This is a genomic window from Streptococcus sp. HMSC36C04, assembly GCF_001839535.1.
GTDB classification, from domain to species: Bacteria; Bacillota; Bacilli; order Lactobacillales; family Streptococcaceae; genus Streptococcus; species Streptococcus hominis.
This window is the reverse complement of record NZ_KV841598.1, coordinates 157,037-200,155: the sequence shown is the minus strand read 5'-3', so window position 1 is coordinate 200,155 and position 43,119 is coordinate 157,037. Positions and strand designations below refer to the sequence as shown.

At 37.2% G+C, this 43,119-nt stretch carries 38 protein-coding genes and 1 pseudogene (1 of these 39 running past the window's edge); 13 read left to right on the top strand and 26 right to left on the bottom strand.

Annotation, left to right across the window (positions count from 1 at the left end):
- Positions 1-332: 332 nt before the first annotated feature.
- From HMPREF3249_RS06355 to HMPREF3249_RS06320, 10 genes are all read left to right on the top strand, one after another.
- The gene (locus HMPREF3249_RS06355) at positions 333-593 is read left to right on the top strand and encodes a hypothetical protein (RefSeq protein ID WP_049533057.1); all 261 of its coding nucleotides are present in this window, start codon (positions 333-335) and stop codon (positions 591-593) included.
- Positions 594-601: 8 nt separating this feature from the next.
- On the top strand, positions 602-853 hold the full coding sequence (locus tag HMPREF3249_RS06350) for a hypothetical protein (protein WP_049533058.1): 252 nt from the start codon (positions 602-604) through the stop codon (positions 851-853).
- Positions 854-1,031: 178 nt separating this feature from the next.
- Complete coding sequence (locus HMPREF3249_RS06345) at positions 1,032-1,637, top strand: MT-A70 family methyltransferase (RefSeq protein WP_049533059.1); 606 nt, start codon at positions 1,032-1,034, stop codon at positions 1,635-1,637.
- A 168-nt stretch (positions 1,638-1,805) separates the two neighbouring features.
- Positions 1,806-3,566: a type IV secretory system conjugative DNA transfer family protein gene (locus tag HMPREF3249_RS06340; protein ID WP_059220848.1), complete on the top strand. Its 1,761-nt coding sequence runs from the start codon at positions 1,806-1,808 to the stop codon at positions 3,564-3,566.
- Positions 3,567-3,653: 87 nt separating this feature from the next.
- Positions 3,654-3,977, top strand: a complete 324-nt coding sequence (locus tag HMPREF3249_RS09275) for a hypothetical protein (protein WP_049533061.1) — start codon at positions 3,654-3,656, stop codon at positions 3,975-3,977.
- A complete protein-coding gene (locus HMPREF3249_RS06335) occupies positions 3,974-4,819 on the top strand; it encodes a replication-relaxation family protein (RefSeq protein WP_230323996.1) in 846 nt (281 codons plus the stop codon). Before HMPREF3249_RS09275 ends, HMPREF3249_RS06335 begins: the two co-directional genes overlap by 4 nt.
- A 58-nt stretch (positions 4,820-4,877) precedes the next feature.
- A complete protein-coding gene (locus HMPREF3249_RS09675) occupies positions 4,878-5,012 on the top strand; it encodes a hypothetical protein (protein ID WP_257362731.1) in 135 nt (44 codons plus the stop codon).
- Between the two features lie 78 nt (positions 5,013-5,090).
- Entirely contained in the window at positions 5,091-6,770 is a 1,680-nt protein-coding gene (locus tag HMPREF3249_RS06330) for a recombinase family protein (protein WP_049533062.1), read from the top strand.
- A 557-nt stretch (positions 6,771-7,327) separates the two neighbouring features.
- On the top strand, positions 7,328-7,864 hold the full coding sequence (locus HMPREF3249_RS06325) for a biotin transporter BioY (RefSeq protein ID WP_003029232.1): 537 nt from the start codon (positions 7,328-7,330) through the stop codon (positions 7,862-7,864).
- A gap of 154 nt (positions 7,865-8,018) precedes the next feature.
- Positions 8,019-8,492 (top strand): GNAT family N-acetyltransferase, encoded by a 474-nt coding sequence (locus HMPREF3249_RS06320; protein WP_003029230.1) that lies wholly within the window; start codon positions 8,019-8,021, stop codon positions 8,490-8,492.
- Between the two features lie 203 nt (positions 8,493-8,695).
- On the opposite strand, the gene HMPREF3249_RS06315 is transcribed toward HMPREF3249_RS06320, so the two are convergent.
- The 13 genes from HMPREF3249_RS06315 to HMPREF3249_RS06255 form a co-directional block, all read right to left on the bottom strand.
- Entirely contained in the window at positions 8,696-9,478 is a 783-nt protein-coding gene (locus HMPREF3249_RS06315; RefSeq protein WP_070867544.1) for a nucleotidyltransferase domain-containing protein, read from the bottom strand.
- A gap of 90 nt (positions 9,479-9,568) precedes the next feature.
- Positions 9,569-11,974 carry a phenylalanine--tRNA ligase subunit beta gene (gene pheT, locus HMPREF3249_RS06310; protein ID WP_059220852.1) on the bottom strand — a complete coding sequence of 802 codons (2,406 nt, stop codon included), beginning with the start codon at positions 11,972-11,974 and terminating at the stop codon, positions 9,569-9,571.
- Positions 11,975-12,097: 123 nt separating this feature from the next.
- Positions 12,098-12,625 carry a GNAT family N-acetyltransferase gene (locus tag HMPREF3249_RS06305; protein WP_003029225.1) on the bottom strand — a complete coding sequence of 176 codons (528 nt, stop codon included), beginning with the start codon at positions 12,623-12,625 and terminating at the stop codon, positions 12,098-12,100.
- A 5-nt stretch (positions 12,626-12,630) separates the two neighbouring features.
- Positions 12,631-13,677 carry a phenylalanine--tRNA ligase subunit alpha gene (pheS, locus tag HMPREF3249_RS06300; RefSeq protein ID WP_003029223.1) on the bottom strand — a complete coding sequence of 349 codons (1,047 nt, stop codon included), beginning with the start codon at positions 13,675-13,677 and terminating at the stop codon, positions 12,631-12,633.
- 305 nt (positions 13,678-13,982) lie between these two features.
- Positions 13,983-15,848 carry an ABC-F family ATP-binding cassette domain-containing protein gene (locus HMPREF3249_RS06295; protein ID WP_070867543.1) on the bottom strand — a complete coding sequence of 622 codons (1,866 nt, stop codon included), beginning with the start codon at positions 15,846-15,848 and terminating at the stop codon, positions 13,983-13,985.
- Positions 15,845-17,044 carry a CCA tRNA nucleotidyltransferase gene (locus HMPREF3249_RS06290; protein ID WP_049533068.1) on the bottom strand — a complete coding sequence of 400 codons (1,200 nt, stop codon included), beginning with the start codon at positions 17,042-17,044 and terminating at the stop codon, positions 15,845-15,847. The genes HMPREF3249_RS06295 and HMPREF3249_RS06290 overlap by 4 nt, the downstream gene beginning before the upstream one ends.
- Positions 17,041-17,808, bottom strand: a complete 768-nt coding sequence (gene dapB / locus HMPREF3249_RS06285; RefSeq protein WP_070867542.1) for a 4-hydroxy-tetrahydrodipicolinate reductase — start codon at positions 17,806-17,808, stop codon at positions 17,041-17,043. Before dapB ends, HMPREF3249_RS06290 begins: the two co-directional genes overlap by 4 nt.
- 10 nt (positions 17,809-17,818) lie before the next feature.
- On the bottom strand, positions 17,819-18,667 hold the full coding sequence (locus HMPREF3249_RS06280; protein ID WP_003024045.1) for a DegV family protein: 849 nt from the start codon (positions 18,665-18,667) through the stop codon (positions 17,819-17,821).
- Between the two features lie 3 nt (positions 18,668-18,670).
- Positions 18,671-19,045, bottom strand: a complete 375-nt coding sequence (locus HMPREF3249_RS06275) for a DUF1149 family protein (protein ID WP_003024043.1) — start codon at positions 19,043-19,045, stop codon at positions 18,671-18,673.
- Positions 19,046-19,205: 160 nt separating this feature from the next.
- Positions 19,206-21,155 carry a PTS fructose transporter subunit IIABC gene (locus tag HMPREF3249_RS06270; protein WP_070867541.1) on the bottom strand — a complete coding sequence of 650 codons (1,950 nt, stop codon included), beginning with the start codon at positions 21,153-21,155 and terminating at the stop codon, positions 19,206-19,208.
- Positions 21,152-22,063, bottom strand: a complete 912-nt coding sequence (gene pfkB, locus HMPREF3249_RS06265; protein WP_059220858.1) for a 1-phosphofructokinase — start codon at positions 22,061-22,063, stop codon at positions 21,152-21,154. The genes HMPREF3249_RS06270 and pfkB overlap by 4 nt, the downstream gene beginning before the upstream one ends.
- A complete protein-coding gene (locus HMPREF3249_RS06260; RefSeq protein ID WP_059221329.1) occupies positions 22,060-22,803 on the bottom strand; it encodes a DeoR/GlpR family DNA-binding transcription regulator in 744 nt (247 codons plus the stop codon). Before HMPREF3249_RS06260 ends, pfkB begins: the two co-directional genes overlap by 4 nt.
- A gap of 167 nt (positions 22,804-22,970) precedes the next feature.
- Positions 22,971-25,514, bottom strand: a complete 2,544-nt coding sequence (locus HMPREF3249_RS06255) for a M1 family metallopeptidase (RefSeq protein WP_070496763.1) — start codon at positions 25,512-25,514, stop codon at positions 22,971-22,973.
- Positions 25,515-25,640: 126 nt separating this feature from the next.
- Between HMPREF3249_RS06255 and HMPREF3249_RS06250 the strand changes: the two genes are divergently transcribed.
- Positions 25,641-26,609 carry an NAD(P)/FAD-dependent oxidoreductase gene (locus HMPREF3249_RS06250; RefSeq protein ID WP_059220862.1) on the top strand — a complete coding sequence of 323 codons (969 nt, stop codon included), beginning with the start codon at positions 25,641-25,643 and terminating at the stop codon, positions 26,607-26,609.
- Between the two features lie 53 nt (positions 26,610-26,662).
- Here the strand turns inward: HMPREF3249_RS06250 and HMPREF3249_RS06245 are convergent, their stop codons facing one another.
- From HMPREF3249_RS06245 to HMPREF3249_RS06190, 13 genes and pseudogenes are all read right to left on the bottom strand, one after another.
- Entirely contained in the window at positions 26,663-28,354 is a 1,692-nt protein-coding gene (locus HMPREF3249_RS06245) for a phospho-sugar mutase (RefSeq protein ID WP_049533072.1), read from the bottom strand.
- A 177-nt stretch (positions 28,355-28,531) separates the two neighbouring features.
- Positions 28,532-29,082: pseudogene (locus HMPREF3249_RS06240) on the bottom strand (glycosyltransferase family 2 protein); the annotation flags it as partial.
- Positions 29,083-29,418: 336 nt separating this feature from the next.
- Entirely contained in the window at positions 29,419-30,159 is a 741-nt protein-coding gene (locus HMPREF3249_RS06235; protein WP_059220865.1) for an alpha/beta fold hydrolase, read from the bottom strand.
- Between the two features lie 361 nt (positions 30,160-30,520).
- Positions 30,521-32,401: a recombinase family protein gene (locus tag HMPREF3249_RS06230; protein WP_070867540.1), complete on the bottom strand. Its 1,881-nt coding sequence runs from the start codon at positions 32,399-32,401 to the stop codon at positions 30,521-30,523.
- Between the two features lie 60 nt (positions 32,402-32,461).
- Entirely contained in the window at positions 32,462-32,608 is a 147-nt protein-coding gene (locus tag HMPREF3249_RS09765; protein ID WP_039883526.1) for a hypothetical protein, read from the bottom strand.
- Between the two features lie 462 nt (positions 32,609-33,070).
- Positions 33,071-33,481 (bottom strand): sigma-70 family RNA polymerase sigma factor, encoded by a 411-nt coding sequence (locus tag HMPREF3249_RS06225; RefSeq protein WP_070867539.1) that lies wholly within the window; start codon positions 33,479-33,481, stop codon positions 33,071-33,073.
- A 320-nt stretch (positions 33,482-33,801) separates the two neighbouring features.
- Positions 33,802-35,148: an MATE family efflux transporter gene (locus HMPREF3249_RS06220; RefSeq protein WP_070867538.1), complete on the bottom strand. Its 1,347-nt coding sequence runs from the start codon at positions 35,146-35,148 to the stop codon at positions 33,802-33,804.
- Positions 35,149-35,179: 31 nt separating this feature from the next.
- Positions 35,180-36,925: an ABC transporter ATP-binding protein gene (locus tag HMPREF3249_RS06215; protein ID WP_036380190.1), complete on the bottom strand. Its 1,746-nt coding sequence runs from the start codon at positions 36,923-36,925 to the stop codon at positions 35,180-35,182.
- Positions 36,918-38,708, bottom strand: coding sequence for an ABC transporter ATP-binding protein (locus HMPREF3249_RS06210; protein ID WP_070867537.1), 1,791 nt, complete (start codon positions 38,706-38,708; stop codon positions 36,918-36,920). Before HMPREF3249_RS06210 ends, HMPREF3249_RS06215 begins: the two co-directional genes overlap by 8 nt.
- Entirely contained in the window at positions 38,698-40,167 is a 1,470-nt protein-coding gene (locus HMPREF3249_RS06205; RefSeq protein ID WP_070867536.1) for an ABC transporter ATP-binding protein, read from the bottom strand. The genes HMPREF3249_RS06210 and HMPREF3249_RS06205 overlap by 11 nt, the downstream gene beginning before the upstream one ends.
- Positions 40,152-40,865 (bottom strand): energy-coupling factor transporter transmembrane component T family protein, encoded by a 714-nt coding sequence (locus HMPREF3249_RS06200; RefSeq protein ID WP_036380183.1) that lies wholly within the window; start codon positions 40,863-40,865, stop codon positions 40,152-40,154. The genes HMPREF3249_RS06205 and HMPREF3249_RS06200 overlap by 16 nt, the downstream gene beginning before the upstream one ends.
- Positions 40,855-41,451 (bottom strand): MptD family putative ECF transporter S component, encoded by a 597-nt coding sequence (locus tag HMPREF3249_RS06195; RefSeq protein ID WP_004804330.1) that lies wholly within the window; start codon positions 41,449-41,451, stop codon positions 40,855-40,857. Before HMPREF3249_RS06195 ends, HMPREF3249_RS06200 begins: the two co-directional genes overlap by 11 nt.
- Before the next feature lie 129 nt (positions 41,452-41,580).
- A complete protein-coding gene (locus HMPREF3249_RS06190) occupies positions 41,581-42,219 on the bottom strand; it encodes a TetR/AcrR family transcriptional regulator (RefSeq protein ID WP_004804327.1) in 639 nt (212 codons plus the stop codon).
- A gap of 299 nt (positions 42,220-42,518) precedes the next feature.
- Between HMPREF3249_RS06190 and mobC the strand changes: the two genes are divergently transcribed.
- The gene (gene mobC / locus HMPREF3249_RS06185) at positions 42,519-42,875 is read left to right on the top strand and encodes a plasmid mobilization protein (protein WP_070867535.1); all 357 of its coding nucleotides are present in this window, start codon (positions 42,519-42,521) and stop codon (positions 42,873-42,875) included.
- A 2-nt stretch (positions 42,876-42,877) separates the two neighbouring features.
- A protein-coding gene (locus HMPREF3249_RS06180; RefSeq protein WP_070867534.1) for a relaxase/mobilization nuclease domain-containing protein crosses the window boundary here: on the top strand, positions 42,878-43,119 show its beginning. The gene runs 1,090 nt beyond the window's last position; only the first 242 of its 1,332 coding nucleotides appear in the window; it begins with the start codon at positions 42,878-42,880; its stop codon lies beyond the right edge, outside the window.

The following is a 43,119-nucleotide window of genomic DNA, read 5'->3' as shown; positions in this document are numbered from 1 at the left end:
TGAAAAGTCTAACTTAATTTGACAATTTAGGAAACATAAACGAGATGATTCGTTTTGTAAAGATTTTATCATAAAATACATTAGCGTTTTATGGTGGAAAGGAGGAAAACTTCCCCTCTGATATACCAATACATATCTTCATTATATAATTTTAAGGAGGAAAAATCTCTTGCTAACACTAATTATTTTCGCACCTTATTTTCTAGTTTCTGGTTTTGCGATTTATTTAGTTCGTAAAAAATCTGGAAAATAAACTCTTGCAGGTTTATATTAGTTATGGCAGCCCAGCTGATATAAACCTCTTCCTTTCTTGGGCTTAAAAGGAGAAAAATATGCTTCCACAAAACATTCAAAAACAGACAGATATAACACCGCACCTTGCTAATCCATTTCAGCTTGAAGTTGCACGAGCTCTTTCGAAAGATTTGGCAGTGTTACAAAAGAACCAACTTCTTACTGCGGATATTCTCAATAAGATTGGTGATTTATCGAAACTTGAAGCAGATATTATTGCGAAATATCCAAAGGCTCAGGAGCGAATAGATTTTATTCTAAAAACATTTACGCTTGTTGCAGCTGAAAGAATAAAGTGAGGTTTCTTATGAACGAGTTAATTTTGCCAGTTGTAGTTGGGGTATCTACTGGTTTTGTAGCGGGTGTTCTCGCTTGTGTAGTTTACGCTTTTTCGAAAAGCGCAAAAAAGCCACCTCGCAAAGTAAAGCCAGAGAATCTCCCTCCAATTTATACGGATGAAGAAATAGAACTTACACGATTTCTTGAAGATAAGCAAGCTATCAACGAGGCTTTTCTCTACGCACAAGCCGAATTACTTAAAGAGCTCCATAAATTCTAACTCAGGATATTTTGAAAGGAGGTGATGTTTAAAAAACAACACCGGAACAAACGCGCAAAAAATAAGCACTTTCACCTCTGTTACATTCTTTCGCATCGCTTTTAAAGTTTTGATGAAAAAGTTTGAAATATTTGAACTTTAAGAGTATGCTCGTTCTTGAAAAAGAAAGGAAAAAATTATGACTACACAAATGCAACATCAAAGTAAGAAATACAAGGTTATCCTCGCCGACCCACCTTGGGATGTTCAACAAAAAGGAAAACACGGCGCAATTAAGCATTATAATTTAATGACCTTAGACCAAATTAAATCCATGCCTATCGCCGACCTTGCTGACGAAAATTCAGCTTGTGTGCTGTGGGTAACAAACGCTACAATGGAGGCAGGATTTGATGTTTTGAGGGCTTGGGGATTTAAACCAACAACCAGTATTTTCACTTATCTCAAAGGCGGAAATTTAGGTTTAGGTCACTGGCTTCGTTCTAATACTGAACATGTGCTTATTGGAATTCGTGGAAAATTAGACCGCAAAGTGAAAAATCAGCCAAACTGGGGATTTTATCCACGCCTTGAACATAGCCATAAACCCGAGGAATTTTTCGAAACGGTTGAACGACTTTTCGACGGACCGTACCTTGAACTCTTTGCTCGCAGACCACGGCACGGATGGGATTCTTGGGGCAATGAAATCGCAAGTCCTTGCATTATCCCGAATTACCCCGTTCCAAATTATGTTGAAAACCCTATCGACTTCACTCCAAGAGAAGGCTGTGATGAAAATTGAAAAAACTACTTGCCTACACCTTCACTATATTTTCAGTAGCTTTCCTCATCAACTGGGCAGTCAAACTACTACTTGAAGTTTGGGGTTGTCTACTTATCGGTTGTGGAATTTTCTCCACTATTTACACCACCTATCAAATTATTAAAAAGAAGAACGAATGGAGATAGAATGAAAAGACCAACCTCGTTAAGTTGGCTAGAAATGAACTGGGAGCGCCCTTTCGAATTTAAAACTGTTTGCGATATGGTTGTTCATCTTTCTGGACTAACTGGGCGAAAACCCTTTGTCTGGGAAGTTAGAATAACTACAAACTGTATAAAATTTTTACTCGGCTTTGATTTAACAGATGAGAATAAACTCAAAAAACTCTTCTCTGCTCATAATAATGTTCAATTTTCGAAACCACAAAATCGGCGTTCAAAAATAGTAATTGCCAGTCGGATTAAAATTCACCAACAGCACTTTTCACTAAAACTTGATAATATCGAGAATATGATTCGAAGTTTTCTTGCGATTCATTCAACATTGAAAAAAGATGAAGAAATCACGCTCCAACTAGTAATTGGTAAAAGTCGTGCGCCAAGCCCAATTCCAAAACATTTGCCAAATTTAAACAGTAGCTGGTTTCAAAGATTGACTTCGAATATTCCACCGCTCTCACCAGAAAGCCAAAAACTGATGAAAGAAAAACTTCATTATGCGAATTTTCAAACGGTGATTCGGCTAGGGATTCGCACTCCAGAAAAAGCTCGCCAAATTACGCTTCATAACCAAGCGATGGCAAGCCTTCGAATTATTGAATCAAATGGTGCAAGCTTTAGGTTTCAAAAAATTAATCCAAAAGAAATAGATGACGTAGAAATGCCATGGTCTCCCCAGACTCACTTATCTGCCATTGAACTCGCAAGTTTGCTAATGCTCCCTTCAGGCGAAGCAGATATGCCGACTTTTCTTAGTCATCCTAAAACTATTATACCACCAATTGCTTACAAAATACCAGCGAAAAAATATTTACGAGCTTTTGGTAAAACATTAGAAAGCACGGAAAGACCACTTCATATTCCTTTACAAAATGCTTTAACTCACACTCAAATTTGCGCACCAACTGGGGCTGGAAAATCTGTCGTCATGACCAATCTCGCCCTACAAGATATTGAAGCTGGACGAAGTGTGGTTATTATAGATGGAAAACAAGATACGATTACCCAAATTTTGGAACGAATCCCAGAAAAACGAAAAGAAGATGTGGTTGTTTTAGACCCGTCTTCCACTCGTTTTGTTGGAATTAATATTTTTGATTTAATCCACCATGGAGTTTCAGCTGAGTTAGTTACGGATATGTTGCTAAACATTTTCGAAAAAATTTTTCCAGAAAATTTTGGGATTCGAAGTCGAGATGTTTTATTGGCTGGAATATCAACTCTCGCTAAAACGCCAAATGCAAATTTAGCAATGTTGCCAACATTACTTACAAACAAAACCTTTCGCCAACAGATTTTAAAAAATATTGACGATCCATTGGGGTTAGAGAGTTTCTGGAATTATTACGAAAATCTTTCTGAAGCTGAACGCCAACAACTTATCGTCCCAAGTTTAAACAAACTTCGCCAACTTTTTAATCGCCCAAGCTTGAGAGCTATTTTAGGACAAAGCAACCCAAAGTTTTCGCTGATGGAGATTTTTACTTCTCGCAAAGTTGTTCTGATTAACTTAAATAAGGGCATTCTTGGCGCAGAATCGGCGAGGTTATTAGGAAGTATTATAACTGCCAGCCTCCACGCCTTAACTCTAAAACGCGCCCAAATTTCGCCCGAAAAACGCTACCCTGTGTTGATTTATATTGATGAATTCCCTGCCTACATTTCTGTGGCGGAAGATTTTGAAGAATCACTGGCGATGGCACGTTCACTAGGAGTTGGATATATATAAGCTCACCAAACGCTTTCCCAACTTCCAATATCGCTAAGATTTGCTATTGAATCCAACTGTAAAAATAAAATAATTTTCGGATTAGGAATGAGTGATGCTCATGAAATAGCACGCCAAACAACTGAACTTTCCGCTGAGGATATTTATTCCCTACCTCCATATCAAGTCTATGCAAAAATTCCAATGTTTGGAAATCACTATAAATGGATATCGGGGCAAACCAATCCACTCTCACCAGCCACTCGTGATGGTTCGAAAATATTCTTAAATAGCTTGCTAAAATATGGCGCTCCACTGGAAGAAGTTGAACGAGAGTTGATTGAATTATCCCTAACGAAAAAACAGCCCACAGCCCAACAATCAACAGATTTTAGCCAAAATCTGGGACGACGGAAAAAAGGAAACGCATGAGTAAATTGCAGATTATTCATTCGCACCGCTTTTCTAATCGCCACGCTAAACAATCCGCACAACACCGCCGATTGAGGGCAAAATTCGCACACGACTTATATCGTAATTCTATACGATATTTTTATCACGGAGGCAAACTTATGACCAATCAACAATGGGAAGTTTTACATTTTCTGGCAGATGCTCGCATGGCAACAAGTTCGCAGATTGCTCACTTAATTTTTGCGAATTTTTCGACACAACGAGCTAGAATCCGTAGAGCCAATCTTATAACCAAACAACTTAAAGAGGCTGGATTAATCTATCATCAACCTCGAAAAATCGGTGGCTGGACAAAAGGCAGTGCTTCGTATATTTGGAGCCTCACATATAAAGGTTTCAAGAAACTTAAAGAGCAAGATGAATCCATTTCACTGCGCTTTCGAAATAAGGTAGATTTTAGCCGAAACCATATTGAACACACCTTGGCAATTACTGAGATTTTTGTAGAATTGAAAGAACTGGAGCGATTAGGAAAAATTCAAATAGAAGAATTTTGCTTCGAGCCGAAATCTTGGAGATATTATTCAGATATCGGTGGTTCGAGCTTAATTTTAAAACCAGATGCTTTTGCGAAAATTACCGTTGGTGAATATGAAGATTTTTTCTTTTTCGAACTCGACCGTTCGAGTGAATCGCCGACCAGAATAGTGAATACTTGTAAAAAATACATCCACTATTATAATACTGGGATTGAACAACGTATCAATGAAGTTTTCCCTTTTGTGCTTTGGATTGTACCAGATGAACGCCGAAAACAAAATATAACAAATGTTATTCATTCGAAATTAAATAATTTTTAGCAAATGTTCCAAGTGATAACATTAGACGATTTTTCGAACTTTATCCAAGGAGGTCAAAATGAAACAAGTGAAACCAACCGATGAAAAAAGCGAGGTAAAAATCGGCAAAACCATTTACATTGTGCAGAGAGAATTTGTGGGAAAATGTTCCCTGCAAGAACTTCTCGAACGGCTGATTTTGGCGAAAAAATAAGGCTCAAAAGACTGGACTTCTTGGCTGGTTTGAGGTATCCTGTCCATGGGTTATAGGTGTAATTGAAAGGAGACACTTATGGACACAAGCACATTGACAAATCAGATTCCAGATTGGACAGAAGTAGATTTCGAAAATATCACGAACATTACCGTTGTCTATTGCCGACTCAGCCAAGAAGATAGTCGGGCAAGCGAGAGCGATTCTATCCAAAATCAGAAGAAATACTTAGGAAACTTCGTACAAGAAGAAAATCTACAAAATCCAATTTTCTTTGTGGATGATGGTTACACTGGGACAAATTTCAACCGCCCTGCCATTCGAAAAGCTTTGGAGTTAGTGGAGCGTGGTTTGGTGAAAAACTTCATCGTAAAAGACGCTTCCCGGCTCGGGAGGTCTTATGTAGAAGTTGGGCAAATAACAGAAATGCTATTTCCCGATAACGACGTGCGGTTTATCTCGGTTTCGGAAGGAATGGACTCCAGTAAGCAATCTGATATGGATGCTACAATTATGCCAATTCGAAATTTGTTCAACGAATTTTACGCACGAGATATCTCACGAAAAGTTCGAGTTGCCCAGCAAGCAATGGCAAAAGCTGGCGAACGACTCTCTACCAATCCGCAATATGGCTACAAAATTGACCCGAATAATTCGAAAAAATGGGTCGTGGATGAATTTGCTGCAGAAATCGTGCGAAGGATTTTTCGAGAAGCCAAAATGGGTAAAAGTCACTCTGAAATTGCTCGTGGACTTCAAAAGGATAAAATCGAAACGCCCTCTTACCGCCGAATGACTCTGGGTGAAAATACACCTAATTTAAGCCATTTGCGTTACGGTTGGGGTTCGGCTATGATTTCGAAAATGCTCACTCGCCATGAATATCTGGGACACACTGTGAATTACCGTAGCACCACTAAATCCTATAAAAACAAGAAGAAGATTAGAAACGAGGAAAAAGATTGGTGGATTTTCGAAAATACACAAGAAGCTATAATCGACCAAGAAACCTTTGATGCTGTTCAAAAAATTCGCAAGCACAAGCGCCGACCACCTCTTAAAAAATGGGCTGGAAAAGCTGGACACGAGAACATTTTGGCTGGATTGCTATTTTGCGCAGTTTGCGGAAATAAGCTTTATTTCTGCGCTTCAGAAAAATGTGGAAGGAATGCCGACCACTACAAATGTAGTCGCTATTTCAAAATGTTTAACGCCTGCGATGTTTCTAATTACGTTCGAAAAGATGCTTTAGAGCACCTGATTTTAACTGATGTGAATTCCCTTTTGGAGGAATTCAAAATCAATAAGGAATCACTGCTGGCAAGTTTAGGTGAAAAATTCCAGCTCCAAGCTAATGAAGAAATTCGAAAAAAGAAACGCAAACTTTCCAAAACGCAACAACGAATTTTCGATATTGACCGAATTATCCAGAAAATTTATGAAGACAATTTGAACGGTAAACTATCGGATGAACGTTTTAAAACGATGAATGCGAATTACGAAACCGAACAAGCTGACTTGCGGGAAGATTTCGAAAACCTACAAAAAGAAATCTCACAAAACGAAGAAAATGGCGTAAATTTAGAGCGATTTATCTCGATTGTGGAAAAATATAGCCACCTTGAAAAATTGACCGTAGAAATTGCCAATGAATTGGTGGAGCGGATTTTGGTTCACCCAGCTCAAGGCAGAGGAAAAACTGCAACAAGAAAGATTGAGGTTTATTACAATTTTATCGGCAAAATAAAAAATGAGTAGCGATAAAAAGCTACTCAAATATTTAATAACAAATGACTGCTGTGTGGGTGGAGGCGCCCCCGCAAGGGTGATTAGGTGCTCTTTCGAGCTTGAACAGTGAATGAAGAGCCCAATCATAGTGCCTTGCTGTGCAAGGCTGATTTCCCGCCTTTAACAATTCACTGAATTGTTGGAGCTACGTTATTCGTTTATTACTAAATCTAATAGAAACTGGGGCAATTTTTGCCCAGTCTCTCCTTTTTCCTGTGATTTTTTAGTTGATAAAGAGGTACATTTTGTCATGATAATATTAAAGCGATTTTACGAGGAGGTGCTTTTATGCGAAAGATAAAAACAATTCTGATAACCATCCTACTTATTTTCTTAAATGTCTTTGGACTAATTGCATTTTTGATATTATTCCTTCGCAGTAAACATAAAAGGAAAGCAATATCGCGGAAAAAGTAACCATTTTGACAAAAAGGTAAATTCAGTCTTTCACCTTTTTATTTAACCCTTGACATTTTTCTTATTTATTTTATAATAGTTACCATATTACAAAACAAAGGGTTACAATTATGAAAAAATCATTTACACTTATTTTGCCAGCAATTGGCGCAGCTTTGATAGCCGTTTTTGCTCAAATTACCATTCCTATCGGTCCGGTACCTTTTGCTCTGCAAAATATGGCAATTGGCTTAGTGGCTACTATTTTTCATCGAAAAGAAGCTCTATTAGCAGTCGCTCTTTATCTTCTCTTAGGCGCTATCGGTCTGCCTGTCTTTGCAGGAGGAAACGGTGGATTTCAGGCACTTGTTGGTCCAAATGCAGGTTATCTCTGGTTTTATTTGTTCTACGCCCTAGTAACAGCTAGTCTAACTTCCAAAAATAGCAGCTTTTTGACGATATTTTTATCAAATCTACTCGGAGATGCTTTGGTTTTTGTTGGTGGTGTACTTGGTTTAATGTTTCTAGCAGGTTTTCAACTTGATAAAGCTATTACAGTCGGAGTCATCCCCTTCATTTTACCAGATCTCATAAAACTGATTGCAATTAGTTTTATCAGTAGACCTATTTTTAAAAGCTTAAAAGATCATCCCTACTTTAAAAATTGATAAAGTTGTCTCACTCCCATTATTAGAACTCACGTGTTGTGGGTTCTTTTTACATTGCTCAAAAAGATTTTTTCATTTTATTCTTGACAAAAATGACCAACAGTCCTATTATATTTTAAAAAAAATAATCGACGGTCACCAAAAGGAGCTCACCATGCCTATTAGAAAAGCAGTCCCAAGCGATATTCCAGCACTCAATAATCTCTTAGAGCAAGTCTTGCTTGTTCATCACAACGTCCGACCAGACATTTTCAAAGAGAGTGGTTGCAAATTCAACGATGAACAATTGAAAACACTGATGTCTCAAGAACATACACCAATCTTTGTCTATGAAAATGAAGAAGGTAAAATCTTGGGTCACCTCTTTTGCATCATTAAAGAACCACACAGTCTCGTATTGACACCTATCAAAACACTTTTCATTGAAGACCTTTGCGTTGATGAAAGTGCTCGTGGTCAAAAAATTGGTGAGCAACTCTGCCATTTTGCAGAAGAATTTGCCCAAAAAATTGGCTGTTACAACTTAACCCTTGATGTATGGAATGATAATGTCGCTGCCTTGCGCTTTTATGAACGTTTAGATCTAAAGCCCCAACAAACAATCATGGAAAAAATTTTAAAGAAATAGGAAAAGTGCATGAGTAAGAGAGAAAACAACTGCAATACGAAAAACATGACTAGCCACAACCAAACAATAAGACTGCCCAAAATATTTTTGACTCTTTCTGCAGAAGAAACTACTAAAGGAGCTTTTTATAATGATTTCAAGAAAAATCTACTAAATACAAAAAACGGTTTAAGCCGTTTTTTTATACTCAATTCCAGCCGATTTTATGATAAAATTTCTGCTAAATTTGCAATCATATCTTTTAATTGTTTTTCAAGAATTTCAGGGCTAGCAGTAATGCTCATTAGTAAAGTATTTAAAGATTGCTCAAATTGATTAGGAAGAAGGTTCGCATGCGCTGCTGCATATGATATCATTCTCTTTTCACCGGGGTGGGTCAATTCATTAACTGCAAAAATAATGTCAAAATAAGATTCTAAAAAGGCTGCAATACGGTGATTGACACTGACAAGGTCTTTTCGTTTTGCTGCTTTTAAAATCTGCGTATCGTAGGACGGCAAATGTCCGGTTAACAAATTAAAATTTCGTGAAATGATGTTGTCTTTTAATTTTTGAGGAAAAGGAACGTCAAACCGTTTTTTCAATTTTCCTAACTCTCCATTGGAATCATAAAGAACCTTGCAGGTTTTTAAATTGTGCCAGAAGCAGGTGGTGTAGCCATTTCCTGCTCGGCACTTTTCGACGACATTTTCAATATCTATCGCAAAATCACGAATGTTCCGATAAAGAATATCAATATCAATGCCATTATTTAAGGTACAGTCGTCTTCCAATTCCCAAAATTGATTGCTTATTTCCATATAAGAACAATATTGGGTCAAAATCAACTTCCGACTGTCTTCATCTGGAATGCTCGTGCAGTAAATATATAAATCATAGTCCGAAGTCTCATCATAAGTTTCTCCGCTACGAGATCCGCCTAAAGCAATCGCTGTCACTTCTGGTAAATTGGAAAATGCTTTCCAAAGTTGTGTAAAAACTGTCATTTTCTCCTCCGATATAAAACTTTTCCTTATTATACATTATATTGCTACAAGAAAAAACTCCTAAACTTCAATTTAGGAGCTTTTCATGTCTTACCGCACTTCTGCACCAATCGTTACTTCAAGAGACTTTTGGATTTTTTCCATATAACGAGCTACTTCCTCATCTTCCAGAGTATCCTCTGGATTTTGGAAAGTTAAGGTGTAAGCCATTGATTTCATGCCGAGTCCCAGTTTTTCACCTGAGAAGACATCAAATAATTTGATATCTGTCAAGCGTTTCACACCAGCAGCCTCAATAGCTTCAACGACTTCTTTGTGACTGATTTCTGCTTTAAGAAGCAGTGCTATATCACGTGTTACAGCTGGGAATTTGGTAATTTCTACAAATGGTTTTGCTGGTTGAATTACTTGTTCAATCGCTGTCAAGTTGATTTCTGCTACATACGTTTCTGGGATATTATAATCCTTAGCAGTTACTGGATGAACTTGACCGACAAAACCAATGACTTGTCCGTCTAGTGAAACAGTCGCTGTACGACCTGGATGCATACTAGTTAATGCTTGCGTCGCTGTGTACTCTACTTTTAGACCCAGACGGTCAAAAAGTGCTTCCAGAATTCCTTTTGCATAAAAGAAATCAACTGGTATAGCAGATGTTTGAAAATCCTTTTCAGTAACCAAACCTGTCAAAGCAAAGGCAAAGCTGTTAATTTCAGTTGGCAATTCTTCCTGTGGATTCCCCTTTTGCTCGAAGACTTTTCCGATTTCATACAGAGCCAAGTCCTTATTTTTACGTGCTACATTATAGGCAACGGTATCCAAAATGCCAGCTACCATATTTTGACGAAGGACACTACGATCTACTGTCATCGGCCACATCAGCTCTGTCAAGTTACTTGGGTTGGTGCTGAATTGCACAGCTTTTTCAGGAGTGGTCAAAGCATAGGTGATAACTTCTGTCAAACCAGCACCTTCTGCAACTGTACGAACTTTGCGACGAAGTTTTTGGGTTTCTGTCAATTGACCAGCTGTTCCGTCACCTTTTGGAAGAGTTGCTGGTAATTTATCATAACCATAGATACGCGCAATTTCCTCATAAAGGTCTGCTTCAATATGAATGTCCCAACGACGGCGTGGTACGCTGACTGTGAATTCCTCTGCATTGCCAGTAAGACCAAAACCAAGACGGCGGAAAACATCTTCAATATCTGTATAAGTTAATTCCGTTCCAAGTACACGATTGACATCTGCCAATGTTGAAACAACTTCAACATCTGATGTGTCCACTTGACCTGCTGAGACGATACCGGCTTGTACCGTTGCACCTGCAAGATCTGCAATCATACTAGCCGCAGCATCTAGAGCTTCTGTTACTGTCGCTAGGTTAATTCCTTTTTCAAAACGAGAAGATGATTCTGAACGAAGATTGAGACGCCCGCTTGTCTTACGAATAGAAGTTCCGTCAAAAACTGCTGCTTCAAGCACTACACGCCTTGATTGAGGAGAAATTTCTGTTGCAGCTCCACCCATGACACCAGCAAGAGCGACTGGCTTATCTGCTACCGCAATCACAAGATCGCTCGTCTCTAAGTCGCGCTCTTCGTCATCAAGAGTTACTAATTTTTCACCCGCATGCGCTTCGCGCACCACAATTTGATTGCCCTTAAAAGTATCTAAATCAAAGGCGTGCATTGGTTGACCAAAGTAAAGCAAAATATAATTTGTCACATCTACTACATTGTTGATAGGACGAATCCCTGCATTCATCAGCAGATTTTGAAGCCATTGCGGACTTGGAGCAATGGTTACATTTTCCAAAATACGTGCTGCATAAAAAGGCGCCTTGTCCGTTTCAATCGCAACAGAGAGCTGTTCTCCAGCTTGATCTTGTGTTTCCAACAACGGAAAATCTTTAAAATGAACTGACTTGTCGTAGATAGCTGCTACCTCATACGCTACTCCACGCATTGAAAGCGCATCTGCACGGTTCGGTGTGATAGAAAGCTCAATAATTTCATCATCTAAGTCAAGGTAAGGAAAAACGGAATCCCCCGGCACAGCTTCTTCTGGCAGGATTTGAATGCCATCAGAAAATTCTTTTGGAACAACCGAGTCCGAAATGCCTAATTCTCCAAGAGAACAAATCATTCCAAGGGATTCTAAACCACGGATTTTTCCCTTTTTAATCTTATAATTATCTGCAATACGAGCTCCTGGAAGAGCTACCATAACCTTGATTCCTGCTCGTATATTTGGAGCGCCGCAAACGATTTGTCGAAGCGCTTCTTCTCCAACATTCACTTGACAGACATGGAGATGTGTTTCAGCTACATCTTCACAGCTAATCACTTCACCAACTACAATTTTTGACAATCCCTCAGCAGGAGAGCTGACCCCTTCTACTTCAATCCCTGTCGTTGACATTTTTTCAGCTAATTCTTCACTCAGAACAGTTACGTCAACTAGTTCTTTTAACCATTTATAACTTACTAGCATAATTCATCTATATGAGTGCATAGAAATCTTTGAGAACTATTGTTTCTGCTCAAAAATTTTGCCTCATATTACTTCCTTTCTTTTTGAGGCTGGGACAAGTACCCAAGCCAAGTGCTTTTTCGCTTAATTTAATTCTTTCCGAATGAGCCAGTCAATATCAACCGTTTCACCAGTCGCATACTCATGCTCACTAAAACGTTCAAAACCATATTTAAAGTAAAAGTTTTGCGCTTTGAAATTCTTTTCCCAAACACCTAGCCAAATCCACGAAAACTTTCGTTTAGTAGCTTCTTGCATGGCAAAATTAAACATTTCCTTGCCAAAGCCCTGTCCTTGATAAGGTTTCAAAACATAAATCCGATGAACCTCAAAAGCATTCTCCATTGAGTGTTCTGATTCTACTGGCTCAGTCTGTGCTTGCCCCCAGTTAAATTTGAGAAAGCCAACAATCTTTTCTTTCTCATCTAGTGCAAAATAAGTCTCCGACTCTACTTGCGCCAAATCCTTCTGAATCTGCTCAAGGGAGAGTTCATGAGTAAAATAATCTTGCATATCTTTCACTTTGATATAAGGGCCGAAAGTTTCTTGATAAGTTTGCACTTCCAGTTCTCGTAGAACTTCAACCTGTCCTTCTTTTACTTTTACTAACATAGCATTTATTTAAATTGTTCTGAAAAACGAACATCACCTTGATAGAAGCCACGAATATCATTGATACCGTAACGCAGCATAGCCACCCGTTCTTGACCCAGTCCAAAAGCAAAGCCAGAATAAACATCAGCATCAATGCCACTCATTTCAAGGACACGAGGGTGCACCATTCCAGCTCCCATAATTTCAATCCAGCCAGTCTTTTTGCAAACATTGCATCCTTGCCCACCGCATTTAAAGCAAGAAACATCCACCTCAACAGACGGCTCTGTAAATGGGAAATAAGACGGACGCAGACGAATACTGCGGTCTTCTCCAAACATTTTTTGCACAATGAGCTGCAATGTTCCTTGAAGGTCTGCCATAGAAATATTTTTCCCGACAACCAAACCTTCGATTTGGTGGAACTGGTGAGAATGCGTCGCATCGTCCGTATCCCGTCGGAACACACGCCCTGGCGAGATCATTTTCAGAGGACCTTTAGAAAAATCATGAGCGTCCATAGCACGAGCTTGAACTGGGCTGGTGTGAGTACGCAGCAAAATTTCTTCTGTAATGTAGAAAGTATCCTGCATGTCACGCGCTGGGTGGTCTTTTGGCAAATTCATCCGCTCAAAGTTGTAATAGTCTGTTTCAACTTCAAAACCATCTACGACTTGATAGCCCATACCGATAAAAATATCTTCAATTTCTTCACTTGTTTGGCTAAGAACATGACGATTCCCAGCAGGAATTTTCCGACCAGGAAGGGTGACATCTACTGACTCCCTCGCCAACTGATTAGCAACTTTTTGCTCTTCTAGTAGCTTTGCAGATTCTTCAAAAGCAGCGGTCAAAATATCTCGTGCTTCATTGACATGCTTCCCGATAATCGGACGCATATCGGCAGAGACGTCTTTCATTCCTTTTAAAATCTCTGTTAAAGAGCCTTTTTTCCCAAGAACAGAAACTCGTAGATTTTGCATTTCTTTTTCATTTTCAGTCGAGATTTTTTTCAACGACGCCAGCGTTTCTTCTCTAAGCTTATTTAATTGTTCTTCAATGGTTGACATAATTCCTCCAAATATAAAAACCGCATGCCAAACTCCATAAGCGGAGCGTTGACACGCGGTACCATCCGTTTTTATCTGGTTTCCCAGACCTTAATTCTCAATCCTATTGCAAGTGAATTCACCTAGTTTTCATCTAAAGAGCTCTCAGTCTCTGGCTCTTCTCCCTGTCAAACTTCCCCTAAGCTACTAGTCTTGCGGAATCTTATTTAATTAGTTGATATTATACCAAATTTTATAGGACTTGTAAATAGACCTTGTTTAAAAATGCAATCACACTTGACACACATTACAGGCAGTAGTCAATTCTATACTAACTCACTCAAGTATTCGTAGCGCTCATATTTCTCCAAAAGCAAATCATTTTTAGCATCCAACTCTTTTTGGAGTTCAGCGAGCCGACCGAAGTCCGAAGCATATTCCTGCATTTCCCCCTCAATAGCTGCAATTTTCTCCTCAAGCTTCTCTATATCTCCCTCAATAGATTCCCATTCCTGTTTTTCAAAGTAACTTAAGCGCTTCTTTTCCTCTCGCACTTTAGTTACTTTTTCCTTTTCCGACTTTTGGGAAATAGCAGAGCTCTCTAGCTCAAATGCCTTTTCATCCAGATAATCAGTATAATTACCGAAATATTCTCTGATAGTTCCCTCTTCAAAGGCTAAAATCTTATCTGCTACTTTATCAAGGAAATACCGATCGTGACTAACAGTAATAACTGGGCCGGCAAAGCTTTGCAAAAAATTTTCCAGCACCGTTAATGTCGCAATATCTAAGTCATTAGTCGGCTCATCCAACAGCAAAACATTCGGCTTTTCCAACAATAACTTGAGAAGATAGAGCCGCTTTTTCTCTCCTCCGGACAATTTTTCAATCAAAGTTCCATGAGTGGAGCGAGGAAAGAGAAATTGTTCCAACAGCTCAGCAATAGATGTCGTCCCCGCAGATGTCTTAACTTCTTCTGCGACTTCCTGCAAGAAATTAATAACGCGTTTGGATTCGTCCAATCCTTCAATTTGCTGTGAGAAATAAGCCACACGAACCGTCTCACCAATGATCAATTGACCAGATTGAGGTGCTAATTTCCCAGCAATTAGATTGAGCAAGGTAGATTTTCCAACACCATTATCCCCCACAATCCCAATCCGATCTTTATTTTGAACCAGCAAGTTAAAATGAGAAAGGAGCTTCTTGTCACCATAAGCAAAGTCCACATCTTTAAATTCAATCACTTTCTTCCCAATACGACTGGTCTCGAAATTCATTTCTAAGTCTGTCTGAGTTGCTTGATTAGATAAATCCTTTTTCAAATCTTGAAAACGATTGATTCGAGCTTGTTGCTTGGTTGCTCTAGCCTGTGGTTGGCGACGCATCCAGGATAATTCCTGTTTATAAAGCCGCTGTTTTTTATGGAGAAGGGCAGCATCTCGTTCGTCTTGTTCCGCCTTCAAACGGACATAATCTTGATAATTTCCTTGATATTCAAGTAAATCCCCGTTGTCCAATTCAAAAATTCGTGTCGAAACATGGTCTAGAAAATAGCGGTCATGGGTAATGAAAAGAACCGTTTTTTTGGAATTCTTCAAAAAATTCGTCAACCATTCGATACTATCAATATCCAAATGGTTGGTCGGCTCATCAAGAAGCAATAAGTCATAATCTCCTAACAAGACTTGCGCCAATTGCACTCGGCGTCGCAAACCACCTGACAGGTCGCCGACCTTAGCAGATAAGTCATTTAAACCCAGTTTAGACAAAACAGTCTTAACTTGACTTTCAATTTCCCATGCTTGAAGAGCATCCATTTCAGCCATAATCTTCTCTAAACGAGATTGATTGCTTTCGTCATAGTTAGACAACAATAACTCATACTCTCGAATGAGCTGCATTTCTCGCAGATTGCTAGATAAAACCGTATCTAGTACCGTTTTGTCGTCATCAAAGTGCGGTTCTTGGGTTAAGTAGCCAATCTTATAGCCCGATTTAGCAGAAAAAGGATTGACATCCCCGTCAAATCCAGATTTTCCAGATAGGACATTCAAAAAAGTCGTTTTTCCAGTTCCATTGACCCCAATCAAGCCAACCCGATCCAAACCATGAATAATAAAGGAAATATTTTTAAAAACAGTCTTATCTCCCATCGTTTTAGTCAACTTTTCAACAATAAAGTCACTCATCTTCTCTCCTCTACAAAAGCTAAAATAGCCTCCAGACGGTTGTCCAAGACACCATTCACAATAGCCGTCTCAATCTCAGTCAAGAGCTGTCCTAAAGCAGGCCCCGGCTTAAAACCAAACTCTTTGATTAACAGGCCACCATTGACGACAATTTCATGTTTATCATGAATCGTTAGTGAATCATAAGTAGAATGAATTTTTTCAAAATCAACCGCTAATCCCTGTGCTTGACGAATTTCTTCTGCTTGTATCATCAGGTCCAGTTCAAAACGATAGCATTCTTCCTTATCCAGAAAATGCCTTTGGCGGATAGTATAAATCGTGACAATTTGCTCTACGCGCTTTTGAAATTCATTTGAAGTTTTCCAATGTTTGAGGAATTTTTTAACATTATTTACTTGAAGAGCCATTAAAAGAGTAGCCCAGGCTTGCTCTGAACTCGTAAATTGAAAATCTACTTTAATATCAAACATCGTTTCCAATTGTAATTGGCTGCTGCGCATGTCAGGCAAATAGTCCGTTGCACCACTGGCAAGCAGACTTTTCAATCCTTTACGCCAATAAGACGCTGTCAGTAGTTTGTCAAATTCAATGAAAGTCCGCTCCACAGAAATTTTTTCTAATAGCGGCGCACACAGTTTCATAGCCTGAAATGTGTCTGTGTCCAAATCAAAACCTAAAGCTGCCTGAAAACGAAATCCTCGCATGATGCGCAGAGCGTCTTCGTTGAAACGTTCCGAAGGTGTTCCTACAGCACGTAAAATCTGATTTTCTAAATCAGCTAACCCTGCAAATAAATCAATCACATTCCCTGCTTCATCCAAAGCCAAAGCATTGATCGTAAAATCGCGCCGTTTTAAATCTTCTTCGAGAGAACGAACAAATGTGACATGGCTAGGTCTGCGATAGTCTACATAGATATCCTCTGTCCGAAAAGTCGTCACTTCGTATTCATGATTGTCTTCTAAGACTAAAACTGTCCCATGCTCAATTCCGACATCAATCGTTCGCTCAAAAATACGTTTGGTTTCTTCTGGATAACTGGAACTTGCAATATCCACATCATGAATCGGTCGATTCAACAAAGCATCGCGGACCGAACCACCGACAAAATACGCCTCAAACCCGGCATTCTTAATCTTCTTTAATACTGGTAAAGCCTCCTGAAATTCAGAAGGCAGATTTTTTAATCTCATAACAAATATTCCAATCCGTAGACAAGCTCTTTTTTCTTGACCACTTCCTTAATACCTAAATTCACCCCCGTCATGAAAGACTTACGATCGTACGAATCATGACGAAGTGTCAGTCCTTCACCTTGTCCGCCAAAGATGACTTCTTGATGAGCCACCAATCCTGGCAAACGAACCGAATGAATGCGCATGCCGTCTATTTCTGCACCACGCGCTCCTGCCAATATTTCTTTTTCGTCCATTGCACCCTGATGTTTTTGGGGGCGAACCTTGCTAATCAATTCAGCTGTTTTAATCGCTGTGCCGCTCGGCGCATCCTTTTTCTGATCATGATGTAATTCAATGATTTCCACATCTGGAAAATATTTAGCTGCTTGCGCTGCAAATTGCATCAAGAGAACCGCTCCCACAGCAAAATTAGGAGCAATCAAGCCTCCCAGCTCTTTTTTCCGAGAAAGCTCAACTAACTCTTTGATTTCATCCGATGTAAATCCAGTCGTTCCGACCACAGGCGCAAAGCCATGCTCTAATGCAAAACGAGTATTTTCATACGCCACTTTAGGAGTTGTAAAATCAACCCACACATCCGCTTCTACACCACTCAAATTTTCTTTCTGATTAAAAACGGGAACACCAGCTACTTCTTTTTCTGGAGTAAGTGGGTCAAGCAATCCAACGAGCTCTAATGCAGGATCTTCTGTCACCATGTTATAAGCAGCTTGTCCCATTTTTCCTTTGAAACCAGCAATAATGACCTTTATACTCATGGAATTCTCCTTAAATAATCGGAATATAGGCTAAGGCAATACTTCCAGCACCCAAGTGAGTTCCAATCACACTACCAAATGTCGCAATCGGAACCTCTCCGGAAACACCATCTTCTAACAATAATTGATGTAAATGTTCTGCTTTTTCCAGTGCATTTCCATGAATAATCATCACTTGGTAATTTCCTTGTGCAGTTTGCTCTTTGACAATCTCAATCAGGCGTTTCGTAGCTTTTTTCTCGGTACGAATCTTTTCATAAACCTCAATGACGCCCTCGTCATTAAAGTAAAGAATCGGTTTGATACTGAGCAAGTTTCCCAGAATTGCAGCGCCATTCGACAAACGACCGCCTTTCACCAAATGATTTAAGTCATCTACCATGATAAAAGCGCCAATTCCCTTGATTTGAACGTCAAGATTGCTTAAAATTTGCTCAAACGCTAACCCTTGTTCAGCCCAGTTCAAAATATGCTCCACCATCATTCCAAGCGGCGCACTTGTGATTTTTGAATCTGGAAAAATAATTTCTAAACTTGGAAATTCATCTTTCAAATACTGGATATTTTGATAAAAGCCAGAAATGCCGCTCGATAAAAACAGACCAATGACATGAGTATAACCTTGCCCTTCTACTAAAGACAGAGTGTTCACTAAGCTGGCAATACTCGGTTGGCTAGTCTTTGGCAATTCACTAGAGGCTGCCATTTTTTGATAAAATTCGCTAGCAGAAAGATTCTTTCCTTCGATGTACTCAATCCCGTCAATACTAACGGGAATATCTAAGACAAATAAATGCTCATTTTCGATGACTTTGCTATCCAAATATGCTGACGAATCAGTAATTACGGCTAATTTCATGCATTAAAACTCCAAATTGATACCTGGCAAATCCAAGGCGATTTCTGTTACTTCATAGGTCAAACGATTTAAGACGGACAAACTTGGACGAGCTAGTTGTTCCACTTCGTCCTGCTCAAATTCACTTGGCTCATTGACAATTTGTCCCATGATATGGTTGACTTGTGAGATTGTTCCACTAATTACAAAAGCATCAAAGACAATCATAAAGCTCACAATTACAACGATAGAAGTTACTTGTCCTTCTTGATCTTGATTTAACAATTGAAAATTGACATCCACTTTTGTTTCTGGGGTTCCGTTTTCTTTTTCCCACTCTAAATTACGTGCATCATAGTGATATTGACTGACAAATTCTTTTTCGCGTTGTAATTCCATTTCATTTCTCCTCAAAATATGCGTTATTAAAATTATAACATATTTTCCAGCGCCTGACTATTTTAATCAGTATGAAAATCATCTCCTTTCAATGTTTCTTTTAGATTAAAAAAGGAGCTAGAGAATTATTCTCCAACTCCTAGAACGATGAAACTCATCATTATTTATTCAATGGTTTGCGGAGCGCTCCGAATAACACACCACTTACAATTGCGCCAATCAAGATGAAGATGATATAGAGAAGGGCATTTGAAGTAAGTGCAATAACGAAGATACCTCCGTGCGGTGCCATGAGTTTAATACCAGCCATGCCGACAAGTGCGCCTGCTAAAGCTGAACCAACCATAAAGCTTGGAATGGCACGGGCAGGGTCAGCAGCACCAAATGGAATAGCACCTTCCGTGATGAATGAGAGACCCATAACAATGTTTGTCAAACCTGAATTCCGTTCTTCTTCGGTGAATTTATCTTTGAATAGAAGGGTTGCGACAAAGACTGCAAGAGGTGGAACCATACCACCAGCCATAACTGCTGCCATCACAACTGAACCACCTGTTGAAACAGTTGCAGCAAGAGTTCCTGTACCAAAGATGTAAGCCGCTTTGTTGAAAGGACCGCCCATATCAATAGCCATCATACCACCTACAACGAGTCCAAGGAGGACAGCTGAACTACCAGATAAGCCTTCTAGGAAACTATTCAAGCCAGTATTGATAGCGGCCATTGGAATATTTACCAACAGCATCAAGAAACCAGTTAGCAATGTACCTAAAAGCGGATAAAGCAAAATAGACTTGATGCCCTCTAGTGATTTTGGAAGACCACTCAAGGATTTTTTAAGGAAGTTTACAACGTAACCTGCAAGGAAACCACCCACTAGAGCTCCAAGGAAACCAGAAGGTACACCAGCAAGTGCAAGAGTTGCTTTCCCACCTTCAGCAAATGGAATTTTACCAAAAGCAAGACCTGCTGAAGCCATACTACCTGCTACAAAACCTGGTGCTAAACCTGGCTTTTCAGCGATAGAATAAGCGATATAACCGGCAAGTACAGGAAGCATAAAGCCAAAGGCCAAACCACCAATATTCTTAAACATTGCTGCCAACTCATGATAAGTACCGAGATTTGCCAATTGATCTTTTGGCACTCCCATTGCTTGGTCAATCAAGAATGCCACCGCAATCATGATACCACCACCGATAACGAATGGAAGCATTTGGCTAACACCACTCATCAAGTGTTTGTAGAATCCACCTGCTGCATTTGTTGAAGAGGAGGCAGCTTTTTTATTGGCTGCATGATACACTTCTGCTTTTCCTGATAGTGCTAAGTTAATCAACTCTTCTGTCTTACGAATACCGTCAGCAACTGGGCGGTTAATCAATGGCTTGCCGTCAAATCGATCCATTTCTACAGCTTTATCAGCCGCAATAATAACCGCTTTTGCTTTTTGGATATCTTCTGCGGTCAGTTTGTTTCCGATACCACTAGCACCGTTGGTTTCAACCTTGATACCAACTCCCATTTCAGCAGCTACCTTTTGAAGAGCTTCTTGCGCCATATAAGTATGTGCAATTCCTGTTGTACATGCTGTTACCGCAACAAGGAAATCACCATCTTTGGTTGCTGGTGCTACCATTGCGGGCTCTGCTGCTTTATCAGACGCTTGGTCAAATAACGCAATCACTTCATCTGGTGAAGTCACTTGACGAAGTTTATCTGCAAATCCATCTTTCATCAGGTATTGGGACAATTCTGCAAGTGCAGCCAAGTGAGTATCATTCGCTCCTTCTGGTGCAGCAATCATGAAGAATAAATCTGTCGGTTGCCCGTCTAAACTTTCATAATCCACACCCTTGTTTGATTTTGCAAAAAGAACGGTTGCTTCTTTGACTGCCGCATTTTTACTGTGTGGCATGGCAATCCCGTCCCCTAAGCCTGTTGAGGTTAAAGCTTCACGAGCCAAGATTCCTTCTTTGAATGTTTCAAAATCTGTCACATAACCACTGTCAACTAAACGATGAATCATTTTATCAATAGCGGCTGTTTTTTCAGTTGCTTGTAAATCAAGCAACATCACATCTTTTCTCAGTAAATCCTGAATTTTCATATTTTTTCCACCTCTACTTTTTCATACGTTTCGTTAATAAAAGCGGCTGTCGCTAAGTCATCAGAGAAAGTCGTTGCCGTTCCGCAAGCTACTCCCCATTTGAAGGCTTCAACAGCATTTCCTGAACGGACAAATTCGCCAGTAAAGCCTGCAACCATTGAGTCACCAGCTCCGACAGAATTTTTTACGATTCCCTTGATTGGTTTTGCAAAATAAGCTCCGTCCTTTGTTACCAAAAGCGCTCCATCACCTGCCATAGAAATAATGACATGTTGCGCACCTTTAGCTAGAATTTCACGAGCGTATTTCTCAATCTCATCCAAATTTTCCAGCTTCACTCCAAAAATATCACCTAACTCGTGATTGTTGGGTTTTACCAATAATGGCTGAAACTCTAGTGAATCAATAAGTGTTTGTCCCTCGAAATCACTAACGACTTGTGCTCCAGTTTGTCTCGTCAGGCTAATTAACTCTTTGTAGACGACATTTCCTAAATTTTTATTGCTTGACCCTGCAAAGACAACTGTATCTTTCTCTGACAGCCCCGAAAGAATATCTTTTAATGCTGCCAATTGCTCTGGTGAGACGGTCGGACCCGTTCCATTGATTTCTGTCTCAGCATCTGCTTTAATCTTGACGTTGATACGCGTATCCTCTGACACTTGGACAAACTTGGTCGCAATCGCTTCATTTTCCAAGGTATCAGTAATAAATTTTCCAGTAAAGCCACCAATAAAGCCAGTCGCTGTATTGTCAATTCCCAAACGTTTGAGCACACGACTGACGTTGATGCCTTTGCCACCGGCAAATTTATCATCGCTCTCCATACGATTCACGCTTCCAACATTGACCTTATCTAAACGGACAATATAGTCAATAGAAGGATTAAGCGTAACAGTATAAATCATACTTCAATAACCTCCGTTTTTTCTTTTATCTTTTCCAATTGCTCATTGGCACATGCACTCGTAATAATGCTAGCACGTTTGATAGGGGCGACTTTCACGAAAGAGGTCTGACCGATTTTTGAGGCGTCAGCTAAGATATAAGTCTGTTTGGCGTTTTCAAGAATCGCTCGCTTGACTGCTCCTTCTTCCATATCAGGCGTTGTATAGAAATTTTCATCAATCCCATTCATACCAATAAAAGCTTTATTGAAATTCAACTGACCGATTTGGTTCAAAGCAACACCACCGATACTAGCATCTGTTGAGCTTTTGACAACCCCTCCGATAATAACCGTTGGAATATTTTTCTCAACTAATTTTGTAGCATGGTGAATGGAGTTGGTCACAACCGTCATATGTTTGCTTGAAAGCTCATTGATTAACAATTCATTTGTCGTTCCAGCATCAATAAAAATGACATCCTGTTCTTGTATCAATTCCGCCGCTTTTTGAGCAATTCGTAATTTATCTTGAACGTTTTTGATAGATTTTTCTTGATTGCTTTCTTCCTCTTGAAGGAAATGAATGCTTTCTGCTCCACCGTGAATCCGGCGCAGCTTTCTTTCATCTTCCAATTCGTCTAAATCTCTACGAACTGTTGATTCAGACGTATTTAACAAACGAACTAAGCTATCCAGAGAAACAACTTGATGATGATTGATTTCCTCTAAAATTACCTGTTTGCGTTCTGATTTTAAGATAGACCTCACCTCTTCCTGCAATCGTTTACAGATTCATTATACACCATTTTATTTCAAAGTCAAGCATTTTCTTTCAAAAACTATCACCTTTTTAATAAAATAGCAAAATGCAATAAGAAAAGGCTGACATTATCATTCAACCTTTTCTCTTTTATACTGTTATACTGCTATACTGCTGCTTTGATTGCTGCTTCAACAGCTGCTTTTTCTTTGTCAATCAAATCAATACGGGCAGTAATTTCTTTGATTCCCATGCTGATGTTACGGCTGATAGCCAAGTCAGACAATTGTGGTTCAAAGAAGGCTTTGTATTCTGCCAAACGTTCATGCGTCTTGAAAGCATTTGCTGGATAAATGACAAATTTATCAAAGCTCATATCTCCACCAAGAGCTGCCTTAATCCAATCCCAATTGTCACGCGCCCAAGTCCAGACAGTTCCTTGTGTGAAATCATGTTGTAAGAAAGTAAAATACCAGCTCATTGCTAAATCCTGCGGTTTTACAATATCTTTATTTTTCCATTCTTCTAAAAGATGAGTGAGTGTTGTTTCGTTCTTCGTATAAGAAAGAGCCGAAGCCAATTGACGTTGGAAGTTGCCGTCAACCGTTGTGATGTAGGTTGATAGATATTTATCGGTCAATTCCTTTGTCTCCTGGTGTTTGATTTGGTTAATCAAAATTTGCAAGCGAGTGGCTGCAGGAAGTTTTTCCAAACTATCGTGATAAGCTTCAAAAATTTGACTCGCTTTTTGACTCGCTTTTTCATCATCAGCCGCAATCATATTCGCTACAACAATTTGACGAACCAATTCATCTTCATCTGTTTCGCCTGCTTTAGCTTCAAAACCAAGTCGGTCAAAGTTAGCTTGATTCAGCTTAACAAGTAATTTCTTAAAAGCAACCTCTGTTTCTGTCCCTTCGTCCACAAAAGTCTTCAAACTATTTAGCACAGCTTTCACAGCAGATACTACAAGATAAGATCTTTCATTGGTCAATTTTTTAACCACTGGAATCAAATCTGCAAATGAAACGAAACCAGCTTCAGCCAACAAACGACGTTCTTGCACCACTTGCAACTTACTTGTATTATCTAAGTCTGTAATAGTTGCCAAAATATTGTCTAGCAATTCGCCTTGATAATCAGTAATGTAATGCGCTGTATTTTCCGTATTAAAACGAAGTGCTCCTTCATTTTGAGCTGCAAGAGCTGTATAATTTGGAATTTCAAGCGTTTCTGTTTCTAGAGTATCTGGGATACCAGTCCAATTACTATTCAATGGTACAACCCATAGACGACCTTTTTCTTCTTTTTCACCAATAAAGAATTGTTTTTGAGAAATTTTGAGAGTGTCATTTTCCACAATCGCTGTCAAAACAGGATAGCCTGGTTGTTCTAGCCACGAATCCATAAAGGCTGCTACGTCACGTCCTGAAGCTGCACCAAGAGCATTCCATAAGTCACGACCAATTGTATTACCATATTGATGTTTGGCAAAATAAGCATTCAAGCCTTTTGCAAAAGCTTCATCTCCTAGCCAACGACGAAGCATGTGCATGAGACGACTTCCTTTAGCGTAAACAATCGCAGGATCAAATAAGGTATTGATTTCGTCTGGATGTTTTACTTCCACATGGACAGATTGAACACCGTCAGTCGCATCCCGTTTTAGAGCCAGAGGAACGCCACTTGTTTGGAAATCCTCAAAGATGTTCCAAGTTGGTTCAATGGCATTCACACAGACATATTCCATCATGTTAGCAAAGCTTTCATTGAGCCAAAGATCATCCCACCATTTCATTGTGACCAAGTTACCAAACCATTGGTGCGCCAATTCGTGAGCAATCACAAGAGCTACTTGCTGACGACTAGTAACAGTTGAATTTTCGTCTACTAAGAGGTAAACCTCACGATAAGTGACCAAGCCCCAATTTTCCATAGCACCTGCAGAGAAATCTGGTAAAGCTACATGTAAGGATTGAGGAATTGGATACTTCACCCCATAATATTCTTCATAAAAGTCAATAGAGCGAACTGCAATATCTAGGGCAAACTCTAAGTTTGAAGCAGGGTGGGCTTTAGTAGAGTATACCCCCACCAAAGTACCATTCTTTGTTTTAGCTGTAACACCTTGCAAATCGCCAGCTGCAAATGCTAAGAGGTAAGAAGACATACGAGGCGTTGTTGCAAATGTCCAGATACCAGTTGCTTTTCGATTTTCTACATCAATTTCCGGCATATTTGAAAGCGCTATTTCTCCTGCTACTTGGTCGAATTTCAAAGAAAGATCAAAAGTTGCTTTTGCTTCTGGCTCATCTACGCTTGGAAAAGCTTCACGCGCAAAATGACTTTCAAACTGAGTAGAAAGCACTTCTTTTTTAACTCCATCAACAGTATAGTAAGACGGATAAATCCCTGTCATATTGTCTGTAATTTTACCCGTATAAGTCAGCGTTACTTCAACAACTCCTGCTTGACCAAGCTCAACGTAAACTGCTTCATTTTCATTATCTACAGAGAAAGGACGAGCTTCGCCAGCTACCTCAACGGATTGGATTGTCAAATCCTTTTGATGAAGAGAGATTTTTTCTCCCTTTGCTTCCCCGCTAATGCTAACCTTACCTGTGAATGTTTTTTGCTCCCGATTCAAATCTAAAAAAATATCATAATGTTCTGGAACAAATGTTTCAATAAAATGTGCAACTGCTTGCATGTATGTCTCCTTAATAATATAATCTGTAACTATTGTAACATAATTCACGTGTCCTAACACAATTTCTCTATCGTTTTCCTCATTTTGTGATAAAATAGAAATACGTTACTATTTTAAGGAGAAATCATGTCTGAAATTTTTGATATTACGATTGTTGGTGGGGGACCTGTGGGTCTTTTTGCTGCTTTTTATGCTCATATGCGTCAAGCAAAAGTAAATTTGATTGATTCGCTGCCTCAGCTCGGTGGACAGCCAGCCATTCTCTATCCTGAAAAGAAAATTCTGGATGTTCCTGGTTTTATCAATCTAACAGGTGAAGAATTGATTGAGCGTTTGATTGATCAAGTAAAAACATTTGAAACAAGCATACATCTCAATGAGACTGTATTAGATATCGAAAAAAATGATGAATTATTTACCTTAACAACTAGCAAAGGGGAACACATCTCAAAAGCCATTTTGATTGCTATGGGAGGTGGTGCTTTTAAACCACGTCCGCTGGAGCTAGAAAATGTAGACCAATTTGAAAACATTCACTATCACGTGTCAAATATCAATCAATACGCTGGGCAAAATATTGTCGTTCTAGGCGGTGGTGACTCTGCTGTTGATTGGGCATTGGCTTTTGATAAGATTGCACCGACCAGCATCATTCACCGCAGGGATAATTTCCGTGCTTTAGAACACAGTGTCAATGAGCTAAAAGCTTCTACTGTCACGATTAAAACACCATTTGTCCCAAGTCAACTTATAGGCGATGGAAACAAACTCACTCATCTTGAGATTACTAAAGTGAAAAGCAATGAAACAGAGCTCTTGCCGCTTGATCAGCTTTTTGTCAATTATGGCTTCAAATCATCTGTTGGAAACTTAAAAAAATGGGGACTAGAACTCAATCGCCACAAGATTATCGTCAATAGCAAACAAGAAACTTCTGTCGCAGGTATCTATGCTGCTGGAGATTGCTGTAGTTACGACGGAAAGATTGATTTGATAGCCACAGGACTAGGCGAAGCTCCTACAGCTATCAACAATGCTATGAACTATATCTATCCCGACCAAAAAATACAGCCAAAACATTCAACCAGTCTTTAAAAAGCAAAAAACTTGAAGTTCTCAAAAGAGCGCTTCAAGTTTTTTATATGTGCTTATTTCACGCTATCCATTTTTTCTCGGCAAGCCCTTTCAATAAGATCGAGTTTTTCAACACTTTCCTTTTCGTCTTTACCAATTGAATAGATGTATAGTTTGATTTTAGGTTCAGTCCCTGACGGTCTGAGTGCATACCATGAACCATCTTTAAAGTAATATTTCAAGCAGTTTTGTTTTGGAAAATCAAGATAGCCATCTTTAAAGTCAATCACTTTTTCAAGTTCCATTGCTCCAACTGTTGTCAACGGATGTTCTCTAAATTCTTCCATCATGCGACCAATTCGCTCTTGACCTTCTACACCTTCTAGCTCAAGCGAAACTTGTCTTTCATTATAGAAGCCAAACTCTGCATAAATATCATTTAAAACATCTAACAAAGTCTTACCTTGTTTTTTAAAGTAAGCAGCCATTTCTACAATCATCATAGAAGCACTGACAGCATCTTTGTCTCTGACAAAAGTTCCATAGCAGAAGCCAATACTTTCTTCATAACCGAACACATAAGTTTTTTCTTTGGTACGTTCATATTCATTGGCTTTTCCACAGATATTTTTAAATCCAGTTAAAGTCTCAACTGTTTCAATGCCATATTTCTTTGCAATTGCTCTAGATAAATCTCCTGTAACGATAGATTTCACCATGACAGGATTTTCAGGCAAATTGTTGAGGGCATAACGTTGAGAGAAGATGTAATAAGCAAGCAAAGCACCGATCTTATTTCCGTTTAAAAAGATATAATCGCCATTCGCATCTCTTACTTCCAGAGCAACACGGTCACAATCTGGGTCATTGGCAATCAAAATGTCACAATTATTTTCTTTTCCAAGCTTTTCAGAGTAAGCAAATGCTTTGGGAAATTCTGGATTTGGATAACCAACTGTTGTAAAATCTGGATCAGGAAATTCTTGTTCTTTGACAACAAAGATATTTTCAAATCCTCTTCTTTTCAGAATTTCTCTGACAGGAATATTTCCTGTACCATTCAAAGGAGTGTAGCCAACTTTGATAGATTTATCAACATCTTCATTGATCGTTAAATTGAGAACTTCTTGGTAGTAATCTTCTTCAACAGATGGATCAATATAATTTGCAAGACCGCTTTCCAAGGCTTCTTCAAAAGGAATGGACTTGATGTCTTCAAAATTCACAATTTCATCCATATGACCTGCAATTTGTCCTGCAATGTCATCTAAAATCTGTGAACCTTCTTCCCAATACGCTTTATAGCCATTGTATTCTTGTGGATTATGACTAGCCGTTACCATGACTCCTGCTTTACAGTGCAATTTTCTAATTGCATACGAGCACATTGGTGTAGGATGAATGCCATTGTAAATATAGGTTTTAATTCCATGAGCAGCCATGATAGAGCAAGTCAATTCAGCAAATTCTTTTGATTTATATCTGACATCATAACTGATTGCAACACCTCTTTTAATCGCTTCTTCACCATGGTCTTTCAAGGTTTCAGCTAATGCTTGGGCTGCTTTTCCTACCATGTATTTATTCATGCGGTTGGTACCAGCACCCAATTTCCCACGAAGACCAGCGGTCCCAAACTCAAGACCCTTGTAGAATCGATCTTCGATCTCAGCTTCATCATCCTGAATAGACAGCAAATCAGCTTTTGTTTCTTCATCAAAGAAATCATTGTTTAGCCATTGTTCATAAACTTCTTTGTAGTTCATATAACGACTCCTTTTAATATATTATTTCTCAATAATTCCATTCTATACTACCTTTTCGTTTTTATCAATCCTTTTCCCGATTTTTCTTTAAAACGCTTGCAGTTTTTTAATTTTTTTGCTACTTACAATCATTTTGACATTTTTATATTCTAAATGCTCTGTATCAAAACCAACCTAAGCAAATATTCCCTTGGAAAAACGATTGTATTCAGAAACATCTAAAATGGCATCTACCATTTGTCGGCGCATGAGACGAAAGTCACGCGCACCATCCACCATTTCAACTTGACTAATTTTATTGATTAATTGATAAAACATCTTAGCAAAAAAGCTACGAATCGGAGGCTCTCCATCACGAGTTGTCCATCGTGTTCCCACACAATCCAAATCAGGGTTCTTATCCAGCATGGATTTCATTGTGAGTAAAAGTTCCGGAGGATCTTGCAAATCTGCATCCATGACGGTCACCCAATCACCAGTTGCACATTTGAGACCTGCGTAAAGAGCCGCTTCCTTTCCAAAATTCCTTGAAAAAGAAAGATAATGAACATGTTCATCTACTTGATTTAGGTCGCGTAGAATTTATAAAGTCTATCTTGTGAACCATCATTAACAAAAATATATTCAAACTCTTCGTTCATCTGTGATTCTATTTTTTCCATTTCTGCATAAAACAGTGGAATCGTCTCTTCTTCATAATAACAAGGAATAACTGCTGATATTGCCATTCTTCTCACTTTCTGAATGTTCCTTCTGTTAGAATAGCTCTGACTCGCAACAATCATATTATACCATACCCACATGGCATTCTCTACTATTTCCATAAAGGAGAAACAAGAACTTCTCAACACTATAAATCAAAATATTTTTATTTTATGCCAGCACTTCAGCATTAGAAAAGTAAATTTTACAATTCAAAAATATAATCCACAATTCTCTTAGCCACTTTTTCTGTTGCTTTAGCCATATCTTCTCTAGTCCAAGTATCATTTTGATAATTGACTAGGGATTTTTCAAAGGAGTAACCGCTTTTTGCGTAGGATATGAAATTGCTAAACTGGAATTTAACGAACTAATCTCTTTACTCTTTCAACATAATCATCTGCATGATTTATGCTAATATCTCCATGATAATACCCTTGTAATATTTCAAGTTCACTATTTGGTATTAATTCAGCAATTTTAACTGCCGATTTTTTCATAATAGATCTTTCTTTGCTCCCAACTAGTATTAGAACCTTTGCTCTAGTACGTGATAAAGTATCTTTTAATTCATAACTAGAATTTGACTTCATAAAAGCAATTAAATTATTTTTTGAAATTTTACAAGTATCTTCATAATATAAATCATATAAACTATTTTTTATCTTTAAATTTTTAAACTGTAATTTTGAAAACCAGCTTTTTTTAGTTAAACCATATGTTAAATTAAATATCGGTTCTATCATTTTATAAGTAAACTTCATTGGAATCACCAAAGCACTTTCAATAACAGCATATTCACATATATTGGGATTCCTAGATAATATTTCTAACAATACTTGTCCTCCTAATGATAATCCTCCAATCAATTTTACTTTTCCATTATAATTTTCATTTATAAAATTTATTATTTCTGAAGCATTATTTTCAATAGAAATAAAATTTGTATCACTGTCTGAGTGTCCATCTAGTATAGGAATAACAATATGAAATTCATCTTCAAGCAAGCCTATTTCATCTATATAATTCCACCAAGAAAGACCACCACCGTGTAATAAAATTATAATATCTTTATTTTTTAATCCATACTCTTTGTATTTCATTTTACACCTCTAAATTATAATTTAGCAATTTACATACTCACATATTATGCCATATATTTGTGAACCATTCAATGAAATTCATAACATGACTATCTTTTATCTGTATTCCATTACGTTCCCCTTTTTCATTTTCTCTATGTCCAAACTCTCATAGGGAATGGCAAGTTTGTGTAAACCGCAAGCTTATTGATTGCTACGCTCCAATGATACGCTTGAACAGCTCTAACAGCACGTCCTCGACATCGCAAACATTGAATACCAGTTCGATAGCCCTTTCCTTTCAGCTCCAAAAACCTGCCTTTTTCTTCGTCCTGCGAGGTATAGACGAACACATCATCCCAGATAGTAATGCTCGATGTATTTATCGTGTCTGTATTCGGATTTGATCACCCTCACTCGTCAAGACGATATGCTTGAAAAAGGGCTTAAAATAAAGGATTTTCACTCTTTGCTTCGTTGTAGCGACACTACGCACTCCACATGTGTTGTCCATAGGATAGGAACACAAATTATTGACCTCGTCGCTTGAATGAGGATACAATTTGTTGTCAGTTTCCTCATTAACTTCCTTGGCATTTTTTCTTCTGCTCTTGAATAATCTTCCGTCCTGAGAATCTTTTTTTCCAGTCTTATATATGATAGTAATCATTGCAGGATCAATTTCACCTTCATCGTTAGTTCCCCCAATGATGATTTTATCTACTATACTTTCAAATACTGCCCTATCAAATTCCTCAAGATATTTATTGGACTCAAGTAATTTTTTAAACCCCTCGAGCCTTTTCTTCAACGCTTTTTCATCAGTGAGTGTTACTTCTAAAGTCCTTTTTTCTGCAAGTAATTTTTCTTTACTAATAGCTATTTCATTATACTTATCCTGATATATATCCATGCTGATTGACTCATTCAGCCTTAACTCAACAAGATCCTTTTCTTTCTTTAGTATCTTATCAAGTTGATTTGTTATCTTCTTCAGGTCTTTAGCTAAACTGTTGTCTTTCAATTCTTCTTCCACAGTTTTAAGGAATTCATTAGTAATTTCCACATTATTGTGGCATACCTGACGATAACTTTCCATAAATGCTTTTTCTATGGCTTCTTCTTCAATCCCTTTACTATGCGGACAATACTTCTTTCCGTTTTTAGTAGCATTGACACACTGCCATATAACTTTTGTATATTCTGAACTCGAATGCCAATTTCTTCTTGAAAGATTATGACCGCAAAATCCACATTCAAGCATACTGCTAAAAGCATATTTTCTTGAATACTTTTCTCTCTTACCGCCATTATTAGCAACGGTATTTCTGTTTTTTGACCTTCTTAATCTAATACCTTGAGCTTTTTCAAAATCTTCTTCCGAAATGATTGGCTCGTGATGATTCTCTATATAAAACTTATCCTGTTCTCCGAAATTATCCAATCTTCTCTTTGAAATAGGATCAACCGTATAGGTCTTTCCCATCATAAGATCCCCTTTATATTTCTCATTTTTTATGATTCCTAAAACTGTTGTTTCCGTCCATCTTTTATTTCCTCTTGGCGATAAATATCCTTGTTCTTCAAGTTCTCTGGAGATTACCATACCGCCAACACCTTCAATATATCTTCTGAAAATATATCTTACAATCTCAGCTTCTTTTTCATTGATAGAAATGCTTTTAGTTTCCGGATCATAGTCATAGCCTAAACACCCTTGAAAGCCGACCATTTCTCCTCTTTCCATCTTCATTCTCAAACCTTTTTTGACATTGGCTGAAATGTTCTCTACTTCCTGTTGCGCAACTGAACTCAAAATTGTTAAAAGCAACTCTCCGTCCATTGTTAAGGTGTTTATGTTTTCCTCTTCAAAAAAGACCGCAACATTAAACTCTTTCAACTTTCTTACATACTTTAAGGTGTCTAATGTATTTCTTGCAAATCTTGATATAGACTTTGTAATTATCATATCTATATCGCCGTTCATACAGTCATTTATTAATCTTTGAAAGTCAATTCTTCGATCAACCTGTGTTCCTGTTATCGCCTCGTCAGCATATATTCCGGCAAGAGTCCACTCTTTATTTTTTTGTATAAATTCTGTGTAATGTTCTACCTGAGAATTATAGCTGTTAATCTGATCTTCAGTATCCGTACTAACTCTGCAATACGCTGCCACTCTCTTTATTGAGCGTTCAACACAGCCTGATGCAGTTCTTTTCAGTGTGGTATCACCTTTAATAACTTTTACATCTTTCTTCACTGCATCCGCCTCCTTTTTGTATCTCTCTATGCAGTTCTATTATACCACACTCGCAAAACATTATAAATATAATTCTGTTGAAATGTTGTACTTTTTCATCAGTTTTAACTTTATCTTTCTATATTCAATATCGTTTAGTAAATGTTTAGAGAGCAAGATAGATAGCATAGATAATTGGAGGCTATATCTTAATAGTTCATTATTCATTCTAAATCCTCCTCATATAATTTTATCTAAAGTTTTATGACATTAACGGGTGCTTAGGATAAGCAACATTGGAATCTCACCACCGCCCCTGTTAAGATGAGCCGGTTTTCACTAAAGAAGTATCATTATCATTACTTAGGTCATCGCTCGCAAAGTTATCCTCGTTCTTTGCTTTAAGAAAATTTATTTATCGCTCGTTTCCTTCTATCCTTGTCTTTGACAGTATTCATTTAAACCGAATTTCTTCAGCAGGAAAGTCATGGCGTAAATTCCTTACGCTCACTAAGTAATTAAAAGTCCCGTCATGGTCTATTCAGTTGTCAAAGAACAAATATTTGAAAGGGATTTTCTTTACATCTTCCTGTTTGCCATAAATAGGCTATATCTCTTATAAAAGTAAAGGAAGTCAAACTCCCCTTCACTTTACATAAGGAAAATTTGACCCCTTTGGTTACCGAAGTTTTAAAGTTCTTCGATAAATTTTTTCAGCTTTTCAAGAATTTTATTTCTTCTCTTCATTAAAGCCGGATGTGTAATACTTTTTAATTTTGCTACTGATCGAAGTGTTTCATCATTGAAGTACAAACGCTCTATGATGTCCCTTTCTTCATCATTCAGTTTTGATATAGCGTATCGCAATGATTCAATCATCATTTGTGTTTCTACAATCTTTGCTACATCAACGCTTTCATCGACAATATTATCTACATAATGTCCATCATGATCCAACGATGAAAAAAAGAGCAAGTGGTTTTTTCTGTCCACCTGCTCTAAATACTTTTCATGTTCTCTTTCACGCCAGTAGACTTTGTATATCTCCTCACTGACTTTTACCTTTTGTCCGTTTACATATAGATAAAATTCTTTTTTCATTTTGAAGTCCTCCATTTCTTTTGACTGACTGTTTTTCAGGCAAAAAAATGGAGGACTTCTGCATCCGGGCATAAGAAGTCCTCTAAAATGAACGAAATTCGTTCTTTTTTGAAATGTATTTAATTGTTTAAGAGAGTATGCGTAAGCACAGACAACTACAAGGATTATAGAAAAAAGGAGTATTTTTATTCCATTTCAATTCTACAAGGAAACTTTTACACTTGTTCATCTCCCTTTCCCTCCATTCATTATTGATAAATAGCATCCATACCCTCAGCCTCTTTTGATTATTTTCGCTTTTATATCAAATGTCCTTATCTTTATGCTTTGTCTTTCCCCATTTTATTAAGTTCACTAAGCATCATAAGTATTCCAACAGTAATCATAATGAAATCTACCAGTGGTTGTGTGAACCATACCGCTTTTATTCCAAATGCCATTGGCAAAAAGATCATTGCAGGAACAAATAAGAATAACTGTCTAAGCATAACAATCATTCCGGCTTTCTTTCCATTTCCGATTGATTGGAAGAATGTAATCGTCATAACCATCACGCCGTACAAGATAAATACGGAATAGAACAATCTGAAATTTCCTACTCCTTGTGCAATAATGCTTGCCTCTACACCGAACAAGGAAAGAATCTGACTTGAAAACAGTAAAGATGGAAGCCAAAAGATTGCTGCAAGGATAAGTCCTCCAATAGAAAATACCTTCATACCTTGTCTTACTCTATCAAACTGTTTTGCTCCGAAGTTTGTACCAACAACAGGTTGCAGCCCCTGACTCATTCCCCAAAGCGGAATAAAGGAAAAGGCATATACACGAAGTGATGCCGCCATTAGAATTCCGTTCGTATCTCCACCATATTTAAATGCCATTTTGTAAAGCATTGTTTGTTGTATCATAAATAGGAGCTGCATCATCATAGCGGATGAACCGACAGAAAACATTTCTTTTTTAATTTCCGCATCAGATTGTATCTTATGAATTTTAACGACCTTACTCTTTTTCAAGAAATAATGTAGTGTTACAGCAGCTTGAACAAATTGGGCTGTGATCGTTGCAAGGGCAGCACCTTCAATGGCGTATTCACCCATAACGGTCATTAGTATCGGATCAAGTATGATATTAAGTAAAGCGCCAAATCCCATAATCAGCATGGCTTTTTTCATCAGTCCTTCGCCACGCATTACCATGTTGGCAGACTGTGTAAAGTTCACAAATAGAGAACCGATGAAAATTACTCTAAGGTATCTGATTCCATAGGCTTTGATTTCACCTGTCGCACCCACCATATCTAAAAAGTGTGGTGCGAGGAGGATTCCTCCGACTGTGATGATAGCAGAGAACAAAATCACCCAAAAGATTAAGTTCCCCATAATTTTATCTACAGTTTTTTGATCTCCTTTACCGATTGCTCTTGAAAGTACAGAAGCAGAACCTACACCAAGTAAAGTTGAAACACCGCTGTTAAAAAAAGTAAGGGGCATTGCAACGCCGCAGGCAGTCATTGCTGTCTGTCCTATAATTTTCCCTGCAAATATTCCGTCCATTAACGGATACAAACCGATTACTATCATTCCGATAACCGCTGGAATAGATAGCTGAAAGAGTAAATCTATCGGTCTTTTTGTTAATAGTTGTTCTTTTATATCCTGTTTCAAGTACTTACCTCCATTTATAATAAATATATTCTTACAGTATTTTTACGCCATTATTTTTATTTTGCAGCTCTACCATATTTTTATAAATTCCATTTAAAGCAATTAGCTCATTATGGGTTCCCTGTTCTGCAATATTACCTTCCTTGATTACAATAATATTGTCGGCATCTCTAATAGTATTTAATCTATGGGCGATAACTAATAATGTTTTATTCTTTACCAATTCACTAATTGCTTCCTGTATATAGCTTTCATTGTCCACATCAACACTTGCTGTTGCCTCGTCAAGAATTACAATAGGAGCATCTTTTAACATGCAACGGGCAATAGAAATTCTTTGTTTTTCACCACCGGATAAAGTTGCTCCTCCCTCTCCAATCATTGTGTCAAATCCATCAGGAAGTGCCATAATAAAATCATAGCATCTTGCTTTCTTGGCTGCTTCTATAACTTCTTCTTTCGTTGCATTTTCTTTCCCCATGGCAATATTGTTAAAAATAGTATCTTGAAATAAATAAACTCTCTGGAAAACCATACTGATTTCCGACATCAATTCAGATAGTGAAACATCCTTTATATTCACTCCTCTAATCAAAATTTCACCGGAATCCACATCCCAAAATCTTGTCAAAAGATTTGCTACTGTGGATTTACCTCCCCCGGACTGTCCAACTAAAGCCGTCATTGTATTCTTATTCATTTTGAAACTCATATCATGCAAGACCTCTTTTTCACCATAAGAAAATTTAACATGATTAAAACAAATTTCAGGTTCTGAGGTATCAGATTTTGAAATATGTTTTTTGCCCACATCTTGCAGTTCAGTTTCATTTAACACTTCTTCAATACGATCCAATGCAGCGTTCATTACAGTAAGCCTTGTCGCTTCTCCATAAAGTGTTTTTAAAGGGCTGAATAAGTCAAACACAAACAAAATAAGCCCCAACATATATGGAAGTCCCAAAGTTCCTTGATGATTAAGATATAAAGCCACTGCTAAAATAAATGTAATCCCAATTCCATAAATAATATTTAAACCGGTTGTCCATGGTGTTATTTTATTTTCAAATTTTATAGATGTGTCCTTTGAGGATATAAAATTATCTGTAAGAGATTTAGAATTTTCGCCTAAAAGGTTGTAACTTTTAATAACACTGATCCCCTCAGCAAATGACAAAACTGCATCGGTGAGTTTTTCACTTTGTTCTTGTCTAATAACCGCTTCAGATAAAGACATTTTATTCATGCTATTTGCAAGCAATGTTGCAACCAGTGTTACACACACCGCAATCAGTCCAATTCTGTAATCTAAAACAAACATGAATACTGTTAGTACAAGTGTTGATAATACATAGCTCATCATATTGGCAATCGTACTCATGGAAACTTCTTCAATAAAAGCCATGTCCGAACTTAAAACAGAATTTATTTTTCCTAAATTACCTGCTGTAAAATATCCCATCGGAAGCTTTCTAAGATGATTCCCAAGCTCCATTCTTTTATCAGCAAAAATCATAAAGCCGGCTGCACTTTGTAATTTATCGCTTAAGAAGTGAACCACAGCTTGTAATAAAACCACTAAAACAAGTCCCACCCCTACATATAGAAAAGTTTTGGAGGTATTCGTTTTTTCATAAAATCCAATCAAAACGGTAAATGCAATAAATATAGGCATTTTACTTAATATAGATTCAATAAAGGCAAATATAAATGCAGACTTTATTCTGTTTTTGTATTTACCTGATAAATTTAAAATTCTTGAAATTAGTCTAAACATTCATTTCACCTTCCTTTCTGCTGATTTTCCAATCTTTACTAAATAGTGTCGCATCCCATAATTTACGATATTCTGCTGAAGATTCTAATAGATCTTTATGCTTTCCATTCGCAACTAAATGACCATGATCCATAACCAATATCTGATCTGCATCTACAATAGATGGCAGCTTATGTGCAATAACAATTAAGGTTTTTCCTTTCACAAGTTCACGAATAGCCGCTTCCATTTTTTCTTCATTTTCCGGGTCTGCGTAGGCTGTTGCCTCATCAAGTACAACAATCGGAGCATTCTTCAAAATAGCTCTCGCTAATGATATTCTTTGCCTTTCTCCACCTGAAAGCATCTTTCCTGCTTCTCCAGCCAAAGAATAAATACCATCCGGAAGTCTATTTAAGAATTCCATGCACTGGGCTTTTTTAGCTGCTTCAATAACCTCATCATCACTGGCAGCTAAATTACCAATGCGAATATTTTCTAAAAGCGAGGTATTAAATAGATATTGGTCTTGTGCTACATAAGAAATTTGTTTGTTGAGTGATTCCAATCTTATGTCTTGTATGTCTTGTCCACCAATACTTATGCTTCCATCTAAAACATCATAATAATGAATTAAAAGTTTAGCCAAAGTACTTTTTCCTGAACCGGATTCGCCAACAATCGCTGTCTTTTCACCGGCTCTTGCCGTAAAACTAACATTATGAATAACATTCTTAATATAGGTTTCAGGCTGTCCGTTTTCTCCCATCTTGCTTAACTGATAGCCAAAGGTAACATTGTCATATAAAATAGTATGCCCTGTTCCCTTAAAATCATTTTCTCCCTGTTTTAAAGGAGCCATATTTAAGGCTTGTTCTAAAGCAGAAATCTTATAATTTAACTGTGGCATAGTTGGTAAAAACCCAAGAGCTTTCAGTAGTGGTAATCCTATACTTAAAGAAAGGCATAATATCAGTATTAAGTTAGAAAGACTTGCATAGCCCATGTATACAAAGTAACCACCAAGCGGCAATGTTAAAATAATCGTGCATGGAAGTAAAGCACTGTATAACGCCATCCATGGCCATGCCGTCTTATACCAAGCGAGTGCATAATCTCTGTAATTACTGATATCTTTAGAAAGGCGCTCATAAGACTCTGTTTGCTTATTAAATACTTTTACAACTTCCATACCGTTTACATACTCAATAATGGTATTATTCATTTTTCCACTTGCCATATAATATGGTCCCATTTGTTTCATACCTACAGAGTACATAATCATCATTGCAAGAATGCTAACCGGAATAGAAGCTAATGACATTAACGCTAATCTCCAGTCAATAAAAAACATTGAAACATAAACCATAATAGGTACAATTAGATTAGCTATTCCTTCAGGAAGTGAATGGGCTAAAAGCACCTCTAAACTGCCAATATCATCCACAAACATTTTTTTGATTGTACCAGTCCCTTTTTCTTCAACAATACCCAATGGAAGATTTTCCATTTTTTTCTGTAAGGATATTCGAAGTCCAAGCAGCGTGTTGTATGCTGCTTTATGGGATACATTAAGACCTAAACCTCCTAAGACAGCTTGCAACACTAAACAAACTAAAATACTGATCAATAAAATAGCAAATCTTTCAAATTCTAATTGCTCACCTAAAATAAGTGGATTGATAATCTGATATGCAAATAGAAAGGGTAGCACACCCATAATTACACTAATAAGCATAATAAAACTTGCTAAGTGAATTGATTTTTTATGCGAACCTGCATATTCAAAAACCTTATTTAACATAGTTTTTCTCCTTCAATAAATTTCCTTTTTTATCCATAAAATCCATAATCAACGCTTCATTTCCCTTTACAGATATTTTTTTATAATCCTTATCGCCGAGCATTAAGACGGAATGACAGGTTTTAAATAACAACTCTAAGTCATGAGTAATTATTATAATTGGAATCTCCTTTGCTTTTTCTGTCATTAAATCGGACATAATTTTCATACTTTTATAATCAAGACCTGATGTTGGTTCATCCAGAATTATCAACTTACGACCGGATAAAAACGAAGTAATAATCGCCAATCGTTGTTTTTGTCCACCGGATAATTTCTGCGGATGATTGGTTTTTTTATGCCACAGGTCTGTATCTTTTAGATATTCTCGTATTTTTTCTAAATCACTTTCCGAGTTTTTATCTTTACAAAATATCAATTCATTTTCTACTGTGTCTAAAAAAATCTGAGCATCTACATCTTGTAATACACAATACGAGTTTCTAAGCCTTTCCTTTTGTTTCTGTCCATAGCTGACATCTAAATATTTTTCAGATAATCCGCATAATGCTTTTGCTAAGGTACTTTTTCCAATACCATTAGGCCCAATCACTCCCATTATTTCGCTCTCACCAATCTCAAAGGTTAAGTTTTCTATCAAGGTTCTTTTCCCTTGATGGATACAGGCGTTATTTAATTTTATGTAGCTTTTAGCCACAATCGGTTCTTTTTTTGATACCAATTCTCTTTCATTAAGCGTTCTTAACTCAAGCTCCTTACATTTATTATTACTAAGACTCCCATTTGGAAAAATATCACATATTGTACCGTCTTTTATATAAATCAATCTGCTAAAAATCTCTTTTAAATAATAGAGCCTATGTTCCGCTATAATTATTGTCTTTCCCATCGCCTTCAATCTGAGAAGTATTTCACTGAAGTGTTTTATACTATCGTAATCAAGACTGCTTGATGGCTCATCAAAAAAAATAATATCCGTATCATAGATAAGAGTTCCAGCTATAGCTACCTTTTGCCTTTCCCCTCCTGATAACTCGAAGATAGACTTTTTTCTTAGATACTCTATTTCAAGTAACTGCATTGCTTCGTCAACTTTTTCTCTTAAGATTTTTTTCTCTAACCCTAAATTTTCACCAACTAAAGCAATTTCATCTTCAACCACATCACAAAAAAATTGATCTTTAGGATTTTGAAATACATTGCCAATATATTTAGCTAACTCTCCCTTTTTATATGCCGTTATATCTTTCCCTAAAATCTTGATTTCTCCGTCAAAATCACCATCATAAAAGGATGGAATAAGCCCGTTTAGTAATCTTAAAAGTGTTGTTTTTCCGCATCCAGAAAGACCTGTTAAGACTACAATTTCGCCTTTCTTTATAGACATTTTTAAATTTTTTAATATCAACTCCTCTCCATAATGAAAGGATCTTATTTCTGCCTCTAAAATATTTTCCATAAACTCGCCCCCAACAAAATCATCCCTCCTACTATCATTGAGATATCAATAAATGTAATTTTCACCTCATGAAAACTTGTTTTTTTCCCATCGTATTCAATTCCTTTTGATATAATTGAACAAGTTAAGGTATCACTTATGTCTATGCACTTATACATAAGAGGAACAAAATATAATTCAAATGTTCTAATTGGTTTGAAAATGCTTGCTTTAAATCCTCTAATTTTCATACCATTATTTATTTCCTTCATCCTAATAGAGATTTCCGGAATAAAACGAAAAAATACTGTGATTCCTATACCTATTCCACCATCAATTCCAATTTTTCTAAATGCAGCAATTAGATGCGAAGAGCTATATGAAGACAGAACTCTTCCCAAGATGAAAAGTGGAGCAAATTTCAACACTATAAGTAGCATTGTATATATAGAACCAATCAAAACATTTCCTAAATGGGGTTTTAGTAAATAAATAAGTCCCCATACTATAAGCAATGAAAATATTGTTCTAAATGCTTTTTTAATTGAAAATAAGGATAACAGTCCTAAAACAAAAATAAGGGAAAATAAGTATTGGGTTTGTTCTCCTATTGTTAAAACAACAGAAAATAGCAAAATCAACCCAACTATAGTAAGCGGGTTGATTTTGTCTGATAGTTGGTATTTGTTTATATTATTTTTTTCATCTCTACAAAACACTTTTTTTCTTCCTATCACTAAAAAATTTATTGTAAATATATGTTCCAAAATAGGCACCTATAACTGAAGCCACAATTGCAATCAATAAACAAATCAAGATATTTTTAGGTGTGTAAAAATTGTAAAGGAATGTTGCGTAATCGGTTGTAAACATCTTTGGAAATTGCTTTGTAAGTCCTTCTACGCCAAATACAAACGTAAAATACATAGCATGTAAGGAATATATGAACATACCTGCTCCAAACGCAGCCCCAATCTTCATATTCTTATTCTCATAATTTTCCTTTTTACCAATTACAAGTTCTGCTAAAAGTCCTGCAATAGCACAAACAGCAATTACTGGCCACATTCCCATGAGAACATAGAAAACACCCATCAATAGGAAGTATAAAAATGCTGTACCTCTTTGTCCGACCTGCTTACACATAATAACAAAGACCGGTGCTACAATAATTGTTGGCAGGGCTGATGATAAATATAAACTTGGAAGCATCCCAAACGATCCCGTCAAAAAACCTAATCCCATTGTTAATACAAACCCAATAACAGAAAATACTGCTATTTTTACAATACCTTTTAAATTCATAATTTTGTCCTCCTTGTTTTTTCAATTCGATATATTTCTATTTTCATACAGAAACAATATCCAGTTTTATTTTTATTCTTCTGAGATCTCGAAATATAACTAAGTTATGTTTCGGGTAAAAAAATTCGTCTATATTCCTCGTATCTTTTTCCATCCCTCATTAAAGAACTCCGAAATCAAAGTTGCATTCAATTTCACTTCTTCTTTACTTTTAGAATGAACTGCTACTTCCGATAATGCATAAAAGTACGCATGGTTGATTAGATGAATTCCTCTATTAGTTATCACATTATTTACATGATCCGCTCCGTATATCATACTTAAAATTTCAAAGTGATTTTTATCTTCTTTCTCAATAATTCCGTCTAAAAAGTTGTTAAATTTTGTTCCATAAGAACCAAAGACCAGTAATTCAAATGCATCTTTATGTTCAAAGAAATATAGAACCATTTTAATAGCACCTTGTGCTTTTGATTCCAAAATCTTGGAAATAGTTTCTTTCTTTATATGATTTTCTCTTTTATAAACATCAAAACTCTCATCTTCATACATGGCATAAGAACTTTGTATCTGATTCACGATTGGCTCTACTAATTCGGTGAAAAGAGCTTCCTTATCTTCAAAATGACCATAAAAAGCACCTGTAGTTACACCCGCCGCTTTGCAGATTGCTCTTAAATTAGCTTTTTCAAATCCTTGTGTTTTAAAAATATTCTTTCCACAATCCAATATTTTTTTATGAGTTGCTTCGTAATCACCATTAGCCACGATTTACTCCTCCTTTCTTCAAATATAACTTAGTTATATTATACTACCTGCCATCTCAAATTTCAAGAACAAAAGTTGTAATATTTTACTTTTATATGGTATAATATAAAATACAAATCAAATACACGCTTAATGCTTGCTACCTTAATCACACTTTTGTAGCAAGCACAGTAAGTGTACGGACACTTACGGAAAAATTGACGAAGCAGCCCTTTGGGATCTGCTTCTTTTTTTATCAATTTTTAGCTTGTTAGGGAGAACCCTAAGACCCCGAAATACATTCAAAGGAGGAACTAACTATGGCAAATAGAATACGAAACGAAAGACTTGAAATTAAACTAACTGAAGAAGAAAAGGCTCTTTTTGCAGAGAAAAAAAGACTTGCGAAGTGTAGAAACATGAGCCATTTTATTCGCAAATGCGTTTTGGAAAAGGAGATTTATCAGGTAGATTTAGAGCCTTTCCGGGATTTACAAGTCTTACTTTCCAATGCTACAAATAATATCAATCAGATTGCAAAGAGAGTAAATCAGACAGGTGTCATCTATAAAGATGACATCCATGATATGAAAAAAGCAATTGAACATTTTTCAAAAGAGCTGTGGCAAATTCATTCACTACTTCTGAAAAGAACATCTGAAACGGAAGGTGAATAATAATGGCTATTACAAAAATACACCCAATAAAATCGACTCTTAATCTTGCTATCGACTACATTGTAAATGGAGATAAAACAGATGAGCAGCTATTAGTAAGTACTCATAAATGCCATGAATCAACTGCTCATACTCAGTTTTTAAGGACAAGAGAAAACGTAGGAACAAAAGGAACCGTTCTTGCAAGACATCTCATTCAATCCTTTTTACCGGGAGAAACTACGCCTGAAATTGCACACCAAAT

Excerpts from the sequence above, each read along its gene's own strand:
- HMPREF3249_RS09765 (WP_039883526.1), bottom strand. The coding sequence starts at position 32,608 with ATGAATAATGAACTATTAAGATATAGCCTCCAATTATCTATGCTATCT.
- pfkB (WP_059220858.1), bottom strand. The coding sequence starts at position 22,063 with ATGATTTATACTGTTACGCTTAATCCTTCTATTGACTATATTGTCCGT.
- HMPREF3249_RS06295 (WP_070867543.1), bottom strand. The coding sequence starts at position 15,848 with ATGAGTGACTTTATTGTTGAAAAGTTGACTAAAACGATGGGAGATAAG.
- HMPREF3249_RS06245 (WP_049533072.1), bottom strand. The coding sequence starts at position 28,354 with ATGAACTACAAAGAAGTTTATGAACAATGGCTAAACAATGATTTCTTT.
- mobC (WP_070867535.1), top strand. The coding sequence starts at position 42,519 with ATGGCAAATAGAATACGAAACGAAAGACTTGAAATTAAACTAACTGAA.
- HMPREF3249_RS06335 (WP_230323996.1), top strand. The coding sequence starts at position 3,974 with ATGAGTAAATTGCAGATTATTCATTCGCACCGCTTTTCTAATCGCCAC.
- HMPREF3249_RS06235 (WP_059220865.1), bottom strand. The coding sequence starts at position 30,159 with ATGAAATACAAAGAGTATGGATTAAAAAATAAAGATATTATAATTTTA.
- HMPREF3249_RS06345 (WP_049533059.1), top strand. The coding sequence starts at position 1,032 with ATGACTACACAAATGCAACATCAAAGTAAGAAATACAAGGTTATCCTC.
- HMPREF3249_RS06275 (WP_003024043.1), bottom strand. The coding sequence starts at position 19,045 with ATGGAATTACAACGCGAAAAAGAATTTGTCAGTCAATATCACTATGAT.
- HMPREF3249_RS06315 (WP_070867544.1), bottom strand. The coding sequence starts at position 9,478 with ATGACAGTTTTTACACAACTTTGGAAAGCATTTTCCAATTTACCAGAA.
- HMPREF3249_RS06290 (WP_049533068.1), bottom strand. The coding sequence starts at position 17,044 with ATGAGATTAAAAAATCTGCCTTCTGAATTTCAGGAGGCTTTACCAGTA.
- dapB (WP_070867542.1), bottom strand. The coding sequence starts at position 17,808 with ATGAGTATAAAGGTCATTATTGCTGGTTTCAAAGGAAAAATGGGACAA.
- HMPREF3249_RS06255 (WP_070496763.1), bottom strand. The coding sequence starts at position 25,514 with ATGCAAGCAGTTGCACATTTTATTGAAACATTTGTTCCAGAACATTAT.
- HMPREF3249_RS06325 (WP_003029232.1), top strand. The coding sequence starts at position 7,328 with ATGAAAAAATCATTTACACTTATTTTGCCAGCAATTGGCGCAGCTTTG.
- HMPREF3249_RS09675 (WP_257362731.1), top strand. The coding sequence starts at position 4,878 with ATGAAACAAGTGAAACCAACCGATGAAAAAAGCGAGGTAAAAATCGGC.
- HMPREF3249_RS06225 (WP_070867539.1), bottom strand. The coding sequence starts at position 33,481 with ATGAAAAAAGAATTTTATCTATATGTAAACGGACAAAAGGTAAAAGTC.
- HMPREF3249_RS06205 (WP_070867536.1), bottom strand. The coding sequence starts at position 40,167 with ATGGAAAATATTTTAGAGGCAGAAATAAGATCCTTTCATTATGGAGAG.
- HMPREF3249_RS06305 (WP_003029225.1), bottom strand. The coding sequence starts at position 12,625 with ATGTTAGTAAAAGTAAAAGAAGGACAGGTTGAAGTTCTACGAGAACTG.
- pheT (WP_059220852.1), bottom strand. The coding sequence starts at position 11,974 with ATGCTAGTAAGTTATAAATGGTTAAAAGAACTAGTTGACGTAACTGTT.
- HMPREF3249_RS06215 (WP_036380190.1), bottom strand. The coding sequence starts at position 36,925 with ATGTTTAGACTAATTTCAAGAATTTTAAATTTATCAGGTAAATACAAA.
- HMPREF3249_RS06270 (WP_070867541.1), bottom strand. The coding sequence starts at position 21,155 with ATGAAAATTCAGGATTTACTGAGAAAAGATGTGATGTTGCTTGATTTA.
- pheS (WP_003029223.1), bottom strand. The coding sequence starts at position 13,677 with ATGTCAACCATTGAAGAACAATTAAATAAGCTTAGAGAAGAAACGCTG.
- HMPREF3249_RS06340 (WP_059220848.1), top strand. The coding sequence starts at position 1,806 with ATGAAAAGACCAACCTCGTTAAGTTGGCTAGAAATGAACTGGGAGCGC.
- HMPREF3249_RS06280 (WP_003024045.1), bottom strand. The coding sequence starts at position 18,667 with ATGAAATTAGCCGTAATTACTGATTCGTCAGCATATTTGGATAGCAAA.
- HMPREF3249_RS06250 (WP_059220862.1), top strand. The coding sequence starts at position 25,641 with ATGTCTGAAATTTTTGATATTACGATTGTTGGTGGGGGACCTGTGGGT.
- HMPREF3249_RS09275 (WP_049533061.1), top strand. The coding sequence starts at position 3,654 with ATGAGTGATGCTCATGAAATAGCACGCCAAACAACTGAACTTTCCGCT.
- HMPREF3249_RS06330 (WP_049533062.1), top strand. The coding sequence starts at position 5,091 with ATGGACACAAGCACATTGACAAATCAGATTCCAGATTGGACAGAAGTA.
- HMPREF3249_RS06350 (WP_049533058.1), top strand. The coding sequence starts at position 602 with ATGAACGAGTTAATTTTGCCAGTTGTAGTTGGGGTATCTACTGGTTTT.
- HMPREF3249_RS06320 (WP_003029230.1), top strand. The coding sequence starts at position 8,019 with ATGCCTATTAGAAAAGCAGTCCCAAGCGATATTCCAGCACTCAATAAT.
- HMPREF3249_RS06195 (WP_004804330.1), bottom strand. The coding sequence starts at position 41,451 with ATGAATTTAAAAGGTATTGTAAAAATAGCAGTATTTTCTGTTATTGGG.
- HMPREF3249_RS06210 (WP_070867537.1), bottom strand. The coding sequence starts at position 38,708 with ATGTTAAATAAGGTTTTTGAATATGCAGGTTCGCATAAAAAATCAATT.
- HMPREF3249_RS06355 (WP_049533057.1), top strand. The coding sequence starts at position 333 with ATGCTTCCACAAAACATTCAAAAACAGACAGATATAACACCGCACCTT.